The 57,252-nt window shown below is 71.2% G+C and carries 51 protein-coding genes and 1 pseudogene (2 of these 52 running past the window's edge); 30 read left to right on the top strand and 22 right to left on the bottom strand.

Going from position 1 to position 57,252, the window contains the following annotated elements; genetic code table 11:
* Positions 1-1,231, bottom strand: the 5' portion of a protein-coding gene (locus AB0D04_RS04730) for a tetratricopeptide repeat protein (RefSeq protein WP_362699380.1). 176 nt of this gene lie to the left of the window's left edge; the window shows 1,231 of its 1,407 coding nt (coding positions 1-1,231); its start codon is at positions 1,229-1,231; the stop codon falls past the left edge of the window.
* A 161-nt stretch (positions 1,232-1,392) separates the two neighbouring features.
* On the opposite strand from AB0D04_RS04730, the gene AB0D04_RS04725 reads away from it, so the two are divergent.
* Entirely contained in the window at positions 1,393-3,456 is a 2,064-nt protein-coding gene (locus tag AB0D04_RS04725; protein ID WP_362699378.1) for a PE-PGRS family protein, read from the top strand.
* A 75-nt stretch (positions 3,457-3,531) separates the two neighbouring features.
* Here the strand turns inward: AB0D04_RS04725 and AB0D04_RS04720 are convergent, their stop codons facing one another.
* Entirely contained in the window at positions 3,532-4,149 is a 618-nt protein-coding gene (locus AB0D04_RS04720; protein ID WP_362699376.1) for a CGNR zinc finger domain-containing protein, read from the bottom strand.
* Positions 4,150-4,293: 144 nt separating this feature from the next.
* On the opposite strand from AB0D04_RS04720, the gene AB0D04_RS04715 reads away from it, so the two are divergent.
* The 3 genes from AB0D04_RS04715 (at position 4,294) to AB0D04_RS04705 (ending at position 7,859) form a co-directional block, all read left to right on the top strand.
* Positions 4,294-4,983: a haloacid dehalogenase type II gene (locus AB0D04_RS04715; protein ID WP_362699374.1), complete on the top strand. Its 690-nt coding sequence runs from the start codon at positions 4,294-4,296 to the stop codon at positions 4,981-4,983.
* 214 nt (positions 4,984-5,197) lie between these two features.
* Complete coding sequence (locus AB0D04_RS04710; protein WP_362699372.1) at positions 5,198-6,421, top strand: cytochrome P450; 1,224 nt, start codon at positions 5,198-5,200, stop codon at positions 6,419-6,421.
* Between the two features lie 178 nt (positions 6,422-6,599).
* Positions 6,600-7,859, top strand: coding sequence for a cytochrome P450 (locus AB0D04_RS04705; RefSeq protein WP_362699371.1), 1,260 nt, complete (start codon positions 6,600-6,602; stop codon positions 7,857-7,859).
* A gap of 94 nt (positions 7,860-7,953) precedes the next feature.
* Here the strand turns inward: AB0D04_RS04705 and AB0D04_RS04700 are convergent, their stop codons facing one another.
* Together AB0D04_RS04700 and AB0D04_RS04695 are read right to left on the bottom strand one after the other, a co-directional pair.
* On the bottom strand, positions 7,954-8,226 hold the full coding sequence (locus tag AB0D04_RS04700; RefSeq protein ID WP_362699369.1) for a hypothetical protein: 273 nt from the start codon (positions 8,224-8,226) through the stop codon (positions 7,954-7,956).
* A 135-nt stretch (positions 8,227-8,361) separates the two neighbouring features.
* Positions 8,362-8,673: a hypothetical protein gene (locus AB0D04_RS04695; protein WP_362699367.1), complete on the bottom strand. Its 312-nt coding sequence runs from the start codon at positions 8,671-8,673 to the stop codon at positions 8,362-8,364.
* Positions 8,674-8,885: 212 nt separating this feature from the next.
* Between AB0D04_RS04695 and AB0D04_RS04690 the strand changes: the two genes are divergently transcribed.
* Together AB0D04_RS04690 and AB0D04_RS04685 are read left to right on the top strand one after the other, a co-directional pair.
* Positions 8,886-10,886 (top strand): serine/threonine-protein kinase, encoded by a 2,001-nt coding sequence (locus AB0D04_RS04690; protein ID WP_362699365.1) that lies wholly within the window; start codon positions 8,886-8,888, stop codon positions 10,884-10,886.
* 45 nt (positions 10,887-10,931) lie between these two features.
* Positions 10,932-11,414 (top strand): hypothetical protein, encoded by a 483-nt coding sequence (locus AB0D04_RS04685; RefSeq protein ID WP_362699363.1) that lies wholly within the window; start codon positions 10,932-10,934, stop codon positions 11,412-11,414.
* Between the two features lie 97 nt (positions 11,415-11,511).
* Here the strand turns inward: AB0D04_RS04685 and AB0D04_RS04680 are convergent, their stop codons facing one another.
* Both AB0D04_RS04680 and AB0D04_RS04675 read right to left on the bottom strand, forming a co-directional pair.
* Positions 11,512-13,842 (bottom strand): tetratricopeptide repeat protein, encoded by a 2,331-nt coding sequence (locus AB0D04_RS04680; RefSeq protein WP_362699361.1) that lies wholly within the window; start codon positions 13,840-13,842, stop codon positions 11,512-11,514.
* A gap of 291 nt (positions 13,843-14,133) precedes the next feature.
* On the bottom strand, positions 14,134-15,135 hold the full coding sequence (locus AB0D04_RS04675; RefSeq protein ID WP_362699359.1) for a DUF1259 domain-containing protein: 1,002 nt from the start codon (positions 15,133-15,135) through the stop codon (positions 14,134-14,136).
* A gap of 325 nt (positions 15,136-15,460) precedes the next feature.
* Here AB0D04_RS04675 and AB0D04_RS04670 point away from each other — a divergent pair, with 325 nt between their 5' ends.
* Both AB0D04_RS04670 and AB0D04_RS04665 read left to right on the top strand, forming a co-directional pair.
* Entirely contained in the window at positions 15,461-16,522 is a 1,062-nt protein-coding gene (locus tag AB0D04_RS04670) for a hypothetical protein (protein ID WP_362699357.1), read from the top strand.
* Positions 16,523-16,575: 53 nt separating this feature from the next.
* Positions 16,576-17,106, top strand: a complete 531-nt coding sequence (locus tag AB0D04_RS04665; RefSeq protein ID WP_362699355.1) for an HAD domain-containing protein — start codon at positions 16,576-16,578, stop codon at positions 17,104-17,106.
* A gap of 139 nt (positions 17,107-17,245) precedes the next feature.
* Here AB0D04_RS04665 and AB0D04_RS04660 read toward each other — a convergent pair whose 3' ends face one another.
* The 5 genes from AB0D04_RS04660 to AB0D04_RS04640 form a co-directional block, all read right to left on the bottom strand.
* Positions 17,246-18,163, bottom strand: coding sequence for an NAD(P)-dependent oxidoreductase (locus AB0D04_RS04660; RefSeq protein WP_362699353.1), 918 nt, complete (start codon positions 18,161-18,163; stop codon positions 17,246-17,248).
* Positions 18,163-19,287: a cytochrome P450 gene (locus AB0D04_RS04655; RefSeq protein WP_362699351.1), complete on the bottom strand. Its 1,125-nt coding sequence runs from the start codon at positions 19,285-19,287 to the stop codon at positions 18,163-18,165. The genes AB0D04_RS04660 and AB0D04_RS04655 overlap by 1 nt, the downstream gene beginning before the upstream one ends.
* An 85-nt stretch (positions 19,288-19,372) precedes the next feature.
* Positions 19,373-20,896, bottom strand: a complete 1,524-nt coding sequence (locus tag AB0D04_RS04650) for a class I adenylate-forming enzyme family protein (protein WP_362699349.1) — start codon at positions 20,894-20,896, stop codon at positions 19,373-19,375.
* The gene (locus tag AB0D04_RS04645; RefSeq protein ID WP_362699347.1) at positions 20,896-21,636 is read right to left on the bottom strand and encodes a glycosyltransferase family A protein; all 741 of its coding nucleotides are present in this window, start codon (positions 21,634-21,636) and stop codon (positions 20,896-20,898) included. The genes AB0D04_RS04650 and AB0D04_RS04645 overlap by 1 nt, the downstream gene beginning before the upstream one ends.
* On the bottom strand, positions 21,633-22,658 hold the full coding sequence (locus tag AB0D04_RS04640) for a ketoacyl-ACP synthase III (protein WP_362699345.1): 1,026 nt from the start codon (positions 22,656-22,658) through the stop codon (positions 21,633-21,635). The genes AB0D04_RS04645 and AB0D04_RS04640 overlap by 4 nt, the downstream gene beginning before the upstream one ends.
* A gap of 281 nt (positions 22,659-22,939) precedes the next feature.
* Between AB0D04_RS04640 and AB0D04_RS04635 the strand changes: the two genes are divergently transcribed.
* From AB0D04_RS04635 to AB0D04_RS04625, 3 genes are all read left to right on the top strand, one after another.
* Positions 22,940-23,311 (top strand): nuclear transport factor 2 family protein, encoded by a 372-nt coding sequence (locus AB0D04_RS04635; protein ID WP_362699343.1) that lies wholly within the window; start codon positions 22,940-22,942, stop codon positions 23,309-23,311.
* A gap of 373 nt (positions 23,312-23,684) precedes the next feature.
* Complete coding sequence (locus AB0D04_RS04630; RefSeq protein ID WP_362699341.1) at positions 23,685-24,155, top strand: hypothetical protein; 471 nt, start codon at positions 23,685-23,687, stop codon at positions 24,153-24,155.
* Positions 24,156-24,513: 358 nt separating this feature from the next.
* The gene (locus tag AB0D04_RS04625; RefSeq protein ID WP_362699339.1) at positions 24,514-24,672 is read left to right on the top strand and encodes a hypothetical protein; all 159 of its coding nucleotides are present in this window, start codon (positions 24,514-24,516) and stop codon (positions 24,670-24,672) included.
* 401 nt (positions 24,673-25,073) lie between these two features.
* On the opposite strand, the gene AB0D04_RS04620 is transcribed toward AB0D04_RS04625, so the two are convergent.
* A complete protein-coding gene (locus AB0D04_RS04620; RefSeq protein ID WP_362699408.1) occupies positions 25,074-25,307 on the bottom strand; it encodes a hypothetical protein in 234 nt (77 codons plus the stop codon).
* A 365-nt stretch (positions 25,308-25,672) separates the two neighbouring features.
* On the opposite strand from AB0D04_RS04620, the gene AB0D04_RS04615 reads away from it, so the two are divergent.
* From AB0D04_RS04615 to AB0D04_RS04585, 7 genes are all read left to right on the top strand, one after another.
* Complete coding sequence (locus tag AB0D04_RS04615) at positions 25,673-26,869, top strand: DUF418 domain-containing protein (RefSeq protein ID WP_362699406.1); 1,197 nt, start codon at positions 25,673-25,675, stop codon at positions 26,867-26,869.
* A 96-nt stretch (positions 26,870-26,965) separates the two neighbouring features.
* Positions 26,966-27,601, top strand: a complete 636-nt coding sequence (locus AB0D04_RS04610) for a hypothetical protein (protein ID WP_362699337.1) — start codon at positions 26,966-26,968, stop codon at positions 27,599-27,601.
* Between the two features lie 242 nt (positions 27,602-27,843).
* Complete coding sequence (locus tag AB0D04_RS04605; protein ID WP_362699335.1) at positions 27,844-28,743, top strand: serine/threonine protein kinase; 900 nt, start codon at positions 27,844-27,846, stop codon at positions 28,741-28,743.
* A 4-nt stretch (positions 28,744-28,747) separates the two neighbouring features.
* A complete protein-coding gene (locus AB0D04_RS04600; RefSeq protein WP_362699333.1) occupies positions 28,748-30,934 on the top strand; it encodes a protein kinase in 2,187 nt (728 codons plus the stop codon).
* Between the two features lie 51 nt (positions 30,935-30,985).
* Complete coding sequence (locus AB0D04_RS04595) at positions 30,986-33,088, top strand: serine/threonine-protein kinase (protein WP_362699331.1); 2,103 nt, start codon at positions 30,986-30,988, stop codon at positions 33,086-33,088.
* 160 nt (positions 33,089-33,248) lie between these two features.
* Complete coding sequence (locus AB0D04_RS04590) at positions 33,249-33,731, top strand: helix-turn-helix domain-containing protein (RefSeq protein ID WP_362699329.1); 483 nt, start codon at positions 33,249-33,251, stop codon at positions 33,729-33,731.
* A complete protein-coding gene (locus tag AB0D04_RS04585) occupies positions 33,728-34,282 on the top strand; it encodes a transposase (RefSeq protein ID WP_362699327.1) in 555 nt (184 codons plus the stop codon). Before AB0D04_RS04590 ends, AB0D04_RS04585 begins: the two co-directional genes overlap by 4 nt.
* A 625-nt stretch (positions 34,283-34,907) precedes the next feature.
* On the opposite strand, the gene AB0D04_RS04580 is transcribed toward AB0D04_RS04585, so the two are convergent.
* The 5 genes from AB0D04_RS04580 to AB0D04_RS04560 form a co-directional block, all read right to left on the bottom strand.
* Positions 34,908-35,264, bottom strand: a complete 357-nt coding sequence (locus tag AB0D04_RS04580) for a hypothetical protein (protein ID WP_362699325.1) — start codon at positions 35,262-35,264, stop codon at positions 34,908-34,910.
* Between the two features lie 185 nt (positions 35,265-35,449).
* Positions 35,450-35,776: a plasmid stabilization protein gene (locus tag AB0D04_RS04575; protein ID WP_362699323.1), complete on the bottom strand. Its 327-nt coding sequence runs from the start codon at positions 35,774-35,776 to the stop codon at positions 35,450-35,452.
* Between the two features lie 164 nt (positions 35,777-35,940).
* Positions 35,941-37,071 (bottom strand): serine hydrolase domain-containing protein, encoded by a 1,131-nt coding sequence (locus tag AB0D04_RS04570; RefSeq protein WP_362699404.1) that lies wholly within the window; start codon positions 37,069-37,071, stop codon positions 35,941-35,943.
* 223 nt (positions 37,072-37,294) lie between these two features.
* The gene (locus tag AB0D04_RS04565) at positions 37,295-38,230 is read right to left on the bottom strand and encodes an alpha/beta hydrolase (RefSeq protein ID WP_362699321.1); all 936 of its coding nucleotides are present in this window, start codon (positions 38,228-38,230) and stop codon (positions 37,295-37,297) included.
* A 142-nt stretch (positions 38,231-38,372) separates the two neighbouring features.
* A complete protein-coding gene (locus AB0D04_RS04560; protein WP_362699319.1) occupies positions 38,373-38,528 on the bottom strand; it encodes a hypothetical protein in 156 nt (51 codons plus the stop codon).
* 223 nt (positions 38,529-38,751) lie between these two features.
* Between AB0D04_RS04560 and AB0D04_RS04555 the strand changes: the two genes are divergently transcribed.
* Both AB0D04_RS04555 and AB0D04_RS04550 read left to right on the top strand, forming a co-directional pair.
* Positions 38,752-39,168 carry a thioesterase family protein gene (locus tag AB0D04_RS04555; protein WP_362699317.1) on the top strand — a complete coding sequence of 139 codons (417 nt, stop codon included), beginning with the start codon at positions 38,752-38,754 and terminating at the stop codon, positions 39,166-39,168.
* Positions 39,169-39,438: 270 nt separating this feature from the next.
* Positions 39,439-40,017, top strand: coding sequence for a hypothetical protein (locus tag AB0D04_RS04550; protein WP_362699315.1), 579 nt, complete (start codon positions 39,439-39,441; stop codon positions 40,015-40,017).
* A 156-nt stretch (positions 40,018-40,173) separates the two neighbouring features.
* Here the strand turns inward: AB0D04_RS04550 and AB0D04_RS04545 are convergent, their stop codons facing one another.
* A complete protein-coding gene (locus AB0D04_RS04545; protein WP_362699313.1) occupies positions 40,174-40,596 on the bottom strand; it encodes a DUF664 domain-containing protein in 423 nt (140 codons plus the stop codon).
* 36 nt (positions 40,597-40,632) lie between these two features.
* Entirely contained in the window at positions 40,633-41,106 is a 474-nt protein-coding gene (locus tag AB0D04_RS04540; protein WP_362699311.1) for an ArsI/CadI family heavy metal resistance metalloenzyme, read from the bottom strand.
* A 99-nt stretch (positions 41,107-41,205) separates the two neighbouring features.
* On the opposite strand from AB0D04_RS04540, the gene AB0D04_RS04535 reads away from it, so the two are divergent.
* The 4 genes and pseudogenes from AB0D04_RS04535 to AB0D04_RS04520 form a co-directional block, all read left to right on the top strand.
* Positions 41,206-41,607, top strand: coding sequence for a metalloregulator ArsR/SmtB family transcription factor (locus AB0D04_RS04535; RefSeq protein WP_362699309.1), 402 nt, complete (start codon positions 41,206-41,208; stop codon positions 41,605-41,607).
* Positions 41,604-42,731 carry an ACR3 family arsenite efflux transporter gene (gene arsB / locus AB0D04_RS04530; protein WP_362699307.1) on the top strand — a complete coding sequence of 376 codons (1,128 nt, stop codon included), beginning with the start codon at positions 41,604-41,606 and terminating at the stop codon, positions 42,729-42,731. Before AB0D04_RS04535 ends, arsB begins: the two co-directional genes overlap by 4 nt.
* Positions 42,724-43,137 carry an arsenate reductase ArsC gene (locus tag AB0D04_RS04525; protein ID WP_362699305.1) on the top strand — a complete coding sequence of 138 codons (414 nt, stop codon included), beginning with the start codon at positions 42,724-42,726 and terminating at the stop codon, positions 43,135-43,137. Before arsB ends, AB0D04_RS04525 begins: the two co-directional genes overlap by 8 nt.
* A gap of 60 nt (positions 43,138-43,197) precedes the next feature.
* Positions 43,198-44,175, top strand: a pseudogene (locus AB0D04_RS04520) (DUF6596 domain-containing protein); the annotation flags it as partial.
* A gap of 736 nt (positions 44,176-44,911) precedes the next feature.
* Here the strand turns inward: AB0D04_RS04520 and AB0D04_RS04515 are convergent.
* Entirely contained in the window at positions 44,912-45,163 is a 252-nt protein-coding gene (locus AB0D04_RS04515; RefSeq protein ID WP_362699303.1) for a DUF6461 domain-containing protein, read from the bottom strand.
* A gap of 78 nt (positions 45,164-45,241) precedes the next feature.
* A complete protein-coding gene (locus tag AB0D04_RS04510; protein WP_362699301.1) occupies positions 45,242-45,793 on the bottom strand; it encodes an SMI1/KNR4 family protein in 552 nt (183 codons plus the stop codon).
* 520 nt (positions 45,794-46,313) lie between these two features.
* Here AB0D04_RS04510 and AB0D04_RS04505 point away from each other — a divergent pair.
* The 6 genes from AB0D04_RS04505 to AB0D04_RS04480 all read left to right on the top strand — a co-directional run bounded on the left by AB0D04_RS04505 (position 46,314) and on the right by AB0D04_RS04480 (position 57,037).
* Positions 46,314-48,128, top strand: a complete 1,815-nt coding sequence (locus AB0D04_RS04505; protein ID WP_362699402.1) for a sulfatase — start codon at positions 46,314-46,316, stop codon at positions 48,126-48,128.
* A gap of 262 nt (positions 48,129-48,390) precedes the next feature.
* Positions 48,391-50,484, top strand: coding sequence for a helix-turn-helix domain-containing protein (locus AB0D04_RS04500; protein WP_362699300.1), 2,094 nt, complete (start codon positions 48,391-48,393; stop codon positions 50,482-50,484).
* A gap of 202 nt (positions 50,485-50,686) precedes the next feature.
* Positions 50,687-51,454 (top strand): TnsA-like heteromeric transposase endonuclease subunit, encoded by a 768-nt coding sequence (locus AB0D04_RS04495; RefSeq protein ID WP_362699298.1) that lies wholly within the window; start codon positions 50,687-50,689, stop codon positions 51,452-51,454.
* Positions 51,451-53,580, top strand: coding sequence for a helix-turn-helix domain-containing protein (locus tag AB0D04_RS04490; RefSeq protein WP_362699296.1), 2,130 nt, complete (start codon positions 51,451-51,453; stop codon positions 53,578-53,580). The genes AB0D04_RS04495 and AB0D04_RS04490 overlap by 4 nt, the downstream gene beginning before the upstream one ends.
* The gene (locus AB0D04_RS04485) at positions 53,577-54,707 is read left to right on the top strand and encodes an AAA family ATPase (RefSeq protein ID WP_362699294.1); all 1,131 of its coding nucleotides are present in this window, start codon (positions 53,577-53,579) and stop codon (positions 54,705-54,707) included. Before AB0D04_RS04490 ends, AB0D04_RS04485 begins: the two co-directional genes overlap by 4 nt.
* Complete coding sequence (locus AB0D04_RS04480; protein WP_362699293.1) at positions 54,704-57,037, top strand: TniQ family protein; 2,334 nt, start codon at positions 54,704-54,706, stop codon at positions 57,035-57,037. Before AB0D04_RS04485 ends, AB0D04_RS04480 begins: the two co-directional genes overlap by 4 nt.
* Positions 57,038-57,079: 42 nt before the next feature.
* Here the strand turns inward: AB0D04_RS04480 and AB0D04_RS04475 are convergent, their stop codons facing one another.
* Positions 57,080-57,252, bottom strand: partial view of a tetratricopeptide repeat protein gene (locus tag AB0D04_RS04475; protein ID WP_362699291.1) — the 3' end only. It continues 4,687 nt past the right edge of the window; 173 of the gene's 4,860 nt are visible here — the last part of the coding sequence; its start codon lies off the right edge, out of view; the stop codon is at positions 57,080-57,082.

Here is a 57,252-nt window from a genome sequence, read left to right as displayed (position 1 = left end):
GGGTGGCCTCGACGAGGGTGCGCTGGATGGCGTCGCGTTGGGCGTGGCTGCCGCCGAAGGTGTGGAGGCGGTGGCGCAGCGGCAGCAGCAGGTCGGCGGCCCGGCCGTGGTCGTGCTGTCCGTAGGCGATCAGTGCCCGGCAGACCGGCACGCCGATGTCGGCGGTCATGGCACGGTTGGTCACGCCGGGCGTCGCCCCCGCCACCCACTTCTGCCGGTCCTCCACCAGGCGCTCGGCCTGGCCGATGCGGTCCGCGCCCACATACGCCATGACGGCGTGCACGTCGTTGAAGGCATAGTGGGCGCCGTCCTGACGGCTCTCCCAGGCGTCGGCGAGCCGGGACCACCGTGCGCTCTGGTCTTCCCGCGCCGCCAGATACAGCCGCCACAGCAGGGCAGCGGCGTCCAGCAGCTCCATCGCCGCCGACGCCGACGCGTCGTGGTGGAGGGCGGAGTCGTAGATCTCCAGTACGCGGGCGGTGTCGCCCAGTTCCAGCGCGTACAGGGCGTAGTGCCACCAGTTGTGGACGGTGAGCAGGCTGCCCGCGGCCCAGGCATCGGTACGGGCGTCGAGAAAGCGGATCCCGTCGGTGAAGCGGCCCCGCATCTCGTACGTGTGCACCACGCCGTGGATCCCCCACACATCGCGTGGATGCCGGGCGAGCGCCGCCAGGCCGGCCTCCTCGGCGCGTTCATAGTGGCCCGTCTCCTCCAGGCCGAACGCATACATGCCCAGCAGCGGACCGTGGTGCGGGTCGTCCTCGCTCCAGGCGCCCAGCGCCCCGCCGACGCGGTCGCGCAGGCGCTGGGCGTCCCCGGTGAGGAAGTCGCTCTGATGCCCGGCGAAGAGCGCCAGCACATCGCGGGGAAAGGCAACGGTGAGGTCCGCGAGGAGGCGGCCGGCCCCGTGGAGGTCGCCGTCCAGCCAGGCCCCGGCGGCGGCCAGGTGCATCCGCTCCCGCCGGGTCAGCGCCTCCTCGTCCAGCCCGGCGCGGAAGCCGGCAAAGACCTTCCGGGCGGCGGCCGCGTCCCGCTCCTCCGTCCCCAGTACCCCCAGGTACGCGGCCAGCGCCTGCCCCATCACGGACCTTGGGGAGGACGCGAGGACCGCCTGTGCGCTCGCCGCGACCTGCGGCCGGAAGAACAGCAGGTCGTCCAGGGCCTGTTCGTAGTGAGCGAGGGCCTCGGCGCCGGTGCCGCTCATGTGGTGCCCGTGACGGTCCGCTGTCATAGGTCGCTCCTGGGGGGTGCGGTGTCCTCGGATCCCTCCATCGTGGCCGGTCAGGGGCCATGGAGGAAGGGCGACTCGGGGGAGCGGGGGAGGAGCATGCACCCGGCGGAACCCTCTCCCGCCCGGCCCGTACGCATACGGCTCGGGCAGGATGGCTCCCCATGACGGGCGGACAGACGGAACTCGCGGAGCTGCTCAGGCGCGCCGGGCTGGAAGTGACGGCGGAACGGTGGACGGACAATGTCCCGCGGCCGTGGTGCGCCTGGCGGCCGCTCGTGGCGTACGAGGCGGTGCCGACGGTGGCCGTACGCGCCGACCGTCCCGACCTGGTCGCCGCACTGAACGCGCAGTGGCACCGGCTCGCGGTCGCCCACAAGGTGCTCGGCGAGGACGGCGAGTTCCTCATCAGCGTTGCCGGCACCCCGGGAGACAGCGGGGCACGGCACTGGACGCGGGTACGGCTCACCGCGCACTGGGATCTCGCCGGGGTGCTGGGGGACCGCCCGGGGCAGCCGGAGTTCGTCACGCTCTCGCCGGACGGGGCCGCCATGCTGGGCGTGACCTGCGAGGAGTACGAGATCTGGCTCATCGCCGAGGGCCGGTTCGGCGCGCGCAGGGCGGAAGCCGCCGAGGCGGCCGCCCGGGAAACCCCGAAGGAGCGGGAGGCCGCCTGGGGAGCGCTCTCGCGCGGATTGCGCCCCCCGGAGCGGCTGCGCCGGGCCTGGGCGGACGGGCTGGCGCTCAACCCGGCCGCGCCCGAGGACGTACTGCGCGGGCTGCTGGGCCTCTCGTCCCAGGTCCTGCGGCGCAAGCTGCCGAATGCGGTCGTCGATGCCGCCCTCGCCCACCCCCAGTGGCAGGTACGGGGGCTGCTGGCGGAAGCCCAGCCGCACCTGCTGACCGCACAACAGTGGACCAGGCTGCTGCTCGACGAGCCGGATCGCGAGCGCCGGTACGCCCTGGCCGCACTCGCCGCGGACAAGCGCGCCGAGTTCACCGACATCGCGTACGAGCGGCTTGCCACCGACCCCGACCCCCGCGTCCGCGCAGAGACCGCACGCTTCCCGGGCCTGCCGGCGCGGCTGCTGACCGCGCTCGCCACCGACCCCGACCCGCGGGTGCGGACGTCGGCTTGCCCGCCCGCCTGGCCCCACCTGGACGCACCCGCGCGGGAGGTGCTGCTCGCCGATCCCGACGACAGCGTCCGTACCGTCGCGCTGCTGCGCCATCACGAAGACCGTCCCCTGCGCCGGTCGGCCTTCGCCATGCTGGTCCGGCACCCGCGCGGCCGCGGCGAGCACGCGGCCGAGCGGTGCCGCCTGGACCGCGCACTCGCCGAACACCTCGCCCTGCACGACGACCCCGCCCTGCGCCGCGCGCTCGCCAAGAACCCGCACCTGGACGCGGACCTGGTCACCGTCCTCGCCCAGGACCCGGCCGACGACGTGCGCCTGGAGGTGTCCGTACGGCCCGAACTCACCGAAGAGCAGCGGGCAGCGATCCGCATCGACTTCTCCCCGGGCCTCGGTCGCCACACCCTCCCCTGGGTGGCCGCGCTCCACGACGATCCGGACGCCATGCGCCGCTGTGCCACCTCCTCCCACCCCTTGCTGCGCAGCAGCGCCGCCCGCGCCAAGCGCCTTCCGCCGGACGTCGCCGAACGCCTCGCCCGCGACGAGGACCGCGTCGTACGCCTCTTCCTCGCCGAGTCCTGCGACGACGCGCCCGCCGACATGCTCCTGGAGGTCTGGGGATGGTGGACCGGCAGCTTCAGCCACCCCGGACGACCCCGCACCCATCCGAACTTCCCACAGCAGGGCCTGCTGCGCCACGCCGACGCCCCGAACCCCAGGATGCGGCAACTGGCCCTCGACGACCCGGAATCCGCGGCCGCGCTCGTGGAGAGGTTCAGCCGGGACACCGATACGGAGGTACGGCTGCGCGCCGCCACCGACCCCCGCCTGCCGGCCGCCGCGGCGGTATGGCTCCTCGACGATCCGCAGGCGCAGGTGCGCCGCGCGGCGGCCAGGCACCCTCACCTCCCCGCCCGCGCACTGATCCAGCTGCTGCGCGATACGGAAACCGCCGACCACGCGGCCCGGAATCCGGCACTGCCCGCTTCGGTCATGCGGCAGCTGCTTGCCCGGGCCACGGACGACGAGCGGCCGGCACCTGCCGGAGGCCGGGACCGAAGCCCTGGTCCATCGGACGGGGCCCGGGCCTAGGGCGGGTCTGTCCGGTGGATCACGGATGGAGTCGCGCCGAGCGTTTCCGACCTGGCGGTCGCTCGCTCATGGGGCCTACTCGGAGTGGGTGCGCCGGTCGGGCGTGGTGATGTGGCGGGCGCGGTGGTTGGCGACGTTGATGCGGTTGCCGCACAGGCCGGGCATGCAGTAGCGGCGGCTACCGGGTCGGGTGGTGTCGATGAACACTCCCCGGCAGGTGGGCGCGCCGCACGGGCGGAATCGCTGCGCGCCGAGGGTGTGTACGACCCCGAGGATGCCCATGCCGCAGATCAACGAGAGGGCGTCGGCGACGGTTGCTCCCTCGCGGAGTGGGGCGGCCCAGCGTGTGCGGTTCCCGTGTGCGGGATCGGGAATCAGGGTGGCGCCCTGGGCGGGCGAGGTGAGCCTGGTGGCGCCGGCGATGAGGTGGTCGCGCTCGGGGTGACCGATCAGGTCACGCACGGTCGTCCGAAGTGTGTGGACCGCATGAAGGTCGGCTGTGCGTCCGCGGCGGGCGAGCTCGGACAACGCGCCGGGAACGTCGTCGTTTCCGGACCGGTCGCCGTGCAGGTCGGTGAACGCGACGAGGGCGGCCAGGTCGGGCAGATGGTCGTCGCCGCGCCAGACCTCGGCGACGGTGTTGACCAGCTCGGTCGCGACCCCCGCCGCCCAGACGTAATCGCCCAATGCCACTTGCACCCTTTACAGCCCTCCCGCTACTTTCGACTAACAGCCACTTTAGCCCTTACATGTGCGAAGCCGGTGCGATCCGTCTGGCTGCGTGGGCGAGGAGTGGTGACTGCCGCCCACACCTGCTTCGTCCAGGAGGCCTCGCCCATGTCAGAGCTGGAGATCGATGCCGTCGTGTTCGACGTGCTCGGCACGCTCGTCGATGAACCCGCCGGTATCCGCGCCGGCATTCGTGCACTCGACCCGTCGCTCGACGATTCCAGGATCGAGCAGCTTTTGTCGCTGTGGCAGCAGCACATCGACCACGAGCAGCGTCGCATGCTCGACGGCGGCCGGCCCTACCTCACCAGCGACGTCCTCGACCAGGAAGCCGCCCGGCTCGTCGCCGACGCCGCCGGAGTCGACGACCCGGCCGCCGTAGCGGCGCTGGCCCTGTCGGGCCGCCGGCTCCCGCCGTGGCCCGACACCGTGGCAGGGCTCGCCCGACTCGCCGAACGGTTCCCCCTGATCGGACTCTCCAGCGCGAGCCGGTCGGCGCTGCTGGGACTCAACGCCCACGCCGGACTGCGCTGGCACCAGGCCCTGTCAGCCGAAGACGCCGGGACCTACAAGCCGGACCCAGCGGTCTACCAGCTGGCCGTCACCGTCTCCGGACGACCGCCGGAGCGGCTGCTGATGGTCGCCACCCACGCCTGGGACCTGCGCGCAGCGCAGGGCCTCGGCCTGCGCACCGCCTACGTCGCCCGCCCCGTCGGCGACCCGCCCACCTCCTCGGACCGGTTCGACCTGCACGCCGACGACCTGGCCGACCTGGCCGATCAGCTCGACAAGGCCTGATGGGGAGCTTGCCCGGCGCCGTGGCCGGTTGGCGAGTTCGCCGAGGAGTCATTCGCTCCGCATCCGCGTACTTCACCTGCCCACTGCCACATCGCGGCATAGCGATCCTTCGCAATGGGCCAACGGAAGATCGACTTCACTCTAGGGTGGGGTGCTGTCCCAGGGGCGAAGTCCCCCTCGTATAGCGCTACTTGCTGCTCAGGGAGTTGTTGTTGTGGCTCACAGCCTCGCACGGCCTGTCCTGTCCATCGCGCCGCGGTCGCACGACGTCGACAAGGAGAACGACGCGCTGCTCGCCGAGGGCCCGATTGTGCCGGTCACCGTCCCCGGTGAGGTGCCGGTGTGGGCGGTGACCCGGTACGAGCTGGCCCGCAGGCTGCTGCGGGACAACCGGTTGTCACATTCCATGGAGAACTGGGACGCCTGGCAGCGCGGTGAGGTCTCCCCGACCTGGCCCGCCCTGCTGTTCCTGACCGGGCGAAACATGATCAACGTCGACCCGCCGGAACACTCGCGTCTGCGCGCCCTGGTGGGCCAGGCGTTCAAGGTGCGTCCCGTCGAGGCGCTGCGTCCGCGTATCGCCGAGATAACCGCCGGCCTGCTGGACGAACTGGCGGCGCGGCCGGCCGGAGCGGTGGTGGACCTCAAGGAGGACTTCGCCGTCCGGCTGCCGATCACCCTGTTCTGCGACATGTTCGGCATCACCGACCCCGCCGTCGCGCGCCGCTTCAAGGAGCTGACGGATGTGGGCGTGAACACCACCGCGTCGGTGGAGCAAGTGGTGGCGATGGGACAGGAATTCCAGCAGCTGCTGGGCGCGCTGGTCGAGGAGAAGCGGCGCTCGCCCGGAGAGGACCTCACCAGCGCCCTGGTCGCCGCCCGGGACCAGGAGCACGGCTCGCTCACCGATGAGGAGCTGCTCAGCACCCTGCTGCTGATGGTGTCCGGCGGGCACGAGACCACGGCCACGCTGCTGGTCAACGCCGTGCATCAGCTCTGCACGCACCCGGATCAGCTTGCCGCCGCGCGCGGCGACCACCGTAAGTGGCCGGCCGTGGTGGAGGAGTCCCTGCGTCACCGGCCGCCGGTCAAGGACCTCTTCTTCCGCTTCGCGCTGGAGGACCTCGACATCGAAGGGGTCACCGTACGGGCCGGGGAGCCGGTCATGGCGGCGCTGGGCGCGATCGGCCGGGATCCGCAGCTGCACACGGACGCCGATCTGTTCGACATCGACCGCGCGCGGCAGGCGCACCTGGCGTTCGGGTACGGCGTCCACCACTGCATCGGTGCCGCCGTGGCCCGGGCACAGGGCGAGATCGGGCTCGCCGCGCTCTTCGACCGCTTCCCTGCGCTGGCACTGGCCGACAGCACCGAGCCCGAGCCCGCCTCGACCTTCATCGTCGACACCCCGCGCAGGCTGCTGGTCACCCTGACCTGACGGGGCCGGGCAGGCCCCGGCCGCGCTCTGACCCGGCCTGACCCGGTCCGAGGTGATGTGACGTGATCTGACGTGCGGTGATGTGAGGTGACGTGACATGACCGGGCGCGGCCGGACTCGGCCCACCCCGCCTCACCTCACCCGACCCCACCTGACCCGTGACGCGAGGACAGCTCACATGGCATACGAACCGCCCGTCGCTCCCGCACCACCGATGACGCCACCACACGGCCCCGAGCCCGTGCCCCTCTACGGTGACGAGTTCGCAGCCCACCCGCACGCGACCTACGACCTGCTGCGCACGTACGGGGCGCTGGCCCCCGTCGAGATCGCGCCGGGGGTGAACGCGCTGCTGGTGACGGAATACCGGGCCGCACTCGATGTGCTCCAGAACAGGGAAGGGGTCTGGACGAAGGATTCACGCGGCTGGGAGCAGACCATCGCTCCGGACTCCCCGGTCTATCCGATGCTCGCCGACCGCCCGAATCCGCTGCACCGCGACGGCGAGGAGCATGATCGCTACCGCCAGGTCATCGCCGACGGCTTCCACAAGATAGAGCCGCATGTGATGCGGCGGCAGGTGCATGAGCTGGCCGACAACTTGATCATCCGGTTCGGCGGGGCGGGAACGGCCGACCTGGTCGAAGAGTATGCGGCGCAGTTGCCACTGCTGCTGTTCAACCGCCTCGTCGGACTCCCGGACGAGTCCAGCAGCCGGCTGATCACCGCGCTGTCCGGTGTCATGGAGGCCAGTGCCGACGCCGCGGCGGGAGCGGCCGCCTACGATGCGTTCCTGGCCGAGCTGACGCAGACCAAGAAGCGCAACCCGGGGCAGGACCTGACCTCCTGGTTCCTGGAGCACCCGAGGGGACTGAGCGACGCGGAGGTTGCTCATCAGATCGCCCTGGCGATCGGTGCCGGGTACGAGCCGACCGCCCACCTCATCGGCAATGCACTCGCGCGGATGCTCTCCGACGACCGTTACTACAGGACCTTGACCAACGGCTCCCTCACCCCGGCCGACGCCATCCGGGATGTCTTCCACAACGAGCCGCCGCTGGCCAACTACGCCTGGCACTACCCCAAGCGGGACCTCCTCTTCCACGGTACGTGGCTGCGCGCCGGGCAGCTGGTGCTGATCTCCTTTGCCGCGGCCAACACCCAGTTCGGCCAGGTGCAGCCAGGATCTTCAGGGGGCGGCGCCCATCTGTCCTGGAGCGCCGGGCCGCACGCCTGCCCCGTCCCCCGGCATGCCCTGCTCATCGCGACCACCGCCATCGAACGACTCACCGCCCTTCTCTCCGACGTCCACTTGGCGGTCCCCTACGCGGAACTCGAATGGCGGCGCGGGCCGTTCGTGCGCGGTCTGGCGCACCTTCCGGTGGCCTTCACCCCGCTGAGCGCTTCCGATGCCACTCCGTGGCGTCCTGCGGGCTGACGAAAAGTGACGCGTACCCCCCGGGGGCTGTCGCCGCGCCGCACGGGCGGCATCGGCCCCCACTGCGCGGCGGCCGTCACGCCACATGTGGCAGTCACGCCACCTCCTCGCCCCCTGCCGTCTCTTCCTTGGGGGTGAGCCGGGCGACGGTACGCCGCAGCCCGACGCGGCAGTTGACGGCACACTGGAAGGCCCAGGCGGCGTCGCGGGGCAGCTCGACGGGGTGGGGGAAAGTGCGGGCGAGGCGGTCCCGTAGGGCGCTCACCTCAGGGCCGATGTCAATGCGGTGGATATGAGCGGGCCGGGTAGCGGCCATCAGCTCTTCCACCGTCGTGCGGTCCAGCCCCTCCGGAAGTTCGTCCAGCAACAGGCCGGTGACCGACGGGCGGATCGGGAGTCGGCGTCGGGCTGGAACCCCAGGAGCGGTACATCGCTCACGTGGCTGAGGGCGTAGCGCTCCTCGGTGCGGGCCTTGCCCCCCCCTGAGCTGCAGCGACGAGCGTCAGCCGGTCCGTTTCCACGCGGTGAGCTGGAAGAGCCGGGCCGTGTGCATGTAGGGCGGGCGTGCGGTGGTGGCGAGCATGGCGGGTGCGTGGTCGGCGACGGTGACGTGGTGCCCTCGGGCTGCGAGGCGGAGGGCGTCGCCGCCGTCGCCCGCGAGGTCGAGGATGCGTAGGGGGCCGGTGCCCGGACCGGGGAGCTGACGCACCAGGTTCGCTTCGGCAATCGCGTAGCGCAATCGGCCCCAAGGGGCGTCCTGCCACTCCTGCCAGGTGGCCATCGCGGTGGTGAACTTCTGGTGAGCTTCAGCCATTTGGCGACGACAGCGGCCACGCTGGGGTTACGTGCCCGGGGGCCGGCCGCTCCATGACCTGCGGCCCGCTGTCCGCTGCACCAACGTGTCCCTCACGAAGCCCGACGGCCCGCCGCCGGCACCCCGAATTCCCTCTCACTTCCTCAACCCTCCCTGCCGTGCCAAGGTTTGACTGGTGCCGCGGCAGCGGGACCAGGGGGAGGGGGCGCGGCATGACCGGCATGGGAATCAAGCCGCTGGGTGGTGACGACCCGCAGCGGCTCGGCGCCTACCGGCTACTGGGGCGGCTGGCTTCGGGCGGCATGGGGCGGATCTACGTGGCACGGTCCGCGCGGGACGGGTCGCTCGTCGCGGTCAAGACGCTGCTCGCCGAGGGCGCCGTCAGCGACACCGACCGACGGCGGTTCGCCCGCGAAGTGAAGCTGGCCCGGCGGATCGACAGCGCCTACACGGCCCGGGTGCGCGACGCCGACCCGGACGCCGAGCGGCCCTGGATGGCCATCGAGTACATTCCGGCGCCCGCCCTGTCCGAACTCGTCCGCAGCGCGGGCCGGCTGCCCGGCCCGGCGGTGCGCTGGATCGCGGCGGGCACCGCGCAGGCCCTGGTGACGCTGCACGACGAGGGCATCGTCCACCGGGACGTCAAGCCCCAGAACATCCTGCTGCCCTTAATGGGGCCCCGCCTCATCGACTTCGGCATCTCGCACGCCAACGACATCACGCGTACGTCGCTGACCCTGGGGACCATCGCCTTCACCTCGCCGGAGCAGGCCCGCGCCGAGCCGTCCACCACGGCGTCCGACGTCTACTCGCTGGGCGCGACGCTCTTCCACCTCGCCGTCGGCCGCCCGCCCTACCCCGACACCGAGGACACGATCCGGCTGCTGACCCTCGTACAACGCGGCGAACTCGACCTGACGGGACTGCCCGAGGAACTGGCCCCGCTGATCCGCTCGTGCCTGGCCGCCGACCCGGACGAGCGGCCCGAACCCGCCGACGTCCTACGGCAGTTCCTGGAGGAACTCGACCGGACACCCACGTCACAGCGCGGCCAACGCTGGCTGCCGCCGCGCTGGACGGCGCTGATCGAGGAGTACGCGGCTCAAGGGCGGGCGCTGAGCGAAAAGGGGAGCGCACCGGCATCCACGGACGACGAGCGGACACGGCAGGTGCCGCCGCCACGCCCCACCCACGTCTACACCGAGGAGCGGGCCGCACGCCGCGAGCAGCAGGAACGGGCCCGCCGTGAGGAGGAGAAACGCAAACTGACGGAAGCCCAGGCGCGGGCAGCCAACGCGCTGAAGGCCGAGAAACAGCGCCGGGAACAGGAGGCGCGGCAGCGGCGCAAGCGCTCCGAACAGGCTCAGCGGGAGCAGCGGGAGCAGCGGGAGCAGTGGGCGAGGGCGCCAAAGTCCTCCTCATCGTCCACGCCTCCCGCACGCTCCCCGACCTCCGGCAACTCCTCGTCCGACGGCGGCTTCTGGGTAGTGGCCGTGCTCATCGCGCTCGCCCTCGTCATCTGGCGGCCGTGGGACAGCGAGGACGCCGCCAGTTCGACGACCGGCACGTCGAGCAGTTCATCGAGCAGTTCACCGAGCGCCGGTACGTATACCGGTGGCGGCACCGGATCCGTGCCGACGAGCGGCACGTACACGAGTGGCGGGACCGGCTTCCCGGATACGAGCGACACCACCCCCGCCGCGCCCACGACCGCTGCGTCCCGCACCCCCAGCCCGATCGACGAGGCCTTCGCGTCCGTACGGGCCGGTGATTGCCTCGATGCGTATCAGGACGGCTACGGCAAGTGGAGCCGTAGCGCGCCGCTACAGGTCAGCTGCGGTGCGGCCAACGCGTATCTCCAGGTGCGCTCGGTGGCCACGTCCGGGAGCTGCCCGTCCGGTGGGGGACGCGGCGGCTGGTGGCACACCGGGGAGGACTACTCGTCCACCAACCTGTGCGTGCAGCGCCAGTTCCGCAACGGCCAGTGCTTCCTGGCCAAGGCCGCCGGCAACCGCCCCGGCGGCGCGAACCTGCTCACCCTGTGGAACTGCAGCGCCGGCCGAGTGCCACGGGAGTTCAACTACATCATGCAGGTCACGGCCGTCCTGCCGGCCTCCTCGGGCACCAACGCCTGCCCCAGGGAGCCGGGCCGATACAGCTACTCATGGAATGTCTACGACGGCGGGACCATGATCTGCGCCAGGGTCGCCTGATGCCCCGCACCCTCCCGGCCCTCCAGGGCACCGGACAATGCCTACATGAAGAAGAAGCTGCTGTTCATCGTCGCTGCCTGTGTGGCTGTCTGCGCTGCCGGGGTGGTGCCGGTGCTGAAGAAGCACCACGACAACTTGCCCGACGCGCTCAACGACCACATCTTTCATGAGCGCATCAAAACCTTTGCGACCGCGAGAGACGCCCCCAAGGTCGGCGACGGCGAATTGCTCTTCATCCTCCCGGGCTGGGTGCCCAAGGACGCTACGAACGTGCAGGAGAAGGTGCAGACCGACGGCAACGCCAAGCTGATCCGTTTCACCCTTGCCTCGGCCCCGCTGAAGCTGAGCGGCAAGAGCTGCGTCGAGGGCGCTTTCAGTGACGGCCCGACGCTTGACGCGGACTGGTGGCCGCAAGAGGTGGGCGACGGTGCCGGTCGGCCGGACTGTTCCGGTGAATTCCAGTTCCGGGTGGCGGTCAAGGGAAACCAGGTCTGTGCCTGGACCAACGGTGGTCGGTCGCTGTCGTGACGCACGCGGTTTCCAGCGGAGGTCCAGGTCCTCCCCGCGGCACAGAGCGGTGGCATCGGAGGGCCCGGGGGCAGGCTATGACCCCGAGCCCGCCCCCTCATGCCTCACCGGGTTCCGGGGACGTGGCGAGCTCCCGTGCAGCCGCGCACAGCACCGTGATGCGGTGCTCGGGGCCGAGGGTGCGGAGCGCTTCGGCGTAGGCGTCTTCCGCGAGGCGGGCCGCTTCCTCGGCGTCGTCGCCCTTGAGCGCCAGCATGCGGGCCAGGTCCGCGGCCGCCTCGATGGTGAAGGGGTGTCCCTCTCCCAACTCTGCCCGCCGCACCTCGAGTGTCCTGCCGATTTCGGCGAGGGCGCTCTGATGGTCACCGCGTTCCCAGGACACGAGCGCGATGTTGTGCCGGGCCGCGGCGGTACGGGGGTGCGCGGGGCCGAAGGTGGCGATATGCGCCTGGAGGGCGTCCTGGGAATGCTCGAGGACCTGATCCCAGTTGAGCGCGTGCACTTCCTCTTCCACGGTGCCTTGGGCGCTCCGGGCCGCGATCAGCGCTGCCCGCATCGTGGCCGCTGCCATCAGGACGGATCGCGCGGTGACGTCATCGCTGCGTCGGCCGTGAAGGCCGGGCAGCAGGTCCGTGAGCTGCCGGGCGAGCCGCAGCGCCTCTCCGAAGTTCCCCAGCATGGAATGGTGGTCCACCTGCCAGTAGATCGTCTCGGCGGTTTCGGCATGGGTGGGCCCCAGGACCCGCTCCGTGATCTCGCCGGCGTCGCGGGCCAGCCGGATCGCCTCCGTATACCGCCCGCTCCTGCCGTGGAGCGCCGACAGTTGGATGCACGCGTCGGCCAGGAGCAGCGGCGCCTCCTGCGCCGTCGCGGTCGCCGCCGCGAGCGCATCCCTGAGGACGGGCTCTGCTCCGGCGAGGTCTCCGCTCATGTCGGTGATCTTCCCCAGGGCGATGGCGTCGGCGATCCCGGCGACGTCCGCGGAGGTCGCCTGCGCGGTGTGGGCGCCCTGTGCTACGCCTGCGGCGAAGGGCAGAGCGTCCGCCCACCGGCCCCCGGCGTCATAGGCATCCCGTACGCGGCGTGCCGCGTCCAGGACCTTGCCGGCGGTCATGCCGTTCCTGAGCAAGGCCAAGAGATGCGGCTCCAGCAGCGGTACCGCGCCCGCGTCCGCCTGCCGCGACACGGCCAGGTCCACCAGTTCGGCAGCCGCCGCGTACCACTCCTCGCGCTGCTGTTGCGGCATGCCCGCCGCGACCGTTTCCAGCAAGAGGCCGTGCGCGGTGATGCACCGTAGGGGCCGTCCCGCTGCGCCGCCGGGCACCTCGATCAGATCCACCAGCGATGCCGACAGCAGTCCGTGCAGCCCCGCCTCGATCCGTTCCGCGGCGAGTCCGGGAACGCCCACGGACAGCACCGCGGAGGGGGCGAGCAGGGTCAGCGGCACGGGCGCGTGCCCCCAGCACGCCAACAGCCGCAACACACCCAGGGATTCGGGGAGACCGCGCTGTGCCAGGGCGTCCAGTGACAGCTGCCAGGTACGGCTCAGCCGCTCCCGCGCCCCGCTTTCCAGCCCTGCGCCGCGGTCGAGCAGGGCGACGGGATCTTCGCCCAGCTTTTCCAGGTACTCCTCGACCGTCCAGCTTTCGAGCAGCTGCTGGGACAGGAAACCTCCGGCCAGGGTCAGTGCCAGCGGATGACACCCCAGTCGCTCGGCCAGCCGCAGTGTTGCCTCGGGCTGGTGGTCTCCGGGGGCCAGGTCATGGAGCAGCTGTGCTGCCTCCAGCGCCGGCAGGACGTCCACCCGGTGCAGCCGCGCCCCCGCCGCGGCCCAGGCGGGATCGGTGGCCTGACGGGAGGTCACCAGCACGGTCCCTTGCGGGGAGGCGCGCAGCCAGCCGTTGCGCAGCGGCCGCGGATCGTCGGCGTTGTCCAGGACCAGGAGCCACGGCTCCGGTGAGGCGTCCAGCCGCTGCCACACCAGATCGGCGGCGGCGCGGCGGCCCTCCTGCGCGGCGCGGATCTCCTCCGGCGTCGCTCCGCGGTCCGCCGCCACGGCCAGCATGCCGGCCCGAAGCTGCGACTCCGTCGAGGCGTCCACCCACAACGCCACCCCCGGCGCGTCCACTTGGCCGAACAGCCACCGCGCCACCGCGGTCTTGCCGCAGCCCCCGAAGCCGTGCATGACGTGCACACCGCCGCGGGCACCGACCGCGGCCAGGAGTTCCTCGCGCAGCTCCTCCCTGTCGCGCAGCGCCGCGCGCAACGGTGCGGTCAGCGCCACCCGTACCGAGGCGGGCCCGGCAGCCGCCTCGGACGCCCCTGGTGCACCGTGGTGGTGGTGCTCGGTGATCTGGATGTCCCGCTCGGACTGGAAGATCCGTCCCTGCCCGTAGGCCGCGGCATGCGGCGAGCCGGCCTCGCTCACACCGACCCCTCCGCCACGCCGGTCCGACCGGTCCCGGTGGTCCGCACAGTGCGTACGACCTGGCAAACGCGGGCTCGGCCGGTGAGTGGTGACCCCCCGGTGCCCGCCCGTGCCGTGATCCGTGAATCCACGGTTGTCCCCCCTGCAGTCAACATCGCTGACAGGCAACCCTAGGACACGCGGCAGAGCAAGACCGATGGACGACCTCGCGGGGCCGGCCGGCGAAGCCGGGTCCATCGAAGTCGGCCGGATACGGGCAGCGGGCCGGCAGCCCGCTGCCCGCGCGTCGGGTCAGCCGACCGGTACGACGTTGGTGGCTTCCACCGCGGGACGCAGGGCCCGGGCGAGCCCGACGCCGTCCCCGACGGCCCAGAAGTGGACGAAGAACAAGTGGGGTTCGTCGGTCAGGCCGTGGTTGTGCAGCTCGACGAGCTCGGCCCCGGCGCTCCGCAAGGTCACCAGGACGTCTTGGACTTCCTCGGCGATCATGGCGCAGTCGCCGCTGATGGCGGCCCGGCCGCCGCCCAGCGGCTGGAAGTTGATCGCGGTGGTGGATCCCAGGCCCGGTGGGAGTACCAGGTCGCCGTCGGTGATGGTCTCGCGGCGGACGAAGACGCTCTTGTAGATCCCGTCGTCGGTGGAACCCCTGACGCCCATCGCGGCATCGATGCCGGCGGTGTCCAGGTCGACGGGCTGCTGCGGAAGGGACGGCAGTGGCGGCGGCGTGCCGGTGCGGTCGAACGCGGCGCGCAGGCCGCGGGCGAGGTGTACGGGGTCGTGGCCGTGCCCGTGGACGTGGATCCACCAGATGTCGGGGTACTGCGAGAGCAGGTGCTTGTGGACCGCGGTCTGCTCGATGCCGTACCTCTGCAGGGCATCGGTGAACTGCTGCAGTTCACCTTCGGTGACCACCACATCGCCCATCAGCAGCGTGCTGCCGTCGGCGTAGCGGACGAAGGAGACGTGCGAGCCCAGGGCGAGCGCCGGTTTGACGATGATGCCGCGGGAGATCACCTGGAGGTCCCGGCGTGGAAGGGCTGTGTGATACATCCTGTTCCGCTTCATATCGCCTGCCCGGCCCAGCGTGTTGGCCACGCTCGTCCAGTCCGGCAGGGCGGTGGGCACCGGCTCGATCAGCCCGTGGCTTCCCGCCTCGGCCGTCCCGGTGGGCAGGGCGTGAGCGGTGCCCGGCGCCCCGGCCAGGATCGGCGCCAGGGCGGCCGCGGCCAGCACGCGCCGCCGCGGCACACCCGCTCGCGAGTGGGCGTCCTGCTGTCGGTCTCCAGCCATCATGTGAGTACCTCCATGACGAGATGGAAACACGACGGGCTGGGGAGATACCGTCACGACCTTGATCCCCGCCATCGCGTGGGGCCAGGTGGGCTAAACAGCCGTCGCCCGTGGCCCGTACGAGGTCTCGAAGAGGCCCGGCGGCGGGCCGGCAGCGGTGCGCGATGTCCTCGGGGAGCCACGGGACGGCCGCGAACCAGGGGGAGAACCCGGGCAGTTCGAGCGCTTGCCCGGGTGCCCTCGGCAGCGAGTGCGGCAGTGGACAAAAGCAGTTGGCCCGCGATCGCCGAGCCGGGATAATCCGCGTGTTACGGCCACGGGGGGATGCATGACGTTGTTCGCATGTGCGGGATGCGACGCCGTGCTGAGTGCCCCGCTGTCGCAGGTTGCACTTCCCGCCCATGCCCACCAGAAGTGGGGAAACGGAGTGCTGCTCCCGGTGCTCATGGAACCGGGGACGTACGCCGTCGACCCGGAGCCTTCCGGGCTGCCATGGCGGCCGTGGAGCGAGGTCGGAGAGGAGGAAGCGGCAGCCCACGGCGTGTTCGCGCCGGTTTACGGCCTGTGCTTCGGCCCTCCGGGAGCCATCGTCATCGCGCCGGGCGACACCCGCGGCACCGTCCTGATCCCGGAGCGATGCGACGGCTACTGCTGTGGGCTGGACGGGAGCGACGGCCCGAACCTTGCCTGCGCGCAGTGCGGTCGGGCGGTGGCAACCCGCATCGACGACTGCTCGCTCTGGCAGGCGGTGTGGTTCGCTCCGCACGCCGTAGCGCATCTCCCCGCCGACGAACCTGCTGGTCAGTCGGTCGGCTGGGAGGCGCTGGCGCAGGAGCGGCAGGGCACGCCGCCGGTCGATCCGTCCGGGGCATGGAGCATGCAGTGGGAGGCGGCGGTCGGGGCGGGGCTGGCCCACCTGCTGGCGGCCTCGGCGGGCGCACCCGTGGATGTCCCCGACGGCCTCGTCGCGGTGACGTTCGGCCCCGCGCTCGACGCGCTGATCCCGTCCGGGACGCGGGCAAGGACAGTGGCGTTGGCCGGACCGGGCCTGCCCGACCCGGACCCGGCCCCCGATATCTTGCTGGTTCCACAACATCCGCGGACAGGGGAGGCATGGCAGCCGCCCGGCGACACAAGGACCGTTCCGTTGGCCGCCGAGGTGTGGACGTATCTGGCCTTCCACCGCGAACGGCTGCTGGTTCCCGCAACAGGCGGACTGCCCGACGGTGTCCTGCGCGACGACCCCCTGCCGATGCATCCGCGTGGACTGTTCCAGCCCGACCGGCAAGTGTTTCTCGAGACGCTCGCACGGCTGCCCGCCGTTCGTCAGCCGTGGCTGCGCAGGATCTACGACCGCATGAAGGGCCCCCCGTACCCTCTCCCGTTCTAGGGGCCGTTCCCGGATCGAGGCCGCCCGTAGGGGGCTGTCGCTATCGTTCTGCCGTGACTGGCTCTGTGCAGCGTCCGCTGCTCTTTCTCGATGTCGACGGACCGCTCATCCCTTTTGGCGCGGACCCGCAGCGGTATCCGACCTATCCGACGCGTGCGACAGGTACCGACGCGCCTGAAGCCGACGCGAATCCGCTCCTGACCAGGATCAATCCCGAGCATGGGCCTCGGCTGACGGCACTCCCGTGCGAGGTGGTCTGGGCCACGACCTGGATGGCTGACGCCAACGAGTGCATCTCCCCCCGGATCGGTCTGCCACAGTTGGCCGTGGTGAGCTGGCCAGAGCCGTCCGGCACCGACGATCAGGACGAACGCGACGGACTGCACTGGAAGACCCGCTCCCTTGTCGAATGGGCGGCAGGGCGCCCGTTCGCCTGGGTCGACGACGAGGTCACCGACACGGACCGGGCGTGGGTCGCCGCCCACCACCAGGAACACGCTCTGCTTCACCGTGTCGATCCCCGCCTCGGTCTCACCGAGGGCGACTATGCGGCTCTCGAGTTGTGGCTGCGACAGCCGTCCTGACACTCACCGAGTGATGTCGGTGTCGGGGACGCGAGAAAGTCCCACTGCAGTGCATGGGGGCGGCCCGCCGCCTGGCTGTGTGCGGCGGGCCGTGCCCAGGTGTGCAGAGGCCGGCCGGCAGTCCGGTGGCCGGGCAACTTCACCCAGCGTGAGCTGCCGCCGCGGCCACATAGGTGTCCAGGCTCGTATGTGCGGTCCATCCCTGTCGCTGAGCCTTGGCGACGTTCAGTACGACGCTGTGGGCGAGTTGGTCGACCGCGTAGCGGGTCAGGCCGGGCGCGGCGTCGGGACGCCGCCTGCTCAGCCGCTCGGACACGGTCGCGGCCGCGCTCGCCACGGGCAGCGGAAGGTGGCCGATCCGGGCGTGCACGTTGTGGGCCCGCAGCACGGCGCGGATCGCATCGTCGCGCCGGTACGGCAGCGGATCAGCGATGTTGTAGGCGCCCGGCGGCCACACGGCAGCCGAGAGACAGGCGTCGGTGAGGTTCTCCACGGCCGTCAGACTCAGCTCGACATCGCGGCCGGGCAGCAGCAACAGGCCCCTGCGGACCCGGGCCAGGAGCCGGGGCACCAAGTGCGGGTCTCCGGTCCCGTACACGGCGCGGGGCCGCAGGACGACCGCGCCCGCCGCGAGCGCCAGGGCCTCCCCGGCCGCCTTGGTCCGCCCGTAAGCATTCAACTGCCCCTGCACCGGGTGGTCCTCGGACATCCGGCCCCGCGGCCGCCCGGGGGCGTACACGCTGGCGCTGCTCACCCACACCACCGGGCGGCCGGCAGCGGCCGCCAGCAGACGCTCGGTGCCGTCCACGTTCACCGCGTGCATCGCCGCCTCGGCCGGTGAGCCGGGAGGCGGGTCACCGACGGCCGCCGCGCAGTGCACGACGATGTCCGCACCGGCGAGATCGGGTACGGACAGCGTCGCGTCCCAGGGGACATGCCGTCCGACGGGTCCGGGCCGACGGCCCACGCACAGGACCTGCGCGCCCCGGGCGGCGGCGGTGGCGGCGACGTGGGAGCCGCAGAATCCGCTGGCACCGGTCACGGCGACAGTGGTCATCAAGCCTCCTGGACGGCACGGACGATGAGGGAGCGCCAGCTGGGCAGTGCCGCCCGGCGGTCCACGCGTGCGCGGACGACGGCGGGACGACAGGGAGCCAGCGCGGCGAGGGTGTCCTCGAGCTGGGCGCGCGCGAGCCGGGCGCCGGGGCAGGCGTGCGGGCCTGCGCCGAAGACTAGCTGGGCGACGCCGGGCGCGGCGGGACAGCGCGCGTCGGGCGGCATGTCGTGCGCACGGGCGGCGTGACGCGCCACCAGCATCAGCCGGTCGCCCCCGCGCACCGGGCATCCGTCCACCACCGCGTCCTGCGCGGCGACGCGCGGCAGCAGCGGCGACGGGGCGGTCACCCGCAGCAGTTCGCCGACGAGGGCGCCACGGAGCGTGTCGTCGGCTGCCTGGTCCCACAGGCGGGCGTCCGCGCACCAGGCGGCGGCCCGGGGCAGCGCGGCGAGGGTCGTGCTGACGGCGGCGACGGCGAGCATGGAACGCAGCCCCGCGTCCGCGGTGTCCCCCGACGCGGCGAGCAGGGCCTCCAGGCAGGCGGCGGCCGCGGCCGCCTCGCGTGCCGTGCCGGGCCGGCGCGGGCCGGGCAGATGATCCCGTACGGCCGAGGCGGCGGCCTGGGCCGCGGCGTGGGCGATCTTTGCGGGGGCGGCGGGAGTGTCGAGCAGCGCCTGCACGGTGGCCCCGGCCACCTCCCCGGCCAGCGGCACGAGATCCACGCTTCGCCCGGCGTGCAACGGGGCCAGATGCCGGTCGAGGACGTCCTGCCAGACGGGACGCAGCCGCGCCACACCGGCCGTACCGAGCTCGTCGGCGACGGCGCGGCGGGCGCCCCGGTGATCGTCGCCGTCCTGGTCGAACAGCAGCCTGCCGCCGGACAGGTCCCGCGCGGCGCCGCCGGTGGTGCCGGCGGCGCCGCGGTCCAGCGGGAGCCGCGTCAGCACCTGCCGGTAGGCGTCCGCGCCGTGCACCAGGACCGTGTCGCCGAGCCTGACGACCGGCCTGCGGCGGGTGGCCGCGAGCAGCGCGAACAGCACCGGGTGCGCGCGTGTGTAGACACGGCGGTCGCGGCGCCGCGCCGCGGCGAGTCCGTCACCTGGCGGGGGAGTGGTCGTGGTCATCACCCGTGCACCTCCTGGACATCGGCCGGGCTCGAGTGGCGGTGTCGCCGATCGACGACTCCTCGCTGCCCACACCCACCCCCGGTCATTGAAGGCCGTCATTTCCCGACCCGTGCCGCTCGCCCGGGCCGGGGCTTCGGGAGGGACCGGCGCTCAGGCGGGCCGCCGCGAGCCGGGCGGTCGCCGCGCGGTCGGGCTTGCGGGAGCGGCCGGACAGCGGGATGTCGGCCAGCAGCACGGCGTCCGGGCGGGCCGAACCCATCCGCTCCAGCGGCCCTGCCAGGGCCGCGCGGACCCGGCTCGGATCGGCGCCGTGGCCCGGCTGCACGACGGCCACCAGCCGTTCGTCGCCGTCCTCGGCCGGCACGCCGACGAGCAGGGCGAGTTCGACGCCGGGCACGTGCAGGGAAGGCTCGTACAGCCCGGGGTAGATGTTCTCCGCCGCCCTGAGCACCATGTCCTTGCAGCGTCCCTCCAGTACGATCCGGCCGCCGTGCAGGCGCCCGCGGTCACCGGTGGCGATCCAGGGATCGGGGGCCTGACCCAGATAGCGGTGCCGTGCCGCCGGCCCGGACAGCAGCAGCTCACCGTCCGAGCTGATCTTCACGTCCACGCCGGGCAGCGGCTCGCCGACCAGATCCCCGCCGGCCGTGAAGTCCGCCTTGTCCGCCGCTTCCACGGCCGCCGCAGGGAACAGCTCCGTGAGCGCGTACACGCCCCACGCCTCCTCGGCCCCGGCCTTCCTGACCCGGTTCAGCAGCTCCGCACTCGCGGGAGCCGAACCGGTCCACACCCGGCCGGTGAGACGGCCGCCCCGGGCCAGCACGGACCGCAGCTGCGGCGGGGTCAGATAGGTGGCCTGCGGCGTCATGCGCCGCAGCTGCCGGGCCAGCGCTGCCGGGGAGCGGGCGGGCATGGCGACCGGCGCGCCGTTCGCCAGCGACGGGACGAGGACGAAGAAGGTGCCGCCGAGCACCGGCCGGCCCGGCGCGGGCCGCACCAGTTCGCTCACCTGCGTCATCCCGGCGGCGAGCGAGGACCGGGTGTGTACCACCGCGCGCGGCGAGGACGTGGTGCCCGACGTGAACACGATGACGGCGTCCCCGTCGTCGTCCACCGGGGCGGGCAAGGACACCGCCGAGGAACGCTCCAACGACGGCGCACAGCCGGGCAGCCACGGCCCGACCGTGACCACGGGACCCAGCTCGTCCAGGGCCGGCAGAGCCAGCCGGGCACGGCGCGCGAGCGGCCTCGCCCAACCGGCGACGGCCTGCGCGGCGGCGTCCGCCAGCACGAGAGCGGGCCGGGCCAGCGCGAGGCGGGCCCGCAGCACGTCCGGCCCGGCGCCCGGGTCGAGAACGGCCGCACACAGCCCCAGCCGGTGCACGGCGAGCAATACGGCCACGGCACGCGGGCCGGGGCGGACGGCAACACCCACCGTCTCGCCGCACCGCAGTCCCCGCCCGTGCAGCGCCGCGGCGTAGGCGTCGGCGAGATCGGCGAGTTCACCGCAGCTCGCCCTGGTACGCGCGGCACCGAGACGCCCGGCACCGAGGATCGCCGGCCGCTCCGGACGGCGGCGCAGGGTGTGAGCAAGCGCGTCAAGCATCAGCGGGGGTCCTGTCCGTGAAGGCCGCTTCCCTTGTCCAGGTACCAGCGGGCGGTGGCGACGACTCCGTACGCGCGCAGCCGCCGGGTCGAGTTCTCCACGACCATGTCCCGCACATGGACGATGGACTTGGTGCGGCGGCGCACCCGGTTGAGGAAGAGCCGGTCGGTGGGCGAGCAACGACGCGGCATCCCGCCGGCCACCTCGTACAGCCGGGCGGTGATCGCCATGTTGTTGCCGGCGTGCATCCGGTACGGCGCGAGATATCCGTGCCGGCGCCGGTGGGCCGGGCGCAGCCGTCCGAAGAGGGCGGCCAGCGCCACCAGGGCCCGGAAGCCGGCGCGGCCCACCGGTCCGTGCTCGTCCCCCCGCGCTTCGATCCGGCCGCACACCATGCCCGCGCCGCGTTCCATCGCCGCGCGCGCGGCGGCCGTCCAGCGGGGGCGGGGCAGACAGTCGGCATCGGTGCGCGCGAGCAGGGTGGCGCCCCGCTCGATCGCGTACCGAAAACCCGTGTCCACCGCGCATCCGACGCCCTTCTCGCGCTCGTCGATGACGTGGACGGCAAACGGCGCGGTCCGGCCGAAATCCCGGGAGATGTCCGCGGTCCGGTCACCGGAGGCGTTGTCCACCACGACGAGCGTGAAGTCCTGGTCGTGCTGCGCCGCGAGAGCCTGCAAGGTGCCGCCGATGCGGGCGGCCTCCTCGTAGGCGGGCACGATGACCCACAGCGCACTCATGCCTTCTCCCAGACCATCGTCATGATGCTGACGCCGCCGCCGAGGCCGACGAACAGCACGCGCTCGCCGGGCAGCAGCCGGTCGTGGACACGGTCGAGCTGGACGCCGAGAGAGGCGGAGGCGACGTTGCCGATCTCGGGGACCGTGACCACCAGACGGTCCTCGGGTACGCCGGTGACCTCCACGAACCGCTCCAGGTACGGCCCGGTCACCTGGTGAACCAGCACATGCCGAAAGTCGGTCCACTCCAGCCGCGTCCGGCGCCGCATCCGGTCGAGGGCAGTCATGCCGATCTTCTCGAACACCTCACGCAGTGCGGCCCCGTCACCGTGAAAGTAGGTGTGCTCCTCGCTGCGGGGGTGGCGGGAGCCGCCGCCGAAGATACCGCCCACGGACCAGTGTTCGGAATGGGTCTCGCCGTCCACGTCGAGGATGCCGCCCGTCGCCACCGGCTCCAGGACGACGGCGGCGCCGGCGTCGCCGAAGGTGTAACCGGCGAAGCCGTCACGGAACTGGGCAAGGTCGGCCGGCGCCCGTCGCACCGCCCTGCTCGGCGTCTCACCGGTGACCACCAGGGCCCGGCGGGCACGTCCCGCAAGGATCATCGCCCGGGCCGTGTCGATGCCGTTGACGAAGCTGTTGCAGGCATTCGTCACATCCAAGGCATGTGCCCGCGAACCGAGTTCCGCCTGCACGACGTGCGCCGTGGCCGGCTCGACCATGTCGCGGCTGGCGGACGCAAAGAGCAGCAGATCGATGTCGAACGGCTCCAGCCCCGCCCTGGCCAGCGCGCTGCGCGCCGCCCGGACGGCGAGCGTCGAGGCGTATTCGTCCTCGGAGGCTATTCGGCGCGAGGCAATGCCCGTTGCCCGCTGCAGCATCCTCGCCGGAAGCGGCAGCCCGCAGGCATCTGCCACTTGCTGCTGAAGCTCCTGCGACGTCACTACCTGGTGCGGCAGAACGGAGCTGACGGCCGTGATGCCCACACGCCGGATGCCATCGGCTGACTGGTCCATGTCCATGCCCGGCACGCTATGCCTGACACCAGGCAGCAGGCCTGAGCACTCGTACTCATCTGCTGCGGTGGTGCCGGAGCCGGTGGCAGGCCGAAGCGGTCCGGCTCGATACGGCTGCTGAACCGGCCCTTCACCACCGGACAGGGCCGGGCGGCGGATTACCTCACAAGTAATCGACAGTGACCGGGCCGGCTACGAAGATCGGGATCGGTCCGGGCGACACCATCCGATGATGCGGGTGGTGCGCCGGGTGCCCGAACCCAGATCCTTGAGGAAAGGAAAGCGCTGTGAGCAATTTCGCCGACATTGTGGACCGCTACACCGCCGTGTGGAACGAGACGGATGCCGAACGCCGTCACAAGGCCGTCGGCGAGCTGTGGGCGAGCGATGGCCACTACGCCAACGTGACCGACGAATTCCGCGGACACAGCCAGATCCACGAGGCCATTCACGAGGCGTACGAGGACTTCGTCGAGAAGGGATTCGCCTTCACGGTGCACAACTACCAGGTGAACCACGACTGCGTGCGCATCACCTGGCACATGGTGCCCGCCGGCGGCGGAGATGTCGCGGCCGTCGGCACGGAGTTCATCGTCGTCGGCCCGGACGGCCTCATCCAGAGCGACTTCCAGTTCATGGACGTGGCACCGGCCCAGTAGGTCCGCGCTTCCACCCCGCGGGAGGCCGAGCCGGCGCCGGGGACCCGCGGCGCTCCGGACCGCCGGTGCCGGCGCAGGGCCCGTGATTGACCTTCACCTTGGGGAAGGTCACAGCATCAGCGACATGCACGTCCCGATGCCCCCGTTCCGATATCAGGAACTCATCCGTGAGGCCGACGCATACCGGCTTGCCAAGGAAGCGCGGAAGAGTAAGCCGGCCTCCCGGGCGGCCGCAGCCGGCAAACCGCTGCTCTCTCGCCTGCGCGTGCCGGCCCGGCTCCGGCGATGAAAGGTTCGGGGGCCTGGGGCGGACGGTGCGCCGGCGTACCCCGGCGCGGGGAACCTCGTTCCCGACCGCCGCGCCCCCCTCCCCGTGACGCACGATTCGGATCATCAAGCCCTCCGCGCGCTGCTCGGGGCCGCCGTGCCCGACGACCTCGTCGTCCCGGTGCCGGACCGGCTCGCCGCCACGTCCCTCCTCGGCACCGCCAGACCGGATGCCGGGTTCGTCGGCCCCGTCATCGCGCACGGCACGCCCGCACACCTCACGGCCCTGGCCGCCAACCCCGCACTCACGCGCGCCCGGCTCCGCGCTCTCGCGGAGAGACTCTCCGCGGGAGCGGCCGACCCCGCGGCAGGCGCCGGCAGCCCCGAACGGGCCCACCTCTCCACCGCTGCCGAACTCACCTACGTCCACCGCGACGCCACTCCCCGCCTGCGCCATCACCTCGCGACCGGCCCGTTCGGTGCGGAGCCGGCCGCACGCCTGCACAGCGCCCCCGCATCGACTGCGTCCGACCGCTCGCCGTCTCCGGCGACCCCCGCGTCCTGCTCCGGATTCTGACCGCGCCGGGGGACCGGGTCACCGCGGCGGAACAAGCCGACGCCGCGCTCCGGCTGCTGTCGGCCGGGTGGGCGTACCTCATCCTCGAGCTGCTCGGCCGCCCGGGCACGACCATCCCGCGGCGCCGGGTCCGCCGTGAACTACGGCGTCTGCTGGGCGGGTACGGCACGCCCCCGGCGGGCACCGCCGACCCGCCTGCCGCTGTCCTGGTCCGGATGGCCCGGCGGCCCGACAGTCAGGGCGGCCTCACGGGCATGCTCCGGGACACGGCACGCTCGACGTGGCGGCCCTGCTGCGACACGGCACACCCGCCCGCCACGTGCTACCGCGCCGAGACATCGAGTGGTACCGACAAGCCGTGCTGCCGGACAAACCCCTCGTCGACGAGGTCCGCCGCCGCCTGGGACCGTCCACCGACGACCTCGAGACGTGGGCCGTCGCCGCACGTCTCCTTCCGGCTTTCTCGGGCACGCTCGCGGAGCTGTTCGACACCGCGGTCGCCATCACCCGCACATGACAGCCGCACCCCGCGGCCCTCTTGGCTTCATGCTTCTGGCCCGGCGCTTTGCACTCGCCTCGGACCTGATCAGCGTTTTCGCAGTTCGGCGGACGTGGGGGAGGCCTTCGCCTGATCCTTCGCCGTAGGTCACGGGCACGGTGTACCTCGGACAGGCGCGTGTGACGTGCACGAGCGTGCTCAGCCGCGCAGTGGCTTTCGGCGGGGTGACGCCGTCCGAAGGGTCAGCATGGACCGGCAGCGTTCGCCCGGCAGAGCCGGGCTCACAGCCGACGGACGGTAAAAGCAAGCCGATTCGTGGGCCGCGCCGAGGGGCCGCTCATCCTCACCGAGCGCCGTGCCGGGGGTCGGTTCCCTCGGTGGATGGGGCTGCTGTGCACCTGCTCAGCAGCCAGGACGCGTCACGCATGGTTGCCGAGTTCCCGGCCGGATGCGGTGGCCCAGCTGTCGAGGCCGACTTGGTGTGAGGGAGACAGCGGCTTCGCCGACCGCGCGGCTTCGCCCGTGGCCCGAGTGGTGCTGCGCATCACCTCTTCCAGATTCTGCAGGACCTTCTCGGCCTCGGTGCGTACCTGTGTGGGTATATCCCCTCTTTCTGCGACGAGCCGGTCGTATACCGGTAGTTCCTGCCACACTCTCAACCACTCCCGATCCGTGCCGAGTTGCGCCCCGGTACGTCCGAAGCAGCTGCCGAGTCTACGGCTGTCCCGGCACGCCGCCGCTCCCGGGTCGGCCGGGGTCTGCCGAGCCGGCCCCTCACCCCGCTGCCCTTCCGGCGAGGCCACAGCCTCCACCGGCGAGGCGGTCATCAACGCAATCGACGGCCACAACGCCGTCCCGTCCCCACGCCCGGCACGTTCCCTGCCCACTGCATCGAAGGATGTAGGGGATTCTCGTCGCCGCGGACGAGGAATCCGGCGCCGAGCGCCTCGACCATGGTGGGAAGCGAACAACACAGGCGGGAGTCGGGGTGGCCGAGGTAGCGGGGACGCGCGGTGTCGTGACGGCGGAGGGGGACGCCGGGAACGCAGGGGCCGGGGCGCGGGCGCGCCTGCCCTTGCTGGATGTGCTGCGTGGCGTGGCGATTCTCGGCACGCTGATGAGCAACGTCTGGATCTTCGCCGGGCCGGGCGCCGAATGGGGCGTCCTCACCGGAAACGCCGCAACCTCGGCGGGAGCCGACTCATCAACCCTGGCCGGGGCGGCGGAGACGGTCTTCCGGGCCCTCGCGAACGGCAAGTTCCTGTCGATGCTGACGATCCTCTTCGGCGTCGGGCTGGCCATCCAGTTCCGGTCGGCCGCCCAGCGCGGGCAGCCGTGGCCGGGCCGGTACAAGTGGCGGGCACTGTTCCTCTTCACCGAGGGGACCGTGCACTTCGTACTCGTCTTCGCCTGGGATGTGCTGATGGGGTACGCGGTGGTCGCACTGCTGGTGGCCTGGCTGCTCACGCGTTCCGCGCGGGCCCAGCGCGTGACGTGGATCGCCATGGGCGTACTCCACTTGGCGGCGATGACACTGCTCACCGCCGCCATGCTGCTCGCCTCGGACGGCGCGACGGACGGCGGCCCCGACACCGATACCGTGACGCTGTATGCCCAAGGGGGGTACGCGGAGCAGGTCGCCTTCCGGCTGTCGCACGCCGTGGCGCTGCGCATGGAACCGGTGCTCTCCTTCGGCCTGTTGGTGTGCCTGTTCCTGCTCGGCGTACGGCTCTTCAGGGCCGGGGCCTTTCAGAACGATGCAGCAGGACGGCGCATCAGGCGCCGACTGGCCGGGTGGGGCCTGGGCATCGGCCTTCCCCTCACCGCCCTTGCCGCGCTGGGCGGGCCGGGCTTCTTCCTCCTGGAACGGTACGGGGCGGCGCCGGTGCTGGCGGTCGGCTACCTCGGCCTCATCGGCATGGCGATGGACCGGCTCCGTCACCCGGGCCCCCTGGCCTTTGCCCTGATCTCCGCCCTGACCTCCGTCGGCCGTACGGCCCTGTCCTGTTACGTCCTGCAGAACGTGCTCGCCATGCTGGCCTGCTACGGCATCGGCCTTGGCCTGGCGTCCCGTTGGGCGGACAGCGGCCCGTGGTGGGTGATGGGTCTGTGGGCGGCGATCTGCCTGGTGCTGGTGACGGGGGCAAGCCTGTGGCTGCGACGGTTTGAGCACGGCCCGCTCGAGTCGGTGCAAAAGAGGCTGCTACGGCGCTGAATCCAGCACCGAGAGAACCCTTGGGCCATGGCGGCGAAGCTCGTCGCCAACCCAGGCGGGGCCGGCGGCTCCGGGGCGGCCCTACACTTCTGGATCATGCCCATGCCACGATCTGCCCCCGCCCTCGACGCGACCGTTGTGCGCACCGGCCGCCGCGCGCTGAAGAGCGGCCTCCTCATCGGACTTTCGCTGACCGCGCTGGGACTGGCGGCGGCGGCCGTCCTCCTCCTGATGGCCTTCGGTGTGCTGGAGCTGGAGAACGAAAAGGGCCCGGCGTCTGCGTGTGCGCTGGCGTTGTTCTTCGGCGTGGGCGGCGCGCTGGGCACCCTGACAACCTGGCACAGCCGAAACATCGCGGTGATCATCGATGGCGTCGGCCTGTGGCTGGACAACAGCAAGGCACGGCAGATCGTCCCCTGGGCTGTGCTGGCCGGAGTCGGCATGCAGTGGAGCGACACGGGCAAGGGGAAGCGGCAGTATTCCGTCGAACTGTGCCCGAGCGGCCCGATCGACGACCGTGATCCGGTGCTCTGGGCCCTGATCCGCGACGAGGAGCCGATCGGCCCCGGTCTGCCGCGGCTCCGCTACCGGCTGACGGTCCACGAGGTCTACCAGGAACAGATCATGGCGGCCATCCGCCACTATGCGCCGCCGCACCTGTGGCTGGGCGTGGTCCAGCGCGAGCCCGGCCACACCGGCCGGCCGGACCTCAGCCGCCGCCCCAGGCGCTGAGGGCGGCTGACGCCACCGGCGCTGGCAAGACCGCGTACCGTACGAGCTGATCGCTGCCGAACCCCGCCGCGTCCCCGCCGCCGAGGCCCGCACCCCACCGGACCTCTCGCCCTTCCGGTCAAAACGCGGACGACGGACGCCAGTTGGCGTCCGTTGTCCCCCCGGATCCGGCCCCCCTCCACCCCGCGTTCCCGCCGTATATAAGCTCACGTCTGACACGAGCCTGACAGGGGAGAAGCCGGGTGGAGAGGCTGCGGCAGGACGATCCCGCGCGGATCGGGGACTTTGTGACGTTGGCGCGTCTCGACGCCGACGGCAGCCGGGGCGTTCCCGAACGCCGCTATCTGGCCCGCAGCGCCGACGGCGCGCACACCGTACTCGCGTGCCTGCCGCCGCCCGGCGGTGACCCCGCACGGTGGGCGGCCGAGGCACAGCAGGCGGCCGTGCTGACCCAGCCCGGGTTCTGGCCGGCCGGCCGGCTCGGGGGGACGCCGGCCTTCCCCTGGTACTCCTCCCCCTACCGGCCCGCACTGCCGTTGCCCGCCGTCCTGGCCGCGCACGGCGGCCCGCTGCCGGAACCGCTGGTCCGCACGCTCGGCGGCACGCTGGCCGAAGCCCTGGCCTCGGCCCACGTCCTGGGCATCGTGCACGGCGGCGTCTGCCCGGCAGGCGTGCTGCTGACCGCCTGCGGGCCGCTCCTGGGCTGCTTCGGCGCGACCCGCGCGAACCCGGTGGGCCCAGTGGACGAGGCAGACCCGGTAGCAGGGGCCTCCCCCACGCCGGCACCCGTACTGGACACCGGCTGCCTCGCTCCCGAACGGGCGGCGGGCGGCCCGGCGGACCGGGCCGGGGACGTCTACGCCCTGGGTGCCGTGCTGGCATACGCGGCGACCGGACACACCGTGCCCGAGCGGCAGGAGATCCCCGCCGGCCTGCGGGACATCGTCACGGCGTGCCGCTCGCGCGACCCGGAAGGCCGGCCCGGACCGGCAGGGCTGCTGGCGGAGTTGCTGCCGGGCTCGGCGTACGGCGCGCTGGCCGGCTCCACGGAACCGGTTTCGCTGCCCGGCAGTGTCGTCGCGGCGTTGTCCCGTCAGTCGGCGGAGGTCCTCGCCACCGCACTCCCACCCCAGAAGCGCTGATGCCATGATCTCCCCACTTCTGCACGACGACCCGCACACCGTCGGCCCGTTCCGGATCCTCGCCCGCCTCGGCGGGGGCGGCATGGGCACCGTCTACCTGGCCCGTTCGGCGGGCGGACGCACGGTCGCGGTGAAGACACTGCACACCCGTCTCGCCGTGGACACCACGCTGCGGACCCGCTTCCGGCTCGAGACGGACGCCGCACGCGTCATCGGCACCGGACACGGTGCGGCGGTCGTCGACGCCGACCCCCAGGCACCGACCCCATGGCTGGCGACGGAGTACGTCCTCGGCCCGCCGCTGGACACGGCCGTCGAAGCGGGCGGGCCGCTGCCGGAGCCGGCCGTGCGCGCCCTCGGCGCGTCCCTCGCCGCCGGGCTGGAGCAGCTTCACCGGTCGGAGGTGGTGCACCGCGACCTGAAGCCGTCCAACGTCCTGGTGACCGCGCAGGGCCCGCGGATCATCGACTTCGGCATCGCCCGGGCCTTCGGCGACGAGCACCTGACGAGCGTCGGCAACGCCGTGGGAACGCCCGCGTTCATGTCGCCCGAGCAGGCGTCGGGCCTGGAACACGCGGCGGCGGGCGATGTGTTCGCCCTGGCCGGGGTGCTGGTCTTCGCCGCCACCGGCCGCGGCCCGTTCGGCGGCGGGGCCGCCGCCGACCTGATGTACCGCGTCCGGTTCGGCGAGCCGGACCTCGGCGGGGTTCCCGAGCCGCTGCGTCCCCTGCTCGTCCGCTGCCTCGCCAAGGACCCCGCGCACCGCCCGTCCACCACCGAGCTGCGTAACGCGCTGGGCGGCGCCGAGGACGTTCCGGGCGACCGCCGCGGCTTCGCGGACCTGCTGCCCGACGCGGTGCTGCGGGAGATTTCCCGGCGCAGCGACGAGGTGTGGCGCGAGCCGCCGCACCGCTTGCCGCCGCCGGTGCCCGCCGAGGCGCCGCGGGCCGAGGCGGCCCCCGTACCGGGCGTCTCGCGGCGGCGGCTGCTGTACGTGGCCGGGGGCGCCCTCCTGGGCGGCGGCATCCTCGGCGGTGGGGGCTGGGCCCTGCTCGGGGGCTCCGGGGACGGAGGGGGCGGCGCCACGAAGAAGAAGGACGCCGTCGACCGGCTGAAGCCCCCGGCACCGCTGTGGAGCGCCGTCCAGTGGTGCCCGGAGTCCGGGGGCGAGGTGATGAGCGTGGGCCGGCACCTGGCCATGCGCGCGGGGATCGTACTGTGCGGCATCAACGCCGAGTCGGGCGATGTGAACTGGCAGGCGAACGTCGCCGATCCCTGGCGGTCGGCCACCGACGGCACCCGGATGTACGCCCTGCGGGGGTACAAGGAGAAGGCGGCGTCGCTGGCGGTGTGCGAGATCTCGCAGTCCAACGGCTACCTGGGCAAGCCCCTGGTGCAACTCTCCGCATTCACCGGCAAGGAGCAGTACAACCAGCTGCTGTGCGTGGCCGACGGCACCGCGTACCTGGTGGCCCGAGCCGCCTCCGGTAAGCGCTGGTATGTGGTCGCGGCCGACCTGGACTCGGGCAAGGAGCGCTGGCGCAGCCGGGTGGAAGGGCCGCGGACCGACGGTATCCCGCCCGTGCTGTGCGGCGCCGTGGTGGGGTCCCGGGTGGTGCTGTGCGGGAGCCCGATGATGGACTCCAAGTTCTTCCGCATCTCCGCGCGCGACAAGGACCACGGCCGCAAACTGTGGGAGATCGCCGACACGTTCGAGGGCACCCCGCCCACCCGGCTGGTCACCGACGGCCGGAACCTCTACCTGGGCGCCGAAGCCCTCACCGCCCTCAGGCTGTCCGACGGCGAGCTGGAGTGGCGTTTCGGCGATGGGCGCGACGTCGGCGACAGCGCGGGCGAGACGCGGCGGTACGGCGCGCCCACCCTCCAGGACGGAGTCGTCTACTGCGCCGAGGCCGACCGGGGGCTGATCGCCGTCGACGCCGCCTCCGGCACGCTGAACTGGCAGGAGAAGGGGCTGTCCGGCAGGAAGAACAAGCGGGACGTGGCCCCGGCGGTCGGAAAGCGGTATGCCTACTGCGCCGACGACACGGGCCTCCGTGCCATCGACCTGCGCGCCCGCAAGGCCGTCTGGACATACGAGAGCGAGCCGGTCGTCCTGACCGCCGACCCCAAGGGCGGCCGGCTGTACGTCCGCCAGGAGAAGCGGACCGTGGCCCTCCCGCTCGCCTGACGCCCGCCCTGCCCCGACCCGCCCCGTTCCCGATCCAGGAGATGACCGACTGTGAAACCCCTCGGCCAGGGAGATCCGCTGCGCCTGGGCCCCTACCGCCTCCATGGCGTCCTCGGCGAGGGCGGCATGGGCAAGGTGTACTTCGGCGCGGACGCCTCGGGGCGCCCGGCCGCTTTGAAGGTCCTGCTGCCGGAACTCGCCCACGACGGGCACCTGGCCGAGCGTTTCCTCCGGGAGGCGCACACCGCGCAGGCGGTGGCCAGTGAGGGCGTGGCGCGCGTACTGGCCGCCGAACTGGAGGGCGGCAGGCCGTGGATCGCCACGGAGTTCCTGGCCGGCCCGACGCTGGGCGACGCCGTCACAGACTTCGGGCCGCTCGACGACTCCGCCGTGCGGGAGCTGGCGCGGTCACTGGCCCGCACGCTCCAGGACGTGCACGCCACGGGACTGGTCCACCGGGACGTGAAGCCCCCCAACGTCGTCCTCACCTCGCGCGGCCCCCGCCTGATCGACTTCGGGATCGCCCGCCCCGAGCACGGCCTGACCCTCACCCGTACCGGAGAAATCCCGGTCACCCCCGGCTACGGCGCGCCGGAACAGGTCCTCGGGCAGCGCGTCGGACCGGCGGCCGACCTCTTCTCCCTCGGCGCCGTCCTCGCCTTCGCCGCGGGCGGCCGGCCCCCGTACACCGGCGCCGAGATAACGGCCGTCCTGTACGAGGTCGTGCACGGCAGCCCCGACCTGGAGGCCGTTCCGGAGGGCTTGCGGTACCTCGTTGCGCCCTGCTTCGCCAAGGACCCGGCGGCACGCCCGCTGCCCACCCAGGTCGCCGACGCCGCGGCGGCGCCGCGGAACCCCGAACGGCTGTGGAAGTCCGGCCGGCTGGGGGAGGAGATCCGGCAACGGGAAGAGGCGGCACGCCGACTGACGGCCCGTCAGGATGGTGCTTCACCCGCCTCCGAGGACGGCGCGGCCGCCGGCACTCCCCGCCTGACCCGGCGGCGGCTGCTGGCCGCGGCCGCCGGCGGTGGGGCGCTGCTGGCTGCGGCCGGCGGCGGCACCGCCTGGTGGCTCAGCCGTGGTGACGGCGGTGACCCCCCGACCGACCCCTTCGACATCCCCCCGGCCGCAAAGGTGCGGGCCGCGCCGCTCGGCTCCGCCGACGGCTCCCCGCAACTGCTGTGGGGACCCATCCCGGACGTGGTCGCCGCCGGATCGCCGGCTCCGCTGCCGGTGCGTGACGTGGTGGTGTACGCGGCCTCCGGGGGCGGCGTCGCGGCACGCCGGGTCACCGACGGCCGGGAGCGGTGGCGGATCGACGACGCGAAGGCGGACGCCGGCTACCTGTCGATCGGGGACCGGCTGGTGGCCACCGCCGACGGCGAGGGCACGCTGCGCACCTGGGTGGCCGCCACGGGGTCCCCCCGGTGGACGGTGGACGCGGAGGTGGGCGCCCTGCTGGCCGCCGACGCCCATGCCGTCTACCTGCTGACCTCCGATGGCCGGCTGCGCTGTGTGGGCACCGACGGGAAGGTGAAGTGGACGCAGCGGCCACCGCTGGCGCTGCCGGGCGGCCACCCCGCCGCGGCCCTCGGCGCCGGCCACCTGGTGGTCTGCAGCGAGGCGGGAGACGTGGCCGCCGTCCGGGCCGAGGACGGCTCCCGCGCCTGGGTCCGCAAGGGGCAGGCCGCCGGACCGCTGCCGCCCGCCATCGATGGCGGAACCGTCTATCTCGGCGGTCGCAGCCTGGCGGCGGTCGAGGTCGCGAGCGGCCACGAGCAGTGGGCCCTGGACCCGCTGCGACCGCCCCGGGAGGAGGATGACACCGCCGGATGGGGCCCGCCCGCCGTGGCGGGCGGGATGGTCTACGCACTGAACTGCGAGCTGATGAGGTGGGTGCGCACCGACGGCAGGGAGGAACCGCGCATGGTATCCACCCCCGGCGTGGCCCCACCTTGGCGGCCTCCGGTCGTCCAGGGCAACAGCGTCTGGATGGTGGAGAGCGCCGACATCGGGGTGAGCGGGCTGCCGCGCTCCGGGGAGGGACAGGCCCAGACCTTCACCCTCAGCGGCAAGGACCGCTCCATCGCAGCCGACGCCAACCGCCTCTTCGTCCTCAACCGCACGTCACTGCTGGCGCTGCCGGTGTACTAGTGCTGGATTCCTCAAGTTCGGGGTATGAAGCCTTTGTTGGGGATGCTGCTGGGGGTGGGTTGTGCCGGGATTTCTGCGGGCTCGGACTGCTTCGGGGCCGGATGAGGAGAGGGTGATCGCCAGGCTGGCGGGAGCGCGGAAAGCGCCGGCTGATCTGGTGATGAGAGCGCGGATCATTGCTCTGAGCTGGGACGGTCTGCGGGTAGCGGCGATCGCTGCGGAGCTGGGCTGCCATGCCAAGACGGTGCGGTGGTGGCTGCACCGCTTCAACAGGTCGGGGGTGGAAGGACTCGAGGACCGGCCGGTGGCGGGTCGGCCGCGCCGGATCACCGAGGCGGAGCGGTCCCAGATCATCGCGCTGGTCAAGCAGGCCCCGCAGGGGCGTCTGACCAGGCACGAGGATGGTGAACTGGCGGCGGAGGACGAGTCGGGGGCACCTGAATGGACACTCGACACCCTTGCCGGGGCCGCCCGCCGCCACGGGATCGAGGTGGGGCGTTCACAGGTCCGCAGAATCCTGCTGGCCGAGGGCGTCAGATGGCGCCGCACCCGTTCCTGGATACGTTCGAAGGACCGGGATTTCGAGGGAAAAGGACGCGGGTCATCGGCCTTTACACCTGCCCTCCCGAAGACGCGACAGTGATCTGCGTCGACGAGCTCGGGCCGGTGATCCCGCGTACTTTCCCGCCGGCACAGGGCTGGTCGCCGGACGGACACCGCATCAAAGCAGAACTGGACTACAGCCGCGGACCCGAGAAGACCTGGGTCTACGGCGGCCTGCGGGTCCGGGACGGGCAACAGGTCACCATGACCGCGTCCTCACGCAACAGCGTCTTCTACCAGCAGTTCTTACAGAAGCTGGAGCAAGCGAACCCGGTCGGCGACATCTACGTGGTGACCGACAACCTGTCCTCACACAACAGCCTGTCCACCCGGACCTGGCTCGAGGACCACCCCCGTATCCGGCACGTCTTCATACCCGTCGGCGCATGCTGGCTCAACCTCCAGGAAGGCTGGTGGCGCATCTTCCGCAAGGCCGCCCTCGCCGGCCAGACCTTCGCCGGACCCGACGAGATCACCCAGGCCACCCGACTGGCCACCGCCCAGCTCAACGCCCGCGCCAGACCCTGGATCTGGGGCAGACCCACACCACCCACCCGACACCTACGCCGCCGGTATATGTACTGCCTTTGAGGAATCCAGCACTAGAGCGCGGGTCCCGACGACTGTCAGCTGCGTCTGGCCGCAGTGGGGTCTGTGTATCCGTGGGGCCGGGTGAAACACGAGGATGCTGAGCGAGCCGAATGGCTTCGGCCGTGACATCGGCGTCGACCTGTGCCGGTGTTCTGCCACCGTATTCGAGCATGTCGTACTCGTCGTCCAGTTTGGCGAGCCGTTCGGCGAGGGGCAGCTCGTGCCCGAACTGCTGGTGGATCCGGAAGGCCGGCTCCCGTGGCGTCAGCTCACCGGCCGGCATTCGGGCGGCAAGCGCGCGTGGGGCCGCTTCCTGTCCTGCAACGCTGTCGACCGGGTAGAAGGTCAGGCCCAGTTCATCGAGTGCGGGGGGAAGGAGCTCGAGGACGTCGTCATCCGCCTCCGCGCGGGTGCACGCAGCCAAGATCCGCAGGGCAGGACCGTCGAGGCCGGCAACGAGTGCATCACAGGCACCAGCAACGACGTCGGTTGCACGGATCTCGCCAATGCTCGCGGGCCGCTGATTCGGTCGACGGCATCTGTCCATCGTCTCGTCATGGGGTTGAGCAGGTCGAACGCCCCGGCCTTCCAGCGCCAGAGCACGGAGCCTTTTTGCCGGAGCGGCCTACGCCGGCATGGAGTTCACAAGGACGCAGAGGCCGCAGCCCAGCAGGCCGCCGAAGAGCAGGCTGACGCCAGTGACGGTCACCTTGCGCCTCCGGGGGCGCCTGCCGGAGCGAAAAGCGGAACTCAGGGGGAACATCGCCGCGCCGAACATCGCCGCGCCGAACATCGCCGCGGCGATGCACCAGTACCGCGCACCCTCGATGTAGAGCGACGGAATGCCGCGGTCGAACGACTCCGGGCTGAGCGCCACCGCGTCGGCGGTCTCGTGCTTGTCGTCCTCCGTGCCGGGCTCGAAGTCCTCCACGTCGTAGCGGAGCCCGCCGTCATCGGAGCGGAAGGTGCCGGAGCACTCCACGTCGGCGCGCCTGTCCTGCTTGCCGCAGGCCGACTCGATCTTGCCAGGTCGGCGAGTCGGCGTACCGGCGGCCCCTGGGCGCGCTCAGCGGGGCGCTCCTCCCCGGGACCTCGGGCCGAAGGGCCGCTCGCGTCGGTGCTGTGCCCGGCCCGCCTGTCGTCCGCGGGCCGGGCCGCAGCGTGGGTTCAGCGGCCGACGGCCCGGCGCAGCTGGTCCTTGTTCATGGTGGAGCGACCTTCGATGTTCTTCTTCTTGGCCTCTTCGTAGAGCTGGTCGCGCGTCGGGCCGCCCGGGCCCTTGTGGGAGCGTTCGCCGCCTCGCTGGGACGCGGACTTCGGGTCGCGGGTGGAGACGCGGCCGGCGGTCTCGGCCTCACCCGAGCGGGCGCGTTCCTTGTTCACGGTGCGGGCGGCGATCTCCTTGGCCCGCTTCTCCGACACGCCGTGCTCCAGCGCGTTCTCCTTGATGTGCTCGTACTGCCGCTCTCGCCTCTTACTGGATCCTGCAGGCATCGCTGCTCATTCCCTCTCGTTCGCCATGTCCCGGTGGGCTCACCGAGCACTCCCAGTCCACGCCTGATCCGAGCCCGACGCGAGACGGATGGCGCCGACCGGGCTGCGTGGCTTCGTCAGCCGACGGAGAGGGCTTTTGGCCCGTTGGCGAGCGCGATGCCTGGCTATGAGCCGAACGCCGGCACCTGCGAGGCCTTCTCGGCCTGAGCGTTTCCGTTCCCGCACATCGCTTGCCGGTACAGCGTCGACAGCGCGTCGTCGATGGGGTGGTGCTGCGGCTTCCCCGAGGAGTCCAGCTTGTTCCACCTCATGAGGTTGACGGCGACGGACATCTGGCGCTTGCCGTCGGCCCGGGTCAGGGACGTCGTTCCGGCCCCCCAGACCGTGCCGTCGTGGCCCCAGAAGGTGCCGCAACCCGGGATGCTGACCTTGTGCAGGCCGAGGCCGTAGTCGATCGTCGTTCCGTCCAGGGCGCGGACCGGGACCGTGCGCTGCATCTGCGCCAGCGACGACTGGCTGACGATCTTGCCGTCGAGCAGCTTGCCGTAGAAGCGGTTGAGATCCTCCATGGTCGACACCAGAGCGGCCGCCGGCCCCACCCAGGACATGTGGTAGACGCTGTAGTCGCGCGGCGGCTCGATCAAGCCGTACAGCGCCTCATACATCCGCGAGTGCGGTCCCTCGATACGCGGCCCGTCCGGAAACACGGTGTGCCGCAGCCCAGCACGCTCAATGACATTCCGGGTGAGGTACTGCTCGGCCTCGGTACCGGTTACCTCCTCCAGGAGTTGGCCGAGGAGCAGGTAATTGGTGTTGGAGTACACCCCCGTAGGACCTCCGGGCCTGCCGGTGGGAGGCGCTGTGAGCCCCATCTTGACCAGCTCGGCCGGGCGGAATTTCCTGAACCGGTTATCGTCCAGGCTCTCGGGCGAGATATCCGGCAGCGAGGGGAACTCCTTGAGGGACGGGAACGCACAGGGGAGGTAATCCGGGATGCCGCTGGTGTGGTTGAGCAGCATCCGAACCGTGATCTCCTCGCCGCGCTCTCCCGGCACCAGCCGCGGCAGGTAGCGGCCGATCGGCGCGTCGAGCCGGATCCGCCCCTTCTCGACCTGCTGCAGGACTGCGGCGGCGGTGAAGGTCTTGGTGACGCTGCCGACCCGCTGCCGCATGCCGGGCCTGATGGGACGGCCGGTCCTGACATCGGCCACCCCGGAAGCGCCGCGCCATACCTGGCCGCCCTCGCGCACCTCGGCGTGGACACCCGGCATCCCCGCAAGGTGGACACCGTCCATGGCGGACTTCAGCTTCGCAGGATCGAAGCCGGTCGACGGGCTCGTACTGCCGGGCCGCACGGCCCCCGTCCCGTCGGGCGCGGGAACTGCCGCCACCACGCCCGCACCCACACTCAGCGCGGCCCCACTTCCGCAAACCGCCCGTCGGATCTTCACGACACCCGTCCTCTCATGACCCATGAGTGCAACGGGGTCTCTCCCCGTGCTCCTCGACATCGACGGCTCACTCGGCCAGGGCGCGACGCAGGACGGCGCCGAGTTCGGCTATCTGCCGCTGCGACACCTCGGCGGACAGGATCGCCTGCGAGCCGTGGAAGGTGCCGGGCCACTGGTGCACCTCGACCGAGACGCCGGCCTGCAGCAGGCGCAGCGCGTAGGCGAGGTCTTCGTCGCGGTTCGGACAGAGTTCCGCGGTGGCGATGTAGGCGGGTGGCAGGCCGGACAGGTCGGTGGCCCGCGCCGGGGCGGCGTACGGCGTGGCGGGCGCGGAGCCCAAATAGTGCCGCCATATTGCGGTGACTTTGTCGCAGTTCATCCAGGGCGTGTCGGTGAAATGCCGCGCCGACCACGTCTCCTGCCGGTCGTCGAGCCCGGGCTGGTTGAGCAGTTGGAAGCGGACCGGCGGCCCCTGCTCATCGCGCGCCCGCAGCGCCACCGCGGCTGCGAGCCCACCGCCGGCACTGTGGCCTCCCACCGCGATCCGCTCCGGGTCGATGCCGAGTTCGGCTGCATGCTCGGCCGTCCAGGTCAGCACGGCGTAGGCGTCGTCCAAGGCGGCCGGGAACGGATGCTCGGGGGCCAGACGGTAGCCCACCGAGATCACCACCGCGCCGGAAAGGTCTGCGATCCGGGTGGCCCACGGGTGTTCGGTGTCCAGGTCACCCATGACGAATCCGCCGCCGTGCAGCCAGACGAGGGCGCCCTGCGCCTGATGCGGGCGGTAGATCCGCACCGCCACGTCCGGGGAATGGGGTCTCCCCTGCTCGAACGAAGTGGAGAGCTTGGGGAAGGGCACCGTGCGGTCCTCGATGGCCAATCCCGTGGTGTCCGGCGGCGGCAGCTTGGCGGCCAGGTCGGCGAAGTTCTTGCGCTCGGTGACCGGGTCGGTCAGGTCGGCCCGGGGGAACAAGGGGATGAATGCTTCGAGTTCGGGATCCATAGCGGCCATCCTGACGGTGGCCGGCCCCCGAGATCATCCGCCAACTGTCGGGCATCCCGCCCGGATCACGCACCGATCGGCGCCTGCGCTCGTCGAGCCGGCGATCAGCTCCGACTGCGACGATGCGGCCCGAGCTCGGGCGCTACAGCTCCTGGGCTTCGCCGCCGACCTGCCCGTCCACGTCATCGCCGTACGCTCGCAACTCCCGCTCGACCAGATCGGCTCCCTGCTCTGCCCCGCCCGCCCCGTCGAGGCGGCACTGCTCGACGACGCGGGCGTCACCCGGTCCTGGCAGCAAGTTCTGCGCCCGATCAGCAGGGGGAATCTCGCCACCGTCCCCTGCACGCCCACCGCACCGGAACCGGCTCCTGCCACGTCCAGACCACCGAGGCGGAGCGTCTGAGCCGTACATGACCCGCCCGCCCGCCCGCCCGTCAGGCCGCCGCACCACGGAAGCTCGCGAAGCTGCAGACTTTCCTGAACCTCGGTCGTCAGTGCGAGCGGTAACTACGATCTCGCCCATGACCAATTTGTTCACGCACCGACTCCGAGTGCGCTACAGCGAATGTGACCAGCAGAACGTCGTGTTCAACGGCCACTACCTCTTCTATTACGACGTTGCTGCGATGGAGCTGTGGCGCGAGGCCACGGAGGGCTATGCATCCCTGGTCGAGGGGGGAACCGACCTGGTCGTGGCGGAAGCACGGATTGTTTATCGCCAGGGGGCGCGCTTCGATGAGCTGCTCGACATCGAGATGCCCATCACCCGTCTCGGAACGACCAGCATGATCGTGTGCCCGAGATTCAAGGTCGGCGAACGGCTCATCGCAGAGGGCGAAGTGCGGCACGTGTTCACCGACACCCTGACCGGCAGCAAGAAAGAGATGCCCCACACGGTCCGGGCAGCCTTCCAGCCCTACACCTCAGCGGAGGAATAGCACCGGCACGGGCCCTTGTTGACGCACCATCAGGTGCAAGTCCAGTAACGGCAAGGTGGTGGACCGGCACAAGACGCTGCCGCCGCCAAGGGCATGGTGAAGTGCCCGACGTGGGCAACACGGAGTTCCGGCCGAAGAGGCTACGGCGCTCAACGCGGCCAAGGAAGGGGAGCCATGTACGCCACCTCGGGGACCGTGCCGGGGCGGCGTCGTGCGTAGTCCGGGAAGGGGTTTTCGGTGAGACGTGGGAAGCGGCGCCGGGAGGCCTGCGTGACGATGGGCACGTACGGGCCTCTGGTGGGGCGCGAGCCGGATACCCGTGAGCGCGATGTCCGGGATGAGGAGGTTGCCGGCTTCCTGCAACGCGTGTCGGATCTGGCGTTCCGGGCCGGGCCGCGAGGAATTGAGCTGCGGCGGGTGGACATCGGGAGCAGGACGTTCGAGTTCTGCGACACCGCTGCCGAGGGTGACGGTGAGGTGCTGAGCGAGGGCCAGGCAGTCCCGGCCAACGACGCGGAGCGCGCCGAATGGCACTGGGTCCCGGAGGCGGACTCACCGGGGTGGGCGCATCTGGCCCGGCTGGTGCAGGATCTGGCGTTCCTGTCTTCGTTCCGCGAGTACGGACCAGAGGGCGGCCCGCAGCTGGAGGGGCTTCGGATACCGGGACGTGAATACGCCGATGTGCTGGTGGCGCACCGGGGCGGTCGGTGGAGGGTGCGCATCGAGCTGGAGGGGCGTGAGGAGCCCCTGGAATTCCCGGGAATGGCGATCGGCGAGCTGTTCGGTGAAGGAAAGCACCGAGAGCTGGTGACGCAGAACGAGCCGGATCTGGTGGTGAACCTCGTATGAACCCCGATTTCCTAGGTCCTGGACCCGGTGTGGCCCAGCGGGAGGCCCTCCCCCGCACAAGGCGAAGCACATCTGACCTTGTCACTCATCACCCTGATGACCCGACGCCTGACCCGCAGAGGCCCGCGCGCCGACACAGGGGCCAAGCGCTGATGATCATTCGCCGGTGGCCCCGTCGATCCGCTCGCGGAGCAAGTCGGCGTGCCCGTTGTGCCGCGCATACTCCTCGATCATGTGAGTCAGTACGCAGCGCACGGAAAACACCTCGTCGTGCCAGGTCACGGTGCAGTCGAGGGAGACCACGGCATCCACAATGGACCGGGACCGGGCACAAGCCTCCCGCCATATCGCGAAGGCCTCGTCCGTATCGGCGTGGTCGACATCGAACTCTGCGAACGTTGCGGGTTCCGGACCGGGCCAATAGGCCGGAGTCTTCTCACCGCCCACCACGACCAGGGACCCCGAACACGCACGCCGGCCATGCGCCTTCTGCCCCGCCAGGGGCTTGCCGCCGCGCCGAAGGCCGAAGTCGCCCAGTACATAGCCGAGTTGGCGGCCGATCGGGACGAGACGGGGCACCGGTGCGCGGGGCCTCCCTTGCTGCGGGCCGGCGGATCAGCTGCCGCAGGCGCATCCTGCGGCCGTCCCGGTGGCCTCGGCAGCCGCGCGTTCGCTGCTGCAGCAGGCGTGGCCGTTCAGGGCGTCGCTCTTGCCCATCTGGTCGGCGTCGGCCTTGACGACGTAGACCTCCCAGGGCTCCTTGCCGGGGCCGTGGACCCAGACCTTGTCCTGGAGGGCGTAGCAGCAGGAGGTGTCGTTCTCCTCGAAGGTCGCGAGCCCGGCGTCCTTGAGGCGGTCGGTGGCCGCGGTGACCTGCTGGGTGGAGGTGACTTCGACGCCGAGGTGGTCCAGGCGGGTGTCCTGGCCCGGCTCGCCCTCGATGAGGACGAGCTTGAGCGGCGGCTCGGTGATGGTGAAGTTCGCGTATCCGGGCCGGCGCTTGGCTGGCTCGGCGCTGAAGAGCTTGGAGTAGAACGCGACGGATTCTTCGAGGTCGGCGACGTTGAGGGCGAGCTGAACGCGGGACATGGCGGCCTCCCTGACCGGTTGCGGCGTGGCGTATTGATGTGTATTGATGCCTGTCGATACAAGCTTGCGCCCTGAATCGAAGTCCGTCAACATAGGGGCATGTCGAAACAAGAGCTTGAGGTGCTCGGGGAGCGAGGCGAAGCCTGCTGCCCAGGCCTGCTGACCGCCCCGCTGGACGAGGGCCAGGCGGTTGAGCTGGCGAAGGTCTTCAAGGCCCTGGGTGACCCGATCCGGCTGCGGCTGCTGTCGATGATCGCCTCCCGGGCCGGCGGGGAGGTCTGCGTCTGCGATCTCACCCCCGCCTTCGACCTGTCCCAGCCCACGATCTCCCACCACCTCAAGCTTCTGCGGCAGGCCGGCCTCGTCGGCTGCGAGCGCCGCGGAACGTGGGTGTATTACTGGCTGCTGCCGGAGATGACGGACAAGCTCGCGGGGGTCCTGTCCCGTCCGGGGGCCCCGTCCCTTCAGCCTCTCGACGAGCCCGCCGGGGCCGCCTCGTGACCGCCGAAGTCACCGCCGAAGTCACCACCGCGGAAGCGACCGCCGCTCGGCTGTCGTTTCTGGACCGCTTCCTCGCCGTCTGGATCCTGATCGCGATGGGCGCCGGCCTGAGCCTGGGACGCCTCGTCCCCGGACTCGGCGACACCCTCGCGAAGATCACCGTCACCGGTGTCTCGCTGCCGATCGCGCTCGGCCTGCTCGTGATGATGTATCCGGTCCTCGCCAAGGTCCGCTATGACCGCTGGGAAACCGTCACCCGTGACCGGCGCCTGCTGATCCCGTCGCTGGTCGTGAACTGGATTCTGGGCCCGGCGGTCATGTTCGCGCTGGCCTGGATCTTCCTCCCGGACCTGCCGGAATACCGGATCGGCCTGATCATCGTCGGTCTCGCCCGGTGCATCGCCATGGTCATCATCTGGAACGACCTGGCCCGCGGCGACCGCGAGGCCGCCGCCGTCCTGGTGGCACTGAACTCCGTGTTCCAGGTGATCGCGTTCAGCCTGCTGGGCTGGTTTTATCTCTCCGTCCTGCCTGGCTGGCTCGGTCTGCAGCAGATCGCCCTCGACGTCAGCGTGTGGGAGATCGCCCGCTCCGTGCTGATCTTCCTCGGCATCCCGCTGCTGGCCGGGTTCCTGACCCGCCGCCTGGGCGAGAAGGCCAAGGGACGGGCCTGGTACGAGGTCGAACTGATCCCTCGCATCGGGCCGTTCGCCCTGTACGGGCTGCTGTTCACGATTGTCGTGCTCTTCGCCCTCCAGGGCGACGCCATCACCTCCAAGCCCCTCGACGTCGCCAGGATCGCGCTGCCGCTGCTGGTCTACTTCGCCGTCATGTGGGCCGGCTCCATGGCGCTGGGCAAGGCAGTCGGACTCGACTATCCGAAGGCGACGACGCTGGCGTTCACCGCCGCCGGTAACAACTTCGAACTTGCCATCGCTGTGGCCATCGCGACCTTCGGTGCGACCTCCGGGCAGGCCCTGGCCGGGGTCGTCGGCCCGCTCATCGAGGTCCCGGTGCTGATCGGGCTGGTCCATGTCGCCCTGGCCACCCGCCGCTTCTTCCCCCAGCCCGCTCTGGCGTCCTCCGGTCCGGCCGCCGTCGAGGAAGGTTCTGCCCGTGTCTGAGTCCAAGCCGTCCGTGTTGTTCGTCTGCGTGCACAACGCCGGCCGGTCCCAGATGGCCGCCGCCTTCCTCAGCCATCTCGGTCAGGGCCAGGTCGAGGTCCGCTCGGCGGGATCGGCTCCGGCCGCAACGGTGCATCCGGCCGTGGTGGAGGCGATGGCCGAGGCGGGCATCGCCATCGCCACCGAGACGCCGAAGGCCCTGACCACGGAGGCGGTGCAGGCATCCGACGTGGTGATCACCATGGGATGCGGTGACGCTTGCCCGGTCTTCCCCGGCAAGAGGTACCTGGACTGGAAGCTCGAGGACCCGGCCGGGCAAGGAATCAACGCGGTCCGGTCGATCCGGGACGAGATCGAGCACCGGATCCGGGACCTGCTGGCCGAGCTCCTGCCCAGCCGACCCTGACGGCAGGAGACCCGCCTGGCGAGGGCTTTGGTCGCGCGGTTCACCAGATGCGCAGTGACCGCGCGCCGCGAGCGGGAGTCGGCGACGGCCACCGAGGTGGTGCCCCAGGACGTACCGGACACCGACGACACGCTTGTCCTGCTGTTCCTGTGCTGCCGTCCGGCGCTGACCGCGGCCTCCCAGACCGCGCTGACGCTGCGGGCGGTCGGCGGCCTGACCACTGCCGAGATCGCCCGCGCGTTCCTGGTGCCGGAGGCCACGATGGCGGCCAGGATCAGCCGGGCCAAGCAGCGCATCAAGGCCGCCGGCAGCTCGTTCAGCCTGCCGGACGGCGCGGAGCGCGAGGAGCGGCTACGGGTCGTCCTGCACGTGCTCTACCTGATCTTCAATGAGGGCTACACCGCCTCCTCGGGCAGCGACTTGCACCGCGCCGACCTCGCGCACGAGGCGATCCGGCCGGCCAGGATGGTGCACGCGCAGCTGCCCGAGGACGGCGAGGTGACCGGGCTGCTCGCGCTGATGCTGCTGACCCACGCCCGCCGGCAGGCACGTACGACGGCGGCCGGTGAGCTGGTGCCGCTGGAAGAGCAGGATCGTGCGCAGTGGGACCGCGCTCTGATCGACGAGGGGCTGGAGCTGGTCAAGGCGTCGCTGGCCGGCCCGGCGCTGGGTCCATACCAGCTGCAGGCCGCCATCGCTGCCACGCACGCCGACGCGGCCACAGCCAAGGAGACCAACTGGCCGCAGACGCAAGCCCTTTACCTGATCCTGGAACGGATCGCGCCCAACCCGATGGTCACCCTCAACCGGGCGGTCGCGCTCGCCGAGACCGAGGGCCCGACGGCCGAGCCGGCCCTGCTGTCCACATTGGACGGTGACGAGCGGATGGCCGGGCATCACCGGCTGCTGTCCGTACGGGCGCACCTGCTGGAGAAAGCCGGCGACACGGCCGGGGCGTACGCGCACTACCGGCGCGCCGCGAAGTCCACCGCCGGCATCGCCGAGCAGCGCTACCTGGAGTCCCGGGCCGGCCAGATGCGGACCTGGATTCCGCTCCGCCCGCGGCCGTCGGCTGCGCTGGTCACGCCCGGACCGGGCCCGGCTCACCACCCGGCGCGTGACGATCGGCTCACGGGCCGCCAGGCCGAGGGCCAGACGACGTCCCGGTTGACCGGACCGGTCACCCCCAGCCCGGCCCGTGCGCACTCGAGATACCGGCGCTGTGCCTCTCTGAACTCCACGTACGCCTGTTCCCCGCTCTGTTCCGCTTCCGTGGGTACGCCCCGCGCCAGGTGCTCCAGCCGCCACAGGCAGTGGTTCAGCGTCTTGGACGCGGTGTTCGTGTCCCTCAGCAGTGCGCAGGTCTCTCCCAGCGCGGAACGGCGGGCCCCGGCCGCGCCGAGCTCGGCGAGCACCTCCAGCGCACGGACTGCTCACGCCGCCACCGCGCCCGGTCGTTCAAGCTGCTCACCAGGAACGACCCGACAGCGCCCAGCGCAACACCCACCAGCGGAAGGATCTGTCCCGACAGACTCGTACAGGCCCCGATCACGTAGTCAAACGGTTCCCCATTCTCCCGGCGAGCCCGGCGAAGCCGCAGACAGCTGCCGTGCGGCGGGTGTCCGGGCGGGGACTCCGGGGCCGGCAACCTTGCTTCCGGCAGACGGGCTTGACCAGTGAACACAGGTGCGTCTGGGCCCACATGACGTCTCCGGTCTCGCACTACCGGCGCCGGCGGACCGCCCGCCGTCCCTCTCGTCCACCTGCCGCAGCGCTACGGCGTGCCGCGCGGCGGCAGCGCCGCCATGCCGCACAGGAAGGTGGCGCAGGTCAGGACCTCGGCGGTGAGCCGCACGCCCGTCAGGTGCGCGGCCAGCGCGAACGCGGCCTCGGTGGGCGGTTCGTAGCCGCGGTCCCCACCGTCGCTGAGGTCGAAGCCGGCAATGCGCATCCCCTCCACGAGACTGTCCGGGGCGCTGCCGTACCACCGGTCGGGGAACAGCGGCTCGAAGGTGATGCCATCCACGTTTGAGTGGCCCGGGTCACTTGCGTGATGTGGCTTCGTCGAAGGTCGACAGGTTGATCCGGACGGTGTGCGGCGTGTTCACGGGCGCTGCAGCCACTCGGTGTACCAGGTGCGGAAGCCGGGGCTCGCCGGGACGAAGCCGCCCCAGTCCGGGTCCATCCGCCAGACCTCGCCCGCTCGTTGACCGTTCAGGATCAGCCGTATGAACATGCCGCAGCCCTCTTCGGCCAGCATGAGCGTGCCCCGGGTCAGCTCATCGGCCGGTGCGCCGATCCGGCCGGGCAGGGGTTCGGTAAGGGGGAACGGCTCGGCAAGTCGGCCCGGCAGCCGGTCTTCCGCCCACTCGTCGTCCACGGCCCAGTCGTCGCCGGCTTCCGGGCGGGGAACGGTCAACGGCATCAGCCCGTAACTGGGACCGGCGGGGCCGTTGCCCACCTTCGTGACGAAGGACCGGTACGCCGCTGGTAGCTCGATGCCGTGGCCCTCCTCGAACGCCCTGACCTCCGCCTCCGGCAGCGCAGGCGCCAGCTGGTAGCGGTGCGTGTCCGCCCCGAAGGCCGCCCGCTCCGGGTCCAGTGCCGCCATTTCCCGTATCCGAGCGCGCACGCCGCCCTCGTCCCAGCTCTCCATACGCCGACCGTAGCAATGGCCCCGAGGTATGGCCCCGAGGTATGGCCCCCAGGAGTTGATGGCGGCGTGCCCGGGGCTGTGGCCGTCGCGCAGGCAGACGTCCAGTGCAAGAAGAAGACCGACCTCGTCGCTGTCTGGTCCGGCGTGGAGCCCCGAATCCCCAGAATGACGTCATACGCAGCCGCCCGAAGGCATTCCGGACCCTGAAGCCGGAGAAGGACCGGTGGCTCAAGGCCGCCCGCCGGGTCCTCGAAGGCGGACGAGCGAGAGGATCGTCCGACAGTTCACCAGCGATTGAACCGAAGCTGCCGGCGAGCCGTACCGATAGGTGCGGCTCCTGTCTCCCGAGTCTGGTGTGCCGTGCCAACACAGGACCCCGCACGGAAGGACCTTCGAGTTGTTGCCCATCACGCGCTCTCGTCAGCTGCCGGAAGCGGACGAGGCACCTACAAACGAGGCACCCACGAACGAGGGCCGCTCGCGCTCCGCCCCCGGAGCGCAGGCCGGCCCTCCGGAGCGGATGCCGGACGACGCCGCCGGCCAGGACACCGAGGCAGGTGACGAGGCGAGCGCCGGGAAGGACAACCCGGACAAGGCCGCGGCAGCCATCCGCTGGCGGGACCGCCACCCGGGCGCGGCCCAGACTGCGGCACGGCTGACCACCACTCTCGCCGCCGCCCTCGTCCTCTTCGCCCTCCTCCTCCCCAACCAGCTCACCCTCCTCACCCCCGGTGAGTTCCTGCGCATCCCGGTGGAGGCGATCTTCGGTTCCGCCCTGCTGCTCCTCCTCCCCTCGAGGGCGAGGCGGGTGGCGGCGGTGCTTGCCGGGGTGGGGCTCGGCCTGCTCACCGTGCTGAACCTCCTCGACATCGGCTTCAACGAAACCCTCGGCCGAGGGTTCAACCCGGCGCTCGACTGGGTCCTGCTCGACGACGGCGAATCGTTCCTTCAGGATTCGATCGGCCGGGCGCACGCGATCGGTGTGGCGATCGCAGCCGTCGCCCTCGTCCTCGCCCTCCTCGTCCTCACCACGCTGGCGGTCGTGCGGCTCACCAACCTCTTGGCCCGGCACAGCGCCACCGCGACCCGCACCACTCTGGTATTCGGGACCGCCTGGGTCGCCTGCACGGCGCTCGGCGTACAGGTGGCCGGCGTGCCGCTCGCCGCCACGAGCGCCGCCGGGCGCATCCAGGACCGCACGCAGCAGATTCGGGCGAGCCTGGCGGACGAGCAGGCGTTCGCCAAGGAGGCCGCCGTCGACTCCTTCGGCAACACTCCGGGCGATCAACTGCTGACCGGACTGCGCGGCAAGGACGTCATCTTCGCGTTCATAGAGAGCTACGGACGCAGCGCCGTCGAGGACCCGTTGATGGCGCCGGGGGTCGACTCGGCTCTCGCGGACGGGACCGAACAACTGCGCGCCGCCGGCTACTCCTCCCGGAGCGGCTGGCTCACCTCGTCGACGTACGGCGGCGCCAGCTGGCTGGGCCACTCCACCTTTATGTCGGGCCTGTGGATCGACAACCAGCAGCGCTACCGCACCGTCACCGCGGGCGACCGCCTGAGCCTCACCGGTGCCTTCAAACGCACCGGCGCCTGGCGCACGGTCGGCATCATGCCCGGCGTCACCAAGGGCTGGCCGGAGTCCTCGTTCTACGGCCTCGACCGCGTCTACGACTCGCGGGACCTCGGCTACAAGGGTCCGAAGTTCAGCTGGTCGACCATGCCCGACCAGTACACCCTGTCAGCCTTCGAGCGCCTGGAACACGGCAAGAAGTCCAGCCGGCCACACCACACGCAACACGGCGGGACGCACGATACGCAGCGCCCCAAGGCTCACAACAAGCCCCTGATGTCGTTCGTCATCCTCACCTCCAGCCACAACCCCTGGGCCCCCCTCCCCACAACGCTCGCCTGGGACAAGGTCGGCAACGGCTCCGTCTACGGCGCCATCAAGAACGCGGGCAAAGACCCTGTGGACGTCTGGAAGCACACCGGCCAGGTCCGCACCGAGTACGGCAAGTCCATCCAGTACTCGGTGCACAGCCTCATCTCGTACGTGGCGAAATACGGCACCAAGAACACCGTGCTCGTCTTCCTCGGCGACCACCAGCCCGTCGCCAAGGTCTCCGGCGACCACGCAAGCCGCGACGTCCCCGTCGCCATCGTCGCCCACGACCCGGCCGTACTGGACCGCGTCTCCAACTGGCGCTGGACCAACGGCCTCAAGCCCAGCCCCAAGGCCCCGGTCTGGCGCATGGACACCTTCCGCAACCGCTTTCTGACGGCTTACGGCCCCCAGCCCCGTTCCGCCCCACCCCGGCCCGCCCGGTAACCGAAGCCCGCCCGACGACCGGCATGACATGGGTCGACCTCCTGACGAGCCGCCTCGCGCATTGCCCCAACTGTGGTGACACGGAGTCGCGTACAGCAAGGTTCGATGGCGCCCGCTCAAGGTTCGGTGACACCGGACAGTGGGGTGCCCGCCGCGTCTGCACCCACCCTTGAAATTCCGCCGAAAAGGTTAAATCAAAGGGTTAAATTTCTAGGCCAGGGAGGGTTAAAGGCTGTTAGTGTGCGGGGTGGAGGTGGAGCACGTGCCAACCGAGGAAGAGCTGTTCGCTGCGGTGGACGCGCTGTTGGAGGAGGAGGCCCAGCTTCCGCCCCCGGCCGAGCGTGCCCGGCTGCGTGAGGCGGCCGGCATCACCCAGGCCCGTCTGGCCGCGGCGATGAAGACGACGCTGCAGACGGTCAAGAACTGGGAGAACGGACGCTCCGAGCCGCGGGAGCCGCGCCTGACGGCGTACCAGCGGCTGCTGGAAGGCTGGTCGGCGAAGTACCCCAAACACCCCGCGCCGGTGGCCGCTCCGGTCCCGGAGGCGTCCACAGCGTCTGCGCAGCAGCCGGCCCCTGCTGCTCCTCCCGCCGCACCCGCGCCCGCGCCGGTCACTGCGCCCGAGCCGGAGCAGGAACCCGCGGCCGGACCGTCGACGTCATCGCGCCGCCCGGCCAGGAAGGCCGTCCCGAAGCCGGCCGTCGACCCGCAGTTCCCGCACGGTCCGCTCGCCGTACTGGACGGTGGCGGCGCCGCGTACGGCATCGACGGCATCGTGCTGGACTGCCCGGCGACGACTGTTCCGCAGCTGGTCGACTGGACCCTGAAGGAGTCCGGACTCGGGGCGCCGCGTCTGCACCGCAACGGCAAGGACTTCGACCCGCTGATCGTGCTCACCGAGTCGGCCGCCGTGAAGTTCGGCCTGCCCGCGCGTCTGGAGGGCCACGAGGCCCGCCGCTCGCTGCGCCTGCCCGAGGACCACCCGGTCGTCAAGCAGATCGCCAAGGCCAAGTGGGAGCTCACCCAGCGCGGCTTCGGGCCGTGGCCGCGTATCTACCGCAAGGCAACGGGCACCCAGCGCCAGTGCGTGCAGCTGGCGATCCTGCCCTGGGAGGCCCTGGATGCCCGGATGTGGTCGGGCGCCGCCGGCCTCCCGCCGGCGGAACTCGCCCGCGCCCTCGGCATCTACGCCCAGCGGGTCATCACGCCGCGCGGCTCCACCGCCGTGACCGGCCTGGAGCTGATGACCGCGCTGCGCCCGCCGACCCGGGCTGTGAAGGATCCGCAGACCGGCGCGTGGGTCCAGGACCCCAGTCCCGCTCCCGGCTCCCTGGGCAAGCACCCGATGGACCCGGCGCCGCCGGAGGCCACCCCCGAACACCCCGTCGTCGTGAACAACGGCTGGACGGGCGGCTTCCTCGATGAGGAGGCCTACCAGTGGGTGCGCGACCCGAAGCTGCTCTCCGACGAGGAGTGCCTGCGGCCCTTCGCCATCGGCCTGGACATCAACACCGCCTTCCTCGCCGCCGCGGCCCGTCTGGTCGTGGGCCTCTCGGCGCCGGACCACTTCCACCACCCGACGTTCAACAAGAAGATCCCCGGCAGCTGGCTGGTGGACCTCTCGCACATCGAACTGGACCCGCGCCTCCCGTCGCCGTTCACCCCGTCCGGGCAGTGCCCGACCGGTCCGGCCTGGTACCAGACCCACACCGTCGCCTACGCCCAGGAACTCGGCTTCGACGTCCGGCCGATCGAGGCCTACCTGCGGCGGGAGACCGGCGCGTACCTGGACCCGTGGCACGACCGTCTCAAGGACGCCTACGTGGACACGATGGCCGACCTCGGGGTCACGAAGGACCTGGACGACCATCAGTTCCTCGCCGCGATGGAACAGCACAAGCAGACCGACCCCGGCATGGCGGCCGTCCTGGCCGCGATCAAGGCGACCGTCAAGGGGGGCGTGGGCAAGCTCCGCGAGCGCCCCCAGGGACGGCACTACCGCGACGGAGACCGGTGGCCCGCGCTGGAGCGCCCCACCTGGCGCCCCGACATCCGCGCGGCGGTCATCTCCAAGGCCCGGGTCAACATGCACCGCAAGATGGCCAACGTCGCCAAGGCGACCGACCAGTTCCCGCTCGCGGTACTGTCCGACTGCGTCGTCTACGCCTCACCCGGCCGCTCCCCGCTGGACTTCCTGCCCTACACCACCTCCGGCAAGCCACTGCCCGGTTCCTTCCGCCTCGGCCCGACGCCCGGCCTGGCGAAGGTCGAAGGCGTGGCGGAGATGGCCTGGGCGGTCGACCTGATGGAGAAGGGCTTCAACCCCGCCCGCCACATCAAGGGCGACGGCCTGTAGGTACTCAGAATCCGCGTCATGTTCTCGCGAGCGATTACCTCTAAATAGCACTTATGACGCGACGGTGAGATGTTCAGCTCGGGGCGATCACCCTTTCGGGTGATCGAAAGCGCGTGCGTCCATTCGTACTTCAGGGCCCGTGTAACTGTCCTGCGATCAAGGTCAGTTGCACGGGCACTGGGGGCGGATGGTGGATGTAGAGGTGTGTGTTCGGCTTGCCGAGGACGAGGTGCGCGAGGGCCTCGCCTGGGAGTCGGTGCCGCTGGAGATGCTGTACGCGGCCGAGCCGTGGCGGACGTTCCGCTGGTACATGGGGCAGAAGCACTACTCGGGTTCGTACTGGTCGAGTACGCAGTCGGATCACGTGATCTACGAGTCGCGGCTGGAGCTAGCGCGCTTGTTGTACGCCGACTTCGACCGGGACGTGACCGGGATCGTGGCCCAGCCCTTCTTGCTCAGGGCCGAAGTGGACGGTGCACTGCGCCGGCACATCCCGGACTACCTGCTGGCCACCACGGCGGGCCCGCTGGTGGTGGACGTCAAACCGCGGCACCGTGCGGCCAGGCCGGAGCACGCGTTCACCTTCGCCTGGACCCGGGAGGCGGTGGAGGCGAAGGGCTGGCGCTACGAGGTGTGGAGCGAGCCGCCGGACGCCGAGCTGGCCAACGTCCGCTTCCTCGCGGGCTACCGTCGCGACTGGCTGTTCAGTTGGGACCTGCTTGAGGACGAACGCGACGAGGCGGTGGACAAAGAACCACCGCCGGATCGGCTCTTCGCCCCGGCCGTCCTTGACGACGTACGCGACCGAGTCGCGGATGGGGAGACGCTGGGGGAGACGTTCGCCTGCCTGCCGGGACGTCCGGCGCCGCTGGTGCGGGCCGCGGTGTTGCATCTGCTGTGGAAACAGCAGTGGCTGACCGACCTGAGCGTTCCGCTCAGTGCCCGCAGCATGCTGAGGAGCGCGTCGTGAACCGGGCCGCGGTGCGAGTGGGAGTGGGAACCCGCTTCTCCTACGACGGCGAGGTCGTCGAAGTGGTGGAGCTCGCCAGCACGCAGGCCGGCGGCGAGGTGGTCCTCAAGGACGGTCGGGGACGGCTGCTGCGGCTGGCAGTCAAGGAACTGCTGCTTTCAGACCGTGCCCGCGTCATGCCGGACGGGCCCGGACCGGCCTCCGACGACCCGCAGGACGTAGCCGCGGTGGTGCTGGACCAGCTGGATGACGCTGAGCGTGAGCGGGTCCTGGAGAGGGCCGCGCACGTGAGGGAGGTGCTCACCGGGTTCCGCAGCGGCAGCGAGGAGCTGGCCGCCGTGGGGGAGCCCCGCGCCGCCTACGCGGCGGGCGAGCCGATGGAGAGCCGGTACGCGGCGAAGGCGGCCGAGCTCGAGGTGGCCGCGCGCACGGTCAAGCGGTGGGTGGCGGCGTTCCGCCGGGACGGTGAGGCGGGACTGGTGCCGGCCCGCAGCGGGCCGCGGTCCGGGCACCGGAACGCGGAGGTGTGGTCGGAGGCGGCGCTGGAGGTGATGGTCGAGCACACGGGCCAGTCCAAGCCGTCGCGCAAGATGGTCATAGAGCGGACACGGGCCCGGCTGCTGGCCAGGAGGTTCGAGGAGGAGGACCTGCCCAGCCGGGCGACGGCATACCGCCTCCTGGAAGACCTCGAGCGGCGCCATCCGACCTTCCGGCTGAGCACGAAACGGAACCGGGACATCGCCTCCCGGCCCGGCGGGGTCTACGGGAAACTGCGGCCGACCCGGCCGGGCGAGTACCTGCTGATGGACACCAACCGCCTCGACGTGTTCGCCCTGGACCCGGTCACGCTGCAGTGGCTGCAGGCGGAGCTCACCGTCGCGATGGACTGGTACACCCGCTGCATCTGCGGGATCAGGATCACCCCGGTGTCGACGAAGGCCGTCGATGCCAGCGTCGCCCTCTACCAGGCGTTCTGTCCCCGGCCCGCGGGCCAGGACTGGCCGGCGCACGCGGTCTGGCCCGAGCACGGCATCCCGAGGTCGGTGCTGATCGACGCCACGGCGCTTGAAGGGCCGATGCGCTCGGCGGCGTCGCCCGCGCTGGTGCCGGAGACGGTGCTGGTCGACCACGGCAAGGTGTTCGTCTCGGAGCATCTGACCAGCGTCTGCCGCCGGTTGGGGATATCGGTGCAGCCCGCTCGACTGAAGACGGGCCGGGACAAGGGCCCGCTGGAGAGGTTCTTCCTGACCCTGCGCGAGGACCTGCTGCAGGCCCTGCCCGGCTACAAGGGTCCCGATCTGAACTCGCGCGGCGAGCGTCCCGAGGGAGAGGCGTTCTTCTTCCTCCACGAACTTGAGGCGATCATCCGCGAGTGGGTGGCCTGCGTCTATCACCACCGGCCGCACACCAGCCTGATCGATCCAGGGGTGCCGGGGCTGCGGATGTCGCCGGCGGCGATGTTCGAGCACGGGCTGAACAGGGCCGGCTACATCGAGGTCCCGCGCGATCCGGATCTGGCGTTTGAGTTCCTGCGGGTGGAACGGCGCAAGATCCAGCACTACGGTATCGACTTGGACGCCCGCCGCTACAACGGCGCCGCCCTGGACCCCTACCGCGGTCTGCTCAGCGGCGAGCGGGACGGCAAGTGGCCCATCGCGGTGAACCCGGACGACATCAACGCGGTCTACTTCCGCGATCCCGCGAGCCGCAGGTGGCATGCGCTGGCCTGGGAACACGCACCGGGTCGGGACATGCCGGTGAGCGAGGAGGCACTGCAGTTCGCCCGCCGCCTGGCCGCGTCCCGCGACCGGTTCCCGGATGACAAGGCCGCGGTCCGTGACCTGTTCGAACGCTGGAACCTCGGTCTGGGCACCACGCTGGTCGAGCGCCGGATGGCGCTGCGGCTCGCCCGGGAACAGGCGGCCCTGGACCTCCCCGAGCCCGAAGAGAGCGTCGCGACGCTGCCGAGCGTGAGACGCCTCATGGACTTGCCGGACGCGGCAGAACCGCAACTCGCGTCCGAGGCCGCACAGGAGACGGGCGACGACGACGCGGCTGACGAGGCCGAATTCTTGGAGCTCGAAGACGACAGCGACTTCTACACCGACGCTCTGGAGGACGCGTGAACAGCGAGGGCACCTGGACGCCGGGAGACTCCCACCGCCTGGACGCGCTGACGCTCTCGCGCAAGGAGGGCTGGGCGGCGTTCGCGGAAGCCGCACCGCGGACACAGCCGGAACTGCTGCCGCACAGCGAGTACTTGGCTCTGGGAGAGCGCGCGAAGGCGGAATATGACCGGGCCCGGCGGATCTGGCACGCGAACCTCGGGCCACTGCGGACCCCGCAGCTGGCCGAGTTGCACGAGGACTTGTGGGACATCCTCGACAGCAACCAGCAGGACGGCGACCAGGCCAAGGGCGCCGTCGCGGTGGACGCCTTCCCTGGATTGGGCAAGACGACGGCGGTGCTGGCCTTCGCCCGGGACTTCCATCGCCGGGAGATCGCCGAGGGAGGCGCGTTCACCGCCGGCGGGCACGAACGGCTCCCCGTCTGCCGGGTGGGCCTGACTGGGAACACCGGGATGAAGGACTTCAACCGGGCGATGCTGGAGTTCTTCGGCCATCCTGGCCGCACCACCGGCACCACCGCGCAGTTCGCCCAGCGAGCCCTGGACTGCGTGCTCTCCTGCGATGTGAAGCTGCTGATCGTGGACGACCTGCACTTCCTGCGCTGGAGGGCGGCCGGCGGAGTCGAAGTGAGCAACCACTTCAAGTACGTCGCGAACGAGTTCCCGGTCACGTTGCTGTTCGTCGGGGTCGGCCTGGCCAAGCGCGGACTGTTCTCCGAGGGCGAGTCCTACGACAACGCGGTCCTGGCCCAGACGGGCCGACGCACAACCCGTCTGGACATGGGGTCGTTCGAACTGGCCACCGACCAGGGCCGCAGCCAGTGGCGCCGGCTGCTGCTGGCCCTGGAGAAGCGCCTGGTCCTGCACGGCACCTACCGGGGGATGCTCGCCGACGACCTGTTTGACTACCTGTTCATCCGCTCAAGCGGTCACATCGGCTCGCTGATGACCCTCATTAACCGCGGCTGCCAGCGAGCCATCCGCACCGGCGTCGAGCGTCTGGACGAGGAACTTCTGAGTCGCGTCAAGATCGATCAGGCGGCCCACCTGGCCCAGGACGACGTACGCAATCTCCTGAAGGGACAGCGCTCCCGACGGACCCGCCAGAAGGCGGCTCGCCGGTGACGCACGCGCGGACCCTGCCGATCCGCCTCGCCCCACAACCGGGCGAGGCACTCGACTCCTGGTGGGAGTCGATCGCCCACCGACTGGGCACCACCACCGGCGACGTCCTGGCCTCGATGGGGCTGCTGCCCCGCGGTGCCTGTCGGCCGGTGGAGTCGGGCATGTTGGGCCGCCTGGTCACCCTCCTCGACGCGGACCAGGCGGCAGCCATCGCATGGTCGGCTGGCCCCACCCAGGCGCAGGCGCACGCCATGACCCTGGCCCGCTACGACGGACAGGCCCACGTGGTCGACGCACAGCGGCGACGCGTCGAGGCGAGGCATCTCTGGGGGAGGGCCCGCGGGTCCCGCTACTGCCCGGCCTGCCTGGCCGCAAGCGGCGGCAGATGGCGGCTGAGCTGGAGACTCGGCTGGTCCTTCGCCTGCCACGATCACCGTCTGCTGCTGGTCGACGCCTGCCCGCGCTGCAGCCGCATGCCGCGGCACTTCCCGGCGACCACCCGGCACCCGCTCACTCCGGGGCGCTGCCACAGCCCTTCGGAGAAGGACGCCCCGCCGGCGCGCTGCGGCCAGCCGTTCGAGGAGGTTCCCGCGCTCATGCTCGCCGCGCGGGGATCCGTGATCGCGGCCCAGAAGCTCATCGAGGAGGCCATCTCCTGCGGCCGGGCCGGTTTCGGCGTCTATCAAGACCATCCCCAGCCCAGTCTTGCGCTGTTCGGGGACCTTCGGGCGCTGGCCTGCATTCTCCTTCGCCGCGTCCCTGACCCCGACCGGCTGGCGGGCTTCGTCCCACCGGAAATCCTGGCGCTGCACCAGCAGCCCCTGCCGGAGAAGCGGCGGTCCTTCGACCCTGTCGAGGAGACCCGTCCGGGACGACTTGCCCCGCAACGGGCCGCAACCGCCGCCCTCGCCGTCAGCGCGGCCCTGCACATCCTCGAGCACGGCGACGTCCACGAGGCCGGAGCCGCTCTTCGCCACCTGATCAGCGACGCGGACGGCACCATTCCGCTCAAGGTCGGGCTTCGGTGGGCCCACACCAGCCCGGTTTTCGACGCGATCCATCTCGCGACCCTTGCGCCCCGCCTCAAGGGCACTGACCAGTTGCGTTACCGCACCGCGGACCGATTGCCGAGCAGGCCTGGTCGCTCGGCGGCAACGCGGGTCGCCGAGCGGGCCCGCAAGATTCCGACGCAGCTCTGGCCGGCTTGGTCCGCCCGGCTGAGTCCCCAGAGCGGGGCCCTCTCGCGCACCATCCGCCCTGCCCTGTCGTGCTACCTCCTGCTGATCGGGGGCACAGGGGACTTCCCCGCGGCGGCCCGTCTTCTTCGCGCACCGGTGGAAGACAGGCTGGGCTCTCACATGACGTTCCGCCTCACGAAGCGGGGCCACTTTCACGGCATCAGCCTCGGCCTGTTCGCACTGGCGGACTACCTTGACCAGCAAGGATCACCGATCGACTACACCCGCCGCCGCGCACTCGACTACCGAGACCTGCTGCCGCTGGACACCTGGACGCGACTCTGCCGGGACATCGACTTCGAAGCCGGCGGAGTACGGCGGCACCAGTTCGCCCGAGCGCTGTTGTTCGAACGGCTCAGCGGACTCCCCGCAACCCTCGCCCCGGCGGCATATACGCCCAGCACTCAGGAACTGCGGACCATGCTGCGGACCTTCGAAACGGATCTCACCCCGGCACTGATGAGTCAACTCGAAGGACACGCAGCGGAGTTCCTCACCCGACAGGGAGTTCGCGGGGAACCTCTCTCCTGGCAGCCCCCAGCGGACATTATCCGTGATCTTGAACTGCCGGGGTGCGACCTGCGGGACATCGACCTCGGCATGCTGCACCGGCTCATCAGGGGCGAATGCCTGACGACAGCACAAGCCGCCCGCCGCCTGGGCGTCAGCCATGACGCTGTCCGGTTCGTCCTGCAGGAGCAGCCGGCCCCTCCCGAGGAGGCGAAGAGCGCGAAGTGGGAGAGAGGAGCGACTGTTCGCCGGGCTCGCGCGACTCTCCCCAGGGAGAAGCTCGCACGCTTCTATCTTGACGAATACCGCTCGCTCAAGTGGATCGCGGAGCACGTCGACGTGAACGTCGAGGCAATCAAGGTCCTGGTCCGCGAATACGGCATGAAGCGCGACGGCAAAGCGACCCGCTGGCGCCAGATCGATCTCGACTGGCTCCGCGCCCAACGAGCCGCTGGCCGCACCTGCCGCGCACTCGCAGAGGAGACCGGCTTCTCGCTCGGAATGATCAGCTACCTGGGCCGGCGGCACGACCTTCCCGGTCGCCGGTCAACGGCCGATCGGGCAGCCAGGCGAATGCGGTGAAGGCGCCGGGCGCGATGACGACGCATTGCAGCTTCCGTCTGGTCACGGCGGCGGGAGAGACGTCCAGGGGTCCCCCGATCCCTCACACTTGCGGATGTTCTTCACGGTGGCGGACTCCCTTGCGTGACTGTTGCCGTGGACGGCGCGGACTTCGGCCAGGAGAAGGGTCAGGACGGCCGCTGCACTGGCTGTGTCTCCCTCCTGAACCAGTGAGA

It is taken from the genome of Streptomyces sp. NPDC048483 (genome assembly GCF_040651455.1).
Taxonomy (GTDB): Bacteria; Actinomycetota; Actinomycetes; order Streptomycetales; family Streptomycetaceae; genus Streptomyces.
Note: the sequence above shows the minus strand (reverse complement) of the source record. Positions and strands in the feature narration are given on the sequence as shown.

Bases quoted from the DNA above. Each gene is read 5' to 3' on its own strand.
- AB0D04_RS04535 (WP_362699309.1), top strand. From the start codon at position 41,206: ATGTCGAAACAAGAGCTTGAGGTGCTCGGGGAGCGAGGCGAAGCCTGC.
- AB0D04_RS04640 (WP_362699345.1), bottom strand. From the start codon at position 22,658: ATGGACATGGACCAGTCAGCCGATGGCATCCGGCGTGTGGGCATCACG.
- AB0D04_RS04510 (WP_362699301.1), bottom strand. From the start codon at position 45,793: ATGGAGAGCTGGGACGAGGGCGGCGTGCGCGCTCGGATACGGGAAATG.
- AB0D04_RS04685 (WP_362699363.1), top strand. From the start codon at position 10,932: ATGAAGAAGAAGCTGCTGTTCATCGTCGCTGCCTGTGTGGCTGTCTGC.
- AB0D04_RS04655 (WP_362699351.1), bottom strand. From the start codon at position 19,287: ATGACCACGACCACTCCCCCGCCAGGTGACGGACTCGCCGCGGCGCGG.
- AB0D04_RS04590 (WP_362699329.1), top strand. From the start codon at position 33,249: ATGAGAGCGCGGATCATTGCTCTGAGCTGGGACGGTCTGCGGGTAGCG.
- AB0D04_RS04540 (WP_362699311.1), bottom strand. From the start codon at position 41,106: ATGTCCCGCGTTCAGCTCGCCCTCAACGTCGCCGACCTCGAAGAATCC.
- AB0D04_RS04690 (WP_362699365.1), top strand. From the start codon at position 8,886: ATGACCGGCATGGGAATCAAGCCGCTGGGTGGTGACGACCCGCAGCGG.
- AB0D04_RS04575 (WP_362699323.1), bottom strand. From the start codon at position 35,776: ATGCCTGCAGGATCCAGTAAGAGGCGAGAGCGGCAGTACGAGCACATC.
- AB0D04_RS04705 (WP_362699371.1), top strand. From the start codon at position 6,600: ATGGCATACGAACCGCCCGTCGCTCCCGCACCACCGATGACGCCACCA.
- AB0D04_RS04660 (WP_362699353.1), bottom strand. From the start codon at position 18,163: ATGACCACTGTCGCCGTGACCGGTGCCAGCGGATTCTGCGGCTCCCAC.
- AB0D04_RS04600 (WP_362699333.1), top strand. From the start codon at position 28,748: ATGATCTCCCCACTTCTGCACGACGACCCGCACACCGTCGGCCCGTTC.
- AB0D04_RS04645 (WP_362699347.1), bottom strand. From the start codon at position 21,636: ATGAGTGCGCTGTGGGTCATCGTGCCCGCCTACGAGGAGGCCGCCCGC.
- AB0D04_RS04650 (WP_362699349.1), bottom strand. From the start codon at position 20,896: ATGCTTGACGCGCTTGCTCACACCCTGCGCCGCCGTCCGGAGCGGCCG.
- AB0D04_RS04565 (WP_362699321.1), bottom strand. From the start codon at position 38,230: ATGGATCCCGAACTCGAAGCATTCATCCCCTTGTTCCCCCGGGCCGAC.
- AB0D04_RS04555 (WP_362699317.1), top strand. From the start codon at position 38,752: ATGACCAATTTGTTCACGCACCGACTCCGAGTGCGCTACAGCGAATGT.
- AB0D04_RS04675 (WP_362699359.1), bottom strand. From the start codon at position 15,135: ATGATGGCTGGAGACCGACAGCAGGACGCCCACTCGCGAGCGGGTGTG.
- AB0D04_RS04505 (WP_362699402.1), top strand. From the start codon at position 46,314: ATGCCGGACGACGCCGCCGGCCAGGACACCGAGGCAGGTGACGAGGCG.
- AB0D04_RS04670 (WP_362699357.1), top strand. From the start codon at position 15,461: ATGACGTTGTTCGCATGTGCGGGATGCGACGCCGTGCTGAGTGCCCCG.
- AB0D04_RS04695 (WP_362699367.1), bottom strand. From the start codon at position 8,673: ATGGCTGAAGCTCACCAGAAGTTCACCACCGCGATGGCCACCTGGCAG.
- AB0D04_RS04610 (WP_362699337.1), top strand. From the start codon at position 26,966: ATGCCCATGCCACGATCTGCCCCCGCCCTCGACGCGACCGTTGTGCGC.
- AB0D04_RS04715 (WP_362699374.1), top strand. From the start codon at position 4,294: ATGTCAGAGCTGGAGATCGATGCCGTCGTGTTCGACGTGCTCGGCACG.
- AB0D04_RS04725 (WP_362699378.1), top strand. From the start codon at position 1,393: ATGACGGGCGGACAGACGGAACTCGCGGAGCTGCTCAGGCGCGCCGGG.
- AB0D04_RS04570 (WP_362699404.1), bottom strand. From the start codon at position 37,071: ATGGACGGTGTCCACCTTGCGGGGATGCCGGGTGTCCACGCCGAGGTG.